This window comes from Devosia sp. 63-57 (assembly GCF_001899045.1).
Classification (GTDB): domain Bacteria; phylum Pseudomonadota; class Alphaproteobacteria; order Rhizobiales; family Devosiaceae; genus Devosia; species Devosia equisanguinis.
In genome coordinates, this window is sequence record NZ_MKUY01000003.1 from 901,189 (window position 1) to 954,998 (window position 53,810).

Below are 53,810 nucleotides of genomic sequence, written 5' to 3' on the forward strand. Positions count from 1 at the left end.
TGAGCGCAATGGCGAAAAACCAGATGTCGCCGATCAGCAACACGCCGCGCATCACTTGCCAGCCGGGCATGCGCGAACGAAAGGCCTGCCGCAGCGGGGCCTGGCGGGCCACCAGAACCAGCGCGAACAGGGCAAAACCCCAATAGCGCAGCATGGTGATGAGGAAGGGCGAATAGTCCTGCACCAGCATTTTCGACACGGCATCCTGAACCCCAAACACGCCAACCGTGATCAGAGTGAGAAGAATGGCGCGGCCGGTCGTATCGGCGCGCGGCGTGTCGGGACGAGATTGCATTGTGGAACTGACCGGGACGAAAAGCCCCGCAGCCTTGGCCGCGAGGCGCCTTGCTTAGCGCAGGGCCTAGCGCTTTGCCATGGCCGATTTGATCAGGCCGGCAATGGCGGTGAGGACGCCGCCGCCGGCCAGCCCCGTCACTCCCTGCCCGGCCAGGGCGCCGAGATCGATGCCACCGGTCGTGCCGGCTGCGCCCGCCGCTGCACCGACCAGGGAATCAAGGCCCGGAATCTGGCTGGCCAGCCAGGTCCCGATCAGACCGCCGATAGCACCGACAATCGAATTGCCTGCGGTCCCCAGGTTGAGCGATTTGACCAATTGCCCGATGACATTGCCGCCGGCGCCGCCGGCAACCAGCTGCACCAGTAAAGGCACGATGACTTCCATGTGGTCCCCTCCCAATGAACAAGGCCCTCCGCCTTGCAACGGAGAAAGGCTACGCCCGTTTCCACCAGCGTGAAAGAGCCATCCTGCTGTCGCAGCATGTCAGCACTTTGCGGCAATTGAAGAAACCACCCGAACCAGCCTATGTTCTGCCCATGTCAAATCACCCGCTCGATGTATCCGCTCCACAAGGTGCCGTCGCTCTGGTCACCGGGGCCTCGGATCGCATCGGCGCCACCATTGCCCAGGCTCTGGCGCGCGCGGGATATGCGGTGGTGATCCACTATCGCAGCAATGCCGAGGGCGCCCGCGCCCTGCGCAAGGCCATCCAAGCCGATGGCGGCCGCGCGGCATTGGTGCGCGCCGATCTTGGCAAGCGCCGCCAGCGCCAGACCCTGGTCGAAAAGGCCGCCGCCTGCTTCGGGCCGCTGACGCTCCTGGTCAACAATGCCTCGCTATTCGATCCTGACAGCGCCCTCGATATCGACGAAGAAACCTGGGATCAGCATTTCGCCATCCATGCCGAGGCGCCGATTTTCCTCGCCCGCGACTTCGCCAATCAGCTGCCCAGGGGCACAGAGGGCAATATAATCAATATCGTCGACGAGCGGGTGCTCCACCCCAGCCCGGCCTATTTCAGCTACACCCTATCCAAGTCCGTGCTGTGGACGGCCACGCAGACCCTGGCGCAATCGCTGGCGCCCGATATTCGCGTCAACGCTATCGGCCCCGGCCCCGTCCTGCCGCATTCGCGCCAGAGCGAGGCGGAGTTCGAACGCGGCGTCAAAGCCCTGCCGCTGCAGCGCAATGCCGGGCCGGACGAGATTGCACAGGGCGTGCTGGCCATTCTGGCCCTGCCATCCATGACCGGGCAGATGCTGGCGCTGGATGGCGGCAAGCATCTCGAATTTTCGCCGAAACGCGGCCCTACACCCCGACAATGACTGAAGACCAGACCCCGCCCAAATCCGGCCCGGACGTGATCCGTGCCTTTGTCCGCACCCTCCCCGCAGCGCCGGGGGTCTATCGCATGCTCGATGCCGAGGGCGAGGTCATGTATGTGGGCAAAGCCCGCAATCTCAAGGCGCGCGTCACCAATTATACCCGTCCCGACGGGCTGGAACTGCGCCTGCAGCGCATGATCGCTTCGACCGTCAGCATGGAATTCGTCCGCACCGAGACGGAATCCGAGGCGCTGCTGCTCGAAGCGAACATGATCAAGCGCTTGAAGCCGCGCTACAATGTGCTGCTGCGCGACGACAAGAGCTTCCCCTATATCCTGATTGCCACCGATCACGAGGCGCCGGAGCTGACCAAGCATCGCGGCACCCGCCGCCGGCCTGGCCATTATTTCGGCCCGTTTGCTTCAGCAACCGCGGTGGGCCGCACTATTGCCAGCCTGCAAAAGGCGTTCCTGCTGCGCAACTGCTCGGACAGTTTCTACGCCGCCCGCACAAGGCCGTGCCTGCAATATCAGATCAAGCGCTGCGCCGGCCCCTGCACCCGCGAAATCGGCCTCGAGGCCTATGGCGAGCTGGTGGAGGACGCGCGGCAGTTTCTCTCCGGCAAATCGCGCAGCGTGCAGGAGCATTTGCAGGCCGACATGAACAAGGCGGCGGAGGACCTCGATTTCGAGCGCGCCGCCCTGATCCGCGACCGCCTCTCCGCATTGGCGCTGATCCAGTCGCAGGGTGACGCGACCGCTCGTTCGGTGGAAGAGGCCGATGTCTTTGCCATCCATCACGAAGGCGGGCAGTTCTGCGTGCAGGTGTTCTTCTTCCGCGCCTATCAGAACTGGGGCAATTACCCCTATCGCCCCCGCGCCGATGCAAGTCTCACCGATGCCGAAGTGCTGGAAGCCTTTATCGGCCAGTTCTACGAAAACCGCACTCCGGCCCGCCTGGTACTGATTTCGCATGAACTCAGCGAGCCGGACGTGATGGAAGAGGCCTTGAGCTCCCGCGCCGGGCGCCGGGTCTATATCGAACAGCCCAAGCGCGGCGAGAAGCGCGACCTGGTCAACCACGCGCTCAACAATGCCCGCGAGGCGCTGAGCCGCCAATTGGCGGAGGGCGCTTCGCACCGAACCCTGCTCGAAGGTGTCGCCGAAACCTTTGGTCTCGAAGACGTCCCGCGCCGCATCGAGGTCTATGACAACTCTCACATCTCCGGCACCAATATGGTCGGGGCGATGGTGGTCGCGGGCGAGGAAGGCTTCTCGAAAAAGCATTACCGCACTTTCAACATCAAATCCGACATCTCGGCCGGCGATGACTTCGGCATGATGCGCGAAGTGCTGACCCGTCGCTTCGCCCGACTGGCTGCCGAAAGCGAAACCGATGCCGAGGATGAAAATACCGGCATGCCCGACTGGCCCGATGTGGTGTTCATCGATGGTGGCGCCGGCCAGATGAGTGCAGTGCGCGGCGTCATCGCCGAATTGAATCTGCCCAAGGAAGTTACGTTCATCGGCATCGCCAAAGGCGAAGACCGCGATGCAGGTCGCGAAAAATTCTTCATGGAAGGCAAGGACGCCTTCATGCTGCCGCATCGCGATCCGGTGCTCTATTACGTGCAGCGCCTGCGCGACGAGGCCCACCGCTTCGCCATCGGCACCCACCGCGCCAAGCGCAAGAAGGACGTGGTGAAGAACCCGCTGGACGAAATCGAAGGCATCGGCCCGACCCGCAAGCGCTCGCTGCTCAACCATTTCGGTTCGGCCAAGGCTGTCGGCCGGGCATCCCTGGCCGACCTCGAGGCCGTTCCTACCATCTCCAAGGCCATGGCGCAGCTGATCTACGATCACTTCAACCGCAGCTAGAAAGTCGCGCCCTGCCGCATTGATGCCCAACTCGGCGGCACATTGACCCTTGTCATTCACAACAAGGTGTTCACCGCATGCGTTATCTGCTGCCCCTCGCCGTCCTTCTCGCCCTGCCGATGGCCGCCCATGCCCAGACTGCTGATGCGCCGGCCGAAGACGAAGTCGTCATCGAAGGCATCGGGCTTTCCCAAAACATTCCCTGCGAGGGACGCGATATCGGCATCTATGGTTCGGGCAACAAGATCGACCTCACAGGGACCTGCGGCAATGTCGTCGTCCATGGCGACAGTCACCAGGTATCGATCGAGAAGGCCAAGGCCCTGACGCTGTCGGGCGCCGATCACACCGTGTCGGCGGCAAGCATTGCCGATCTCTCGGTGCAGACAACCGGCCATGTCGTGACCGCCACGCTGGATGGAAACGGGGCACCGGCCAAGGTTCAGGTCAATGGGGCCGAACAGACGCTCAACCTGACTCTGGCCTCCGAAACCAGCATCGACATTGCCGGCACCGATCAGGTGGTGAACTGGTCGCTGGCCGACGGCGTCGCCGAGCCGAAGATCGAGATCGGCGGCATCGACAACGCCGTCAATCGCATCCCGTGATATCCGACTGGGCCGGCCGAGCGCCGGCCCTTACGTCTCGATGCACGCATTGATATCGAGTCGCAGCGCATCCGGGTCGCTGCTGACGAGATAATTCGGCAGCTGCATCGATAGCTCATCATTATAACTGCTAACCAAAGCGGCGACTGCGTCTTCCGAGAGACCGAGCCTGTCGAATTCCCGGAAGGCCGGCTGCAACCAGAGACGCGACAGGGCAATGGCATCGGGCGCGCTATCCGGATAGACGCCCATGGCATCGAGCAGGGCAATCGCCGTCGCACACCACATCGCCTGGTCCGTTTCGGCACTGAGCTGCTGCGCCGACACCGGTGAGAGCATGGCCGTCGCCGCCAGTGCAATCGTAAGTCGCCTCATTGCCGGTCCTCCCTTTCTGCCTTTCGACGCATAGGGGCTGGGGTCAGCGGCATCAGCCCCCGATCAGGGGCGAATGCGACCAAAGTCGGGACTCGACATCCATGAAACGGCCCGCTAGGGTTTGCGCCATGATCAACGCAGCGACCTTTTATTGGTACTTTAGCTATCCGCTCCCGGCGGAGGCTATTGCGCGCGCGTCCTGATCCCGACAAGACCAGACCAAATCGCAAGCCAGCCGCCCGACTTCCGAGGCGGCTTTTTTGTGGCCCCTCGTGTCAGACCTACCGAGGACCACCAGAATGCTCAAATCCACCGACGACCTGCGCATTACCGAAATAAAACCGCTGACCACCCCCATCGAGGTGATGCGTCAGCACCCGCGCACCGATGCTGCGACCCGCACCGTGCTGGCGGCCCGCCACGCCTTCCACAATATCTTGACCGGCCAGGACGACCGCCTGGCCGTTGTCGTAGGGCCCTGCTCCATCCATGACCCCAAGGCGGCCATGGACTATGCCCACCGCCTTAACGCCCTGCGCGCAGAGCTGGGCGATCGGCTCGAAATCATCATGCGCGTCTATTTCGAAAAGCCGCGGACCACGGTCGGCTGGAAGGGCCTGATCAACGATCCCGACCTCGACGGCAGCTTCAACATCACTCAGGGCCTGCACACGGCGCGCGCTTTGCTGCTCGACATCAACAATCTCGGCCTGCCCGCCGCAGCCGAATTCCTCGATATGACGACGCCGCAATATATTGCCGATCTCGTCTCCTGGGCTGCCATCGGCGCCCGCACCACCGAGAGCCAAATCCACCGCGAGCTGGCCTCGGGCCTCTCCTGCCCGGTCGGCTTCAAGAATGGCACTGATGGCAATGTGAAGATCGCCTTCGACGCCGTCCTGTCGGCCTCGCATCCGCACCATTTCCTCGCCGTCACCAAGGATGGGCGTTCCGCCATCGCTGCCACCACGGGCAACGAAGACGGGCACATCATCCTGCGCGGCGGCAAGACCACCAATTACGATGCCCAAAGCGTCGACGCTGCCGCCCAGGTCGCCATCAAGGCCGGCCTCAACCCGGCCATCATGGTGGATGCCAGCCACGCCAATTCGTCGAAAAATCCGGAAAACCAGCCGCTGGTTCTCGCCGATATCGGCAGCCAGCTGGCCAATGGCGACAAGCGCATCATCGGCGTGATGGTGGAGTCCAACCTCGTGGCCGGACGGCAGGATCTGGTGCGGGGCAAGGCGCTGGTCTACGGCCAGTCCATCACCGATGGCTGCATCGACTGGGATACCACGGTCACGGCCCTACGCGCACTGGCCGAAGCGGTGGAGCAGCGCCGCAGGGTCAATGCTCAGGCGGTTGCGTAACCCCCACCTAACCTCCCCCTGAAACAGGGGGAGGGACCGATCGCGTATGCGGGCCTCTCAGCGTGCAGCTCTGCTCCTCCCCCTGTTTCAGGGGGAGGCGGGGTGGGGGCCGGCGCAAACCCAAACTGCATCGCTCGTCGCCCCTTGACCCCTCGCGCCCATTCCTGTTCTGTCCCCTCATGGCCAGAAACCCGCTCTTTCTCATCCCGAACATCATCACCATTGCCCGCATCCTTTCGATCATACCGATCGTCTGGCTGGTGATGGATGGCAGCATCACAATGCGCATCATTGCGCTGGTGCTCTATGTCCTGGCGGCCGCCAGCGACTGGGTGGATGGCTATCTCGCGCGGGCCCTGGGGCAGTATTCCGACCTGGGGCGCATGCTCGATCCCATTGCCGACAAATTGCTGGTGGGCATTCTCATCACCGCCCTGGCCTGGGACGGCAGCCTTTCCGGCTGGGACATGATTCCAGTCGTCGCCATTCTGTTCCGCGAATTCTTCGTCTCCGGGCTGCGCGAATTTCTCGGCAATACCGCCGTGGTGCTGCCGGTCAGCCAGTTGGCGAAGTGGAAGACCACCATCCAGCTGATTGCCCTGGGCATCATTCTGCTCGAACGCATCGTGCCGGGTCTTGGCCTTGTCTCCGATGTAGTGCTGTGGGCCGCTGGCCTGATCACGCTCTGGACCGGCTGGAATTACCTGCGCGCCTCCTGGCCGCATCTGTCGGGAACCGGCAAGTGAAGATCCTTTATTTCGCCTGGCTGCGCGAACGACTGAATCGCGCCAGCGACGAAGTCGATCCGCCACCTGAAGTGGTGACGCTGGCCGATCTGGTGACCTGGCTGCGCCAAAACGATGAGGCGCTGGACATGGCCATGGAAAACCCAGCCATCTTCAAACTCTCGATCGACGCCCATATCCGGCCCTGGGATACGCCGATAACAGGCGCGCGCGAAGTGGCCATCCTGCCGCCGATGACCGGCGGATAGGATGATCCGGGTCACGGAGGACAGGTTCGATCCCGGCCAGGAAGCCAATGACTTTCAGGCGGCTCATCTCGAGGCCGGGGCCATGGTGACCTTTACCGGTCTCGTGCGCTCACATCCGGAGGCACCGATCTCGGCGCTGATCCTCGAATGCTATCCGCAACTGGCCGAAAACGAGATCGCGGCTCTGCGCGAGCAGGCGATTCAGCGTTTCGGCCTCGCCGATGCCGGGATCATCCATCGCTATGGCCGCCTGGTGCCGGGGGAGCCGATCATGATGGTGATGACGCTCTCAGCCCACCGCCAGGCTGCATTCGATGCGGCCCAGTTCCTGATGGACTACCTCAAGACCGATGCGCCTTTCTGGAAGCAGGAGGAAACGCCGGCGGGCCTGCAATGGGTGGCGGCGAAGGCCGAGGACGACAATGCGCAGCAGCGCTGGTCGCAATAACCCCCTCATCCGGCGCTACGCGCCACCTTCTCCCCAAGAGGGAGAAGAATGGACCGCTGCCCGCTCTGTTCCGCTCCTCCTCGGGGAGAGGGTGGATCGGCCATAGGCCGAGACGGGTGAGGGCGCGCCGTCAATAAACAAAAAAGCCGGGCACGACAGCCCGGCCTTTCAAACTCAATGGCGCGATCTTACTCCGCCGCTGCCCGCTTGGGCTGGACCGCGGCCGAATAGGCGTCGATCAGGGTGCGGCAGCCATCGGCCGGAGTGAACTTATAGTCGCCGATCACCGAGACGGGGGTGACTTCCGCGGCCGTGCCGGTCAGGAAGCACTCGTCAAACTGGCTCAGTTCCTCGGGCATGATATGGCGTTCGGTAACGGTGAAGCCATTTTCCTTGGCCAGCGCAATCAGCGTCTGGCGGGTGATGCCGTTAAGGAAACAATCCGGCTTGGGCGTAGTGATGTCCTTGCCCTTGATGAAGAACACATTGGCGCCGGTGGCCTCGGCCACATAGCCCCGATAGTCGAGCATCAGCGCATCGGCATAGCCATTGGCCATGGCCGCATCCTTGGACAGGGTGCAGATCATGTAGAGGCCGGCGGCCTTGGCCGAGGACGGGATAGTCTCGGGCGACGGGCGCTTCCACTTGCTCCATTCGAGGCGAATGCCCTTGAGCTTTTCCTCGACCGAGAAATAGCTGGGCCAGATCCAGGCGGCGATCGCCACATGGACCTTGTTGTTGCGGGCAGGAACGCTCAGCTCCTCCGAGCCGCGCCAGGCGACAGGACGGATATAGGCATCGACCAGGCCGTTCTTTTCCAGAACCAGACGCTTGGCGGCCTCGATCTCGTCAACGCTATAGGGGAACGGCATGTCGAGCGTCGCGGCCGAGCGAATCAGGCGCTCGGTATGCTCGCGCGACTTGAAGATCTCGCCGCCGTAAGCGCGTTCGCCTTCGAATACCGAAGAGGCATAATGCAAGCCGTGCGTCAGCACATGGATCTTTGCATCTTTCCACGGTTTGAGTTCGCCGTCGAACCAGATCCAGCCATCACGCTGGTCCATGGGCACGCCTGCCATGTTCCTCTCCAGAGTTTAGATTTTACCGCCATGTCGAAATGGCTATTTGCTCAATCATGCCCCAGGGCCGTACCCTTGGCAAACCAGAATGGCTTTGGGATAAGACAACGAAGCGGTGATTTTGGAGAGACAATGACAGCGCAGCAGAAAAATGTCAACAAAGCTGACATAAATCCGGCTGTGCATGGCCATCCCGATCTCCCGCTCGACGTGATGGGACTGTTTTTCTTCGCCTATCGCGATTTCACCGGCGATGCCGATGCCCTGCTCGACCGCCAGGGCTTCGGGCGAGCCCACCATCGCGTGCTCTATTTCGTCAATCTGCGTCCCGGCATGCCGGTGGCCGATCTGCTCGACATTCTAAAGATCACCAAACAAAGCCTCGCACGTGTCCTCCGCCAGCTGATCGACAACGGCTATATCGAGCAATTGCCCGGTCATGCCGACCGCCGTCAGCGGCTATTATACGCCACCGACAAGGGGCGGGAGTTTTTTGCCCGCCTGTCCGCCAGTCAGGCGAGCCGCATCGATGCTTCGTTTGCCACCTTGCCTCCGGAAGCGGCCGAAATGGTGCGGCGCTTCCTCGTCGGCATGGTCAATGCCGATGACCACACCGTGCTGGATCGACTGAGCCTCACCGCCAATCTCTAATGTCGGCCCGCCTAAACTCCCGACACATCGAGAAAATGTGACAGGGCCGGCGCGGCGAAAACCGCAAAAAACTGTAGATTGCTGCACGCTTAGGGTAAAAATCCCAATACCTTCCCCCTCGGGATAGAGACCACCCTTCACCGGTCGAACAGGCTGTTCACCAGTGCATACCAGGGGGCTCTAAAATTCCACATCGTTCTATAGAACTGGAGAGACTGCGGCTGGAAACGGCAAAACTCTTTCAGGCCGCGCGACAGGAAAGCGCCGCGGGGCGAGATGCCGATGCCATCGCGCTGCTGCGTTCGGCGCTGGCGCTGGCAACGCTGACCGGAGACGATGATCGTCTCGGAGACCTCAATGCGGCAATCGGTGCCGCCTTCATCCGCGAGGATATCCGCCAGTCGGACACGACGCAGGACCATCTGGGGGCAGCGATCGAGACCCTGCGTGCGGCCCTCGAAATCACCTCGACAACCGGCGCCAGCGCCGATGCCGCCACCATGATCAATCTGGCGATCGCCTATGCGCGCCGCTTCCGCCGCGATGGCAATCGCACCGACCTGATGGCGGCCCATATCGAGCTGGACAGCGCCGAGCAGGAGATCCGAAAAGCTGGCGATAGCGCGCTGAGCACTCAGATCAGGGCCATCCGCTCGAGTTTGGGGGCGCGGGATAAAGTGATGAACTAAGCCCCTCAGCCCCGACCCAACTCCTCGCTGCGCTGCCGGGCGGCGGCAACCGCCTTTTCCATCAATGGCGTCAGCCCGTCGGGCGCCATCAGCACGGCCAGAGCGGCAGCTGTGGTGCCATTCGGGGAGGTCACGTTCTGGCGCAAGACACTAGCCGGCGCCGGATCGGCTTCGAGCAGAGCCGCAGCGCCAATGACCGTCTGACGGGCCAGCTTCATCGCCACATGCTCGGGGAGACCCTGTGCCTGTCCGGCAGCGGCAAGGGCTTCGACGAGATTGAAGACATAGGCCGGGCCAGAACCGGAGACCGCCGTGACGGCATCGAGATCGCTCTCGGCGTCGAACCAGACCACCGGCCCGGCAGCAGCCAGCAAGGCATCGGCATTGCCGCGATCATCGTGCCCAACCTCTGGACCGGCGACGGCGCCGGTAATGCCCTTGCCCAACTGGGCGGGCGTATTGGGCATGGTGCGAACGATGCGGCCGGTGCCCAACCCTTCGGAAAGCCGGGCGATGGAAATGCCGGCGGCGATGGAGAGCACCAGTGTCTGCGGGCCCACGACCGGCAGCAGCCCTGCCATCACTGGCCCGATGATCTGCGGCTTGACTGCCAGCACCAGGACGTTGGGAACGAGGCCCGAGGCCTGACTGTTGATGACGAGATCATAATCGTCGGCCAGCACCCTGGCATCGTCGCTCGGTGCCGGATCGACCAGCACCAGACTGCTGGGCGGCAGGCCGGCATCCAGCCAGCCGCGGGCCATGGCCAGACCCATTTTCCCGGCCCCGACGAGCATGACCGGTCCGAGATTGCGCAAGGAAGACATCAGGCTTCACCCACTGTTTCGAACATCACATGGCTGAGCGCGTCGGCCGCCGACTTGCCGGCCCACACCACGAACTGGAAGGCCTGGTAATAGAGGTCGCAGCTATCGGTGGCAGAACGCAGCAGGGCCTCGCATTGTTGCGGGGAAACGTCGGCGCCGCCGGTCAAGAGATGCGAGTTGCGGAACAGCACCACGCCCTCCTTGTTCCAGATGTCGAAATGGCCGATCCAGAGCTGTTCATTGATCAGGCTGATCAACTGTCTCACTTCGGAACGCCGGGCATCGGGCACCTTGAGGTCGAAGGCACAGGCGATGTGGAGCGACTCGAGGTCTTCCATCCAGTTGAAGGAGACATGGTAATCGCTCCAGCCGCCGCGCACCGAGATGGAGATTTCGTCGGCATCCTGGCGCTCGAATGTCCAGTCGTTGATCGATGCGATGTGCTCGACAAGGTCCACCGGATGGGACGACCGATCGGGCTCGTATTCAATCAATGACATAAGCGGATTCCGTCCTCGTAGGCGCTGTTGATCTGCTTGCGGCAAGAATGCGCCGCGCGATACTGGCGTGTAAGCGGGGAACAGGTCGCGCCCCCCTCCGGGGTCTACGAATCGTCCACGAGGACAAATCTACACCGCGTTCCTGATTCAGGGGACGCGGGCGGACGCGATGGGGGCAATCTCTTGTGGATGACGATGGGCCGCAAAGTCTTAACAGGCCGTTAAGTCCAAGAGCGGCGCCGATTTAGCGGCGTTTACCAATTGTTAGGCTGCATCAGCCAGGCAGCGCCGTCCCGAGCACCCCGGGACTGGGAGGCCTAAAACAAATGCTCGGGGCCGGCCCAGCCGAAGCGGATGGCCTCGGCCCATTGCGGGAAGCCGTTGGCTTCGGCCATGCGTGCCGCAGCTTCGGTATCATAGGGGATGGCCACCAATGCCGTCTGCCACCCGGCGCGACGCTGTTCGAGGATGGCATAATGGGCATCGGGGGAGCCGCGCACCAATTGCATGCCCACCGAGCCGGGATTGACGATCAGCCTTCCGTCGCGGAGCCGGACGGTCCGGGGCACATGGGTGTGGCCGCAAAGCATGACGTCGGCGGTGAGGCCCAGGGCCGCGCTGGTCACTTCGGCTTCCGACGGCAGAGTGGTGGTGCGGCCCTTGTAGAAATTGTCGAGCCAGGGAATTTCGTCGCCCTGTGGCGCGCCGTGGCAAAGATAGATGTCGGTGCCCAGACGAGCCTCGGCGCCCTGCCCCGCCAGCCACTCGATTTGCGTCGGCGTCAGCAGGTTGCGGGCGAAAATATCGACGGCGCCGGCGCGTGCACCCTGTGCGTCCAGCACCCAGCGATCATGATTGCCCTGGATGCAGAGGGCGCCCAGCCCCATCAGCCGCTCGGCGGCGCCGGCCGGATCGATGGGGCCGCTGACATGGTCGCCGAGGCACAGGACGGCATCGAAACTGTGCCGCGCCAGATCCTCGAGCACCGCATCGAGTGCCGGGCTGTTACCATGGACATCGGAAAGAACGGCGAGCCGCAAGGATCAGACCGCAGGCTTGTCGCCACCGCGCAGCGCGGCGAGTTCCTTGCGCAGCGCATCGATTTCTTCGCCCTGCACCTGGACCAGTTCACGCAAGGCGTCGAATTCCTCGCGCTTGACCAATTCCATGTCGTTGATGATTCTCTGGGCCTGCGACTTGACCACCGTCTCGACCTCGCGGCGAACGCCATCGGCAACGCCTGCGGCCTCGTTCATCACCCGGCCCAGCCCGTCGAAAATCCTGTTGTTCTGGTTCATGGCAGTTCCAATTCCTTGAGAGGCGGCCCGCAGGGCTCAGCAATGCTTGATATGTAGGCCAGCCATCCCGACTTGACCAGACCAGGCGAAGCGGCAATGGTCCGCGCCAGCACAGAGGACCGCCCTTGCCCTTCCCCAATATTCACCCCATCGCCTTTTCCATCGGCCCCGTGGATATCCGCTGGTATGCGCTGGGCTATCTGTTCGGCGTGCTGCTGGGCGCCGCCTATGGCTGGCTGCTGCTGCGCAATGAGCGGCTGTGGCATCGGGGCACGCCGCCCTTCAAGGCCAATGACATCTGGGACTTCGCCTTCTGGGCCATGCTGGCCATCGTGATCGGCGGCCGCACCGGCTATGTGCTGTTCTACGACTTCCAGCAATACGCCCAGGACCCTATCCAGGTGTTCAACACTCTGGATGGCGGCATGTCCTATCATGGCGGCATGATCGGGCTGATGCTGGCAGCGATCCTGTTCACCCGGTCCAAGGGTGGCAATTGGCTCTCGGCGCTCGACCTGATGGGGGCCGTGGCCACTATCGGCATCTTCCTTGTGCGCATCGCCAATTTCATCAATTCCGAGCTCTATGGCGCGCCCACCGACCTGCCCTGGGGCGTGGTGTTCCCGACCGACCCGCTGCAGGTCGCCCGCCATCCCAGCCAGCTCTATGAAGCGGCAATGGAGGGACTGCTGCTGTTCCTCATCATTCGCGTGGCGACACACGTGTTCTACGCCCTGCGCAAGCCGGGCCTCGTCGCCGGCATATTCGGCATCGGCTATGGGGTCTCGCGCATTCTTGTGGAACTGGTTCGCCTGCCCGATATCCAGATCGGCTATCTCTATGGCGGTTGGCTGACCATGGGCATGGTCTTGAGCCTGCCCATGGTTGTCGCGGGGCTGGGTCTGGTGATCTTTGCGCTGACCCGCCCGGAGAACAAGCTGCGCCCTTGAACGGCGGGATTTGAACACCCCTCCTGCCCCGACAAATCGGAATTATTGACGTGAACCCGACCCTTTCGCTTTCCGACCAGATCGACCTGCAGATTCGCACCACGGGGCCCATTTCGGTGGCAACCTATATGGGCCTCTGCCTGACGCATCCGACCAAGGGCTATTATCGTGCCCAGAACGCCGTCGGCGCCGATGGCGATTTCATCACCGCGCCGGAGATTTCGCAGATGTTCGGCGAGTTGATCGGGTTTTTCCTGGTCAATCTCTGGCAACAGATGGACGAGCCAAAGCCCTTTACCCTGCTGGAGCTGGGGCCGGGGCGCGGCACGCTGATGGCCGATATCATGCGCGTTGCCTGTCGCGCGCCGGGCTTTCGCGAGGCGGTGCAATTGCGGTTGTTCGAAACCAGCCCGGTGCTGATCGCTCAGCAGAAGCAGCGCCTGGCTGCGTATGATGCGCAATGGATCGAGTCCTTCGACCAGTTGGGCGATACCCCGCTCATGGTGGTGGCCAATGAATTCTTCGATGCGCTGCCGATCCGACAGTTCGTGCGCAAGGATGACGGCTGGCATGAGCGCCAGATCGGCCTGGCCGATGGCCAGCGCGTCTTCGGCCTGTCGCCGACGCCGATTCCAGCCGAGTCCATGCCGCCTGCGGCGGCGGATGCAGCGCCGGACAGTGTGTTCGAGGTGCATTTTGCCAGCGGCGAAGTGATGTCCCGCCTGTCCCGCGCCATTGCCCGCCAGGGTGGCGCCATGCTGGCCATCGACTATGGCTATGCCCACAGCCAGACCGGCGAAACGCTGCAGGGCGTGCGCAACCACGCTTTCGCCGATGTCCTGTCCGATCCCGGCGCGGTCGATCTCTCTGCCCATGTCGATTTTGCCGTGCTCGGCGGCGCCGCACGTCAGGCGGGGCTTGCGGCCCAGCCGCTGGTCACCCAAGGCGAATTTTTGACCCGGCTTGGCATAGGCGAACGGGCAAGCGCCCTGGCCCGGGCCAATCCCGAGGCCGCCGCCGATGTGCGCCTGGCCGAGGAGCGGCTGACCAGCGCCCAGCAGATGGGCGAGCTTTTCAAGGTGTTCTGCGCCCATAGTCCGGGCCTGGTGCCGCCGGGATTTGTGGCGTGACTGGGTTCAGCACCAGCACTGGACTTGCTGCCGTGCCGCATGGCTTTTTCGGCCGCGAAGGCGGGGCGTCGCTGGGCGATTTCGCGGGCAATAATATGTCGACCGCCGTGGGCGACGATGCCGAAGCGGTGGCGGCCAATCGCGCCGGGGCGCTGGCGGCACTCGGCTTTGCGCCCGATGCCCTCTGCCTGTTACGGCAAGTGCATTCGGCCCGGGTCGAGACCATTACCGGCCCCATCGCGCCCGGCACGATCGAGGCCGACGCCATGGTCACCGACCGGCCCGGTCTGGTGCTGGGCATTCTCACCGCCGACTGCACGCCGATTCTCTTGGCCGACGCCGAGGCCGGGGTGGTCGGGGCGGCCCATGCCGGCTGGCGGGGCGCGGTGGACGGCATTGCAGCGGCGACCGTAAAAGCCATGGTGACGCTGGGGGCCGAGCCATCGCGGATCACCGCCGCGATTGGGCCCACCATTACCCAGCCCAATTACGAAGTGGGCGAGCAATTCCGCGCCGATGTGCTGGCCCTTCACCCCGATGCCGACCGCTATTTTGTGACGCCGCCGGGCGGCAAGCCGCATTTCGACCTGCCAGGGCTGGTCGAGGAGCAGTTGCGCGCCGCCGGAATCGCGACGGTCGAGCGCGTGGGTGGCTGCACCTATGGCCAGCCGGAGCGCTATTTCTCGCATCGCTTCGCCACCCATCGCGGAACGGGCACCGGGCGGCAGATTGCCCTGGTTGCAACCCGGTAACCCATTTTCTTCTGTCATCCATTTGTTGCGTTGTCAGGCAGGCAGCGACAAGCTAAAGCTGCCCGCGAAACTGGATGGTCCTCCCCCAGGACCCGTTGAGACAGGATCGCGTCCATGAAGCTGGTGACCGGCAACTCCAACCGCCCGCTGGCTCAGGCTGTCGCCAGCTATCTCGAACTCCCCCTGACCGATTGCACGGTGAAACGCTTCGCCGACAACGAGGTCTATGTCGAGATCCACGAGAATGTGCGTGGCGAGGACGTCTTCATCCTGCAGTCGACGAGCTATCCGGCCAACGACAACCTGATGGAATTGCTCATCATCGTCGATGCGCTGCGCCGCTCCTCGGCGCGCCGGATCACCGCGGTGCTGCCCTATTTCGGCTATGCCCGCCAGGATCGTCGCGCCACCGGCCGCACCCCGATTTCGGCCAAGCTGGTGGCCAATCTGATCGTGGAAGCCGGCGTCAATCGCGTCATCACGCTCGATCTGCATGCCGCCCAGATCCAGGGCTTTTTCGATATTCCGACCGACAATCTCTATGCCGCGCCGATCATCACCCGGGACATTCTCGACAATTACAAGCTCGAGAACACCATGATCGTCTCGCCCGATGTCGGCGGCGTGGCGCGTGCCCGTGCCGTTGCCCAGCGCCTCGGCACCGATCTCGCCATTGTCGACAAGCGCCGTCCGCGCGCCGGCGTCTCCGAGGTGATGAACATCATCGGTGACGTGTCCGGACAGGCCTGCATTCTCATCGACGATATCGTCGATAGCGGCGGCACCCTGGTCAATGCGGCTGAGGCCCTGCTCAAGGCCGGCGCCAAGGAAGTATCGGCCTATATCACCCATGGCGTGCTGTCGGGCGCCGCCTCCGAGCGTATCGCCGGCTCCAAGCTCAAGGAACTGGTGGTGACCGATTCCATCGTCGACACCGAAGCGACCAAGCTCGCCGCCAATATCCGGCGCATGAACATCGCTCCGCTGATCGGCGAGGCCATTGCCCGCACCGCCAGCGAACAGAGTGTGTCGAGCCTGTTTGACTGATGACTCCCCTGCCCGAGGCAGATCGCCTGGTCTTCCGCCGGTTCCAGACCAGCGACCAGGCGGACGTTAGGGCGCTGTTTGCCGACGATTATGCGGCGCAGTTTTATCCAACCTATCAGGACCAAGCGGCCGCCCTGCGCTGGATCGACTGGAACCTCGACAATTATCGCGAATATGGCTTCGGCCTTTGGGCGATCTGCGACAAGTCCGGCGCGTTTGTCGGCGATTGCGGCCTCACCTGGCAGAACACTGACCGCGGACGCCAACTTGAACTCGGCTATCACGTCACCCAGAACCATCGCGGCCACGGCTATGCCATCGAGGCGGGGCGCGCCGTGCTCGCCTGGGGCTGGGACAATACCGACGCCCCGGACATCGTCTCGATCGTGGCGCCGGAGAATATGGCCTCGATTCGCAGTGCCACGAGATTGCACCAGGGCTGCCGCAGCTATACCAAAGCCGACGGCAGCCGCCGGCTGCTGTTTTATACGACGCGACCAGGCTTACTTGAGGATTAACTGCAGCTTGCCGGCCGCATAGGCGGTGCCGCAATCGGTGGCATCATGCATGATGTCTTCCTCGAGCAGCGGCGTGGCGGTCATGCCTTCGCCGGTGAAGCGCATGTCGTCGCACTCTCCGTCGTTCGCATATTCGCCCTTGTCGTCGCCGAAATCGGGGACGCCATTGTCGTCGATGCCGCGCAACCTGATCGTGCCGGCCTCATAGGCGGCGCGGCAGTCGGTGGCGTCGTTGAGAATGTCGTCGCTCAACAGGAAGGTGCGCGTCATGCCCTTGCCCTCGAAGCGCGGGTCGTCGCATTCGCCGTCATTGGCATATTCGCCGCCATCGGTGCCGAAGGAGAATTTCGGGGCGGCATGGGCGGGGATTGGAAACAGCGCAAGAGTTGCAAGAGCGACGGCAAAAGCGGCACTGGATTTCATTTTTAGTCCTAAATCGATCAATGAAGTGCGCATCAGCAGCGCGCCTTCTGACGAAAATGTGACCGACCATGCCTCGCGACGCGAAATCCCCCGGTTTTGCGTGGCTGAGGAGTGCTCAACTTCCTTGCCCAGCCAGGACAAATCCTCTATAGCCCAGCCCCATGAAGCGCTCGTCACCCCTGGAGGACGGGCGCGTATGTCGTTGTGATGACGCATACACCAACCCAATGGATGTTTTCCATGGCTGAGACCAAGGTGCTCAAGGCACAGGCGCGCAACGGAGTGGGCAAGGGGGCCGCTCGCGAAGCTCGTCGTCAGGGACTCGTTCCCGCTGTTATTTATGGTGACAAGAAGCCCCCCGTCACCGTGTCCGTCGCTTACAAGGACGCCCACAAGGCGATCTATGCCGGCGGCTTCAAGTCGCACGTCCTGAACCTGGACGTCGATGGCACCATCCACAAGGTGATCCCGCGCGATTACCAGCTCGACGTGGTCAAGGACCAGCCGATGCACATCGACTTCCTGCGCGTCTCTGGCAATGCCAAGCTGACCGTGGAAGTGCATGTGAACTTCGTCAACGACGAGAAGAGCCCCGGCCTCAAGCGTGGCGGCACCCTCAACGTCGTGCGTCACACAGTCGAAGTGCTGGCTCCCGCCAACGCCATTCCCGACGAGATCACCGTTGATCTCTCCGGCTATGAAATCGGCGACTCGATCCACATCTCGGCCGTGACCCTGCCCAAGGGCGTGACCCCGACGATCACCGACCGCGACTTCACCATCGCGACCGTCGTTGCTCCGTCGGCGCTCAAGTCGGCCGGTGACGAAGGCGAAGAAGAAGCCGCTTCCGAAGAGTAAGTCTTCCGGATTGGCAAACCTGTTTGAGGCGGCCCCACGGCCGCCTCAGTCATTTGTAAGGCTTGGACCCATGAAACTGCTCGTCGGCCTCGGCAATCCCGGCAACCAATATGCCGGCAATCGCCACAATATCGGCTTCATGGCTATCGACGCCATCGCCTCGGCCCATGGCATTTCCGGCTGGAAATCCAAGCATGCGGGCCTGATCGCCGAGGGCAATATCGGCAATGAGCGCGTGCTGCTGCTCAAGCCGCAGACCTTCATGAACAAGTCCGGCGACAGCGTGCAGCAGGTGACGCGCTTTTTCAAAATCCCGGTTGGCGAGGTCATCGTCTTCTACGACGAACTCGACCTGGCGCCCGGCAAGGTGCGGGTCAAGATCGGCGGCGGCAATGGCGGCCATAATGGCCTGAGGTCCATCGATCCGCAGATCGGGCTCGACTATAAGCGCGTCCGCCTCGGCATCGGCCATCCCGGCAAGGAATTCGTCACCCCGCATGTGCTGGGCGACTTCGCCAAGTCAGACAAGGCCTGGCTCGATCCGCTGCTCGACGAGATCGCCCGCCAGGCGCCCCTGCTGCTCAAGGGCGACGACAACGGCTTCATGAACAAGCTGGCGCTGGCCGTGCAGGGTGGCGAGGAGGAAAAACCGGCTGCGGCCTCCAAGGCTTCGGCCGCCAAGCCCGCCCAGAGCCATATCCGACAGGCGCGCCCCGCCAAGCCGCAGGCTGAGATGCCCAAGAGCGGCCCCATGGCCGACATGCTCAACAAGCTCTTCGGCAAGGGCGAGTAGCGCGCTTCTACGGGTTCGCGGCTAGATTCCGGGCATGCCAAATACCCGCTTGGCCTCGTGGCCGAGCGGTTGCACGGTAACGGACGGCCAGTGGCCCAGAAAGTCGAACGTTCAAAGACATGAGCCACTGGCCGTTCGTCACGGTATCGGCTTGCTTAAGGGGTCTGGTCTCAGGCGGAACCAATGTTGCAGGTCCGGCTGCCAAATTTCTACCCCGGCAGGGGAGCGCCCTCCCCGTCCGATCCTTCCCGCCCGGCCCTGCGTCGGGGCCGCGTGTGTAACGGGAATGAGCGGATTATGCCGCAGGGTTTTCGGGCGGGGATAAGTTTGTTGTTGTGCAGGGTCCGAGCACCTTGGCGAGCGAAGAATACATCGCCTTGCCACCAGCGGAAGGCGCGCCGCGAAAGACCTCGGCCTGCTAGAGCGTTTCACGGTCTGGTTGACGCGGCTCCATCGCCCCCTCCCCTTGAGAGGGAGGGAGGCAAAAGCGCTTTGGGTCCACCTCTGTTTGAAATGGTCTAGCCAAAAAGACCCGATGCCGGAATGAGGATCGGCAGATTGACCAGGAGGTGCAGCAGCATGCAGGCTGGCAGATTGCGCCGCCGCAGATAGAGCGCATAGATCATGACGGTGCCGCCACCGTGATAGAGAAACCAGGTGGGGCCGAAAAAGGCCAGGTGCGGGGCAACAAAGATGGCAAAGCTGACCGCCGGCCCGATCCAGCGCGAGGCTGTCAATTCGTTGATCCGCTCGATCGGATAGCCGCGATAGAGAACTTCTTCGGTGATGGCCGCCGTGACGATCATGGCAACAAGAACCGGGATCGGCAGGGCCACGAGGCTCGCCGTGCCAGGATCGTCTGCTGGCGGCAAAAGGGTCATGGCGAGCCACGACCAGGCCATCGCGATGCCCCAATAGAAAAGGGCGGTCTCGATGTCCTTGCCATCCGGACGCCTGATCAGGATCGACGCCAGCGTCCGTCTTTCGACAAGGATAATGAACGCGACGACGGCGAGAACAGCCAGCCAATTCCACAGGATGATGGATGCCGGCCCCTCGGGCCCGACATCAAGACCCCACCAGCGAAGCAGCGGGTTGACGTAGCTCGGGAAATAGCAAATCACCAATCCGAGCAGGATGATAGCCGATCTCTTTATCACCGGACGAGTGTCCGATAGATCGCATCGGGTGGCAATAGCCCAGCGCATATTCTTGGTGTCGCTGCCGTGGCATCGGGCCGAGGTCGCGCAACGGATCGCCGCCGTGACAAATTGGGTCGGCATTGGTAAGTGCCGCAGCGGGAGGACCATGATGATCAGTTTTCGAGGCCACATTCTACTGCTGTCGGGCCATCCTGGCTCCGGAAAAACCACGACGGCCGAGGCGCTGGCGCACCTGCCCGGCGGGCCCAAGGTGCATCTGCATTCCGATGATTTCTGGGGCTATATCAAGCATGGCCATATCGACCCCTGGCTCGAAGAGGCGCATGAGCAGAACCGCATGATCATGCAGATCGCAGCTGACGTCGCTGGCCATTATGCCCGCCACGGCTATTTCGTGGTGCTCGATGGCGTGGTGCGGCCGAGCTGGCTGCCGGCCTTTCAGGCATTGGGCCTGCCGCTGCACTATATCGTGTTGCGCACGACTGCCGCCGAGGCGATCGATCGGTGCGTTCTGCGGGGCGGTGATAGCCTGAGCGACCCGAATGTGGTCGCAGACCTGCATGCCGAATTCATGGCGCTGGGGCCATTCGAGGCGCATGTCCTCTCGGTTTCCGGGCAGGATCGAGATGGAGCGTTGAAGTCGGTCGTGGATGCGCTGCAGTCGGGCCGGTTCGGGGTTGCGGAATAGAGGCGGCGGGGGCGTGTTGAGAACCGCCTTAACTGCTCTTTCGCCTCCCTCCCCCTTGTGGGCCTGGGAATGAGGGGGCAGGCGCTGATCCATCCAGGACTTCGTTCATTGATGGGAGTTTGCTGAACCTGCAGCACCCCCACCTAACCTCCCCCTGTAGAAGGGGGAGGGAGAGCAGGAGCCGAAGCCGAAGCGCCTCCCAATGCGCCCAAAGTGAACACCTCCCTCCCCTTGTGGGGAGGGAGGACGAGGGCCAAGGGGCCGGATTATGGCCTACGCCACCTGCGCTTTGCGGGGGCCGCGGGCCCATTCGGGGAGCCAGGTGCCGTGGGCGGCGATGAGGTCATCGACGAGGTTCCAGATCTGGTCGAGATCGAGCTCGGCCGCCGTATGCGGGTCCATCATCGCAGCGTGGTAGATGTGCTCGCGATTTTCCTCGATCAGCGCGCGGACGGTGAGTTCCTGCACATTGATATTGGTGCGGATCAGCGCCGTGAGCTGGGGCGGCAGCTCGCCGATATAGGTGGGTTGCAGGCCATTGTCGTCGACGAGGCACGGCACTTCGACGGCGGCCGCATTGGGCAGCGAGGTGATGACGCCATTATTGCGCAGATTGCCGTAGATCACCGAGGGTTCGCCGGTCCACACCGAATTGACGATGGAGCTGGCATATTCCTTTGAGGCCTTCACCTCGATGCGGTTGGCATTGCGATATTCCTCGCTGGTGCGCTTCCAGCTGGCGATCTGCTCGACGCAGCGCTTGGGATATTCGTCCAGCGGAATGCCGAATTTCTCGATGATGTCTTCGCGGCCCTCCTTGATGAAATAGGGCGTGTATTCGGCGAAGTGCTCGGAGCTTTCGGTGACGAAATAGCCCAGCCGCGTCATCATCTCGTAGCGCACCTTGTTGGGGCAGCGCGGGTTCCAGCCCGGCTTGGGCGCGCGGCCTTCGGCATAGGCGCGATGCAGGTCCGGATAGAGGTTCTTGTAGCTGCCATCGGGCTGGCGATGCTCGAAATTGAGGTAGAAGGCCATGTGGTTGATGCCGGCCGAGCGATAGCGGATTTCCTCGTAGGGAATGCCGAGATCGTGCGCCAGTTCATGCGCCGTGCCCTGCACCGAATGGCAGAGGCCAACCTGCTTGATGGTCGGGTACTTTTCCGAAATGGCCCAGGTGTTGATGGCCATCGGGTTGACATATTGCAGCATGATCGCATTGGGCGCCACCTCGAGCATATCCTCGCAGATGCTCCACAGATGCGGCACAGTGCGCAGGCCGCGCATGATGCCGCCGACACCCAGCGTATCGGCAATGGTCTGGCGCAGATTGTATTTCTTGGGCACGTCGAAATCGACGACAGTCGAGGGCTCGTAGCCGCCGATCTGGAAGCAGACGACGACGAAATTGGTGCCATCCAGCGCCTGCCGCTGATTGTCAAAGGTCTTGACGGTCGCCGGCACGCCCAGCGTGTTGACCAGCTTGCCGGCAATGACCGCGCTTTCCTCGAGCCGGGTCGGATTGATGTCCATGAGCCGGATTTCGGCGCCGGCAAGCGCGGGGCGCTGCAGGATGTCGCCGACAATGTTCTTCATGAACACCGACGAGCCGGCGCCGATGAAAGTGATTTTGGGATTTGCCATTTGGGGAATGCTCCGGGAGTTAGGCGGCAATTTCGAACGCGGCGCGCACAAGGCGACGCGTGTAATCGGTTTGGGGGTTAATCAGGACTTCGTTCACTGGCCCCTGCTCCACGATCTTGCCGTGTTGCATCACCATCACCCGGTGACAGAGGGCCCGCACGACTTTGAGATCGTGCGAAATGAAGAGGTAGGAGAGACCCTTCTCGTCCTGCAGCTTGCGCAAGAGGTCGATGATCTGGGCCTGGACGGACAGGTCGAGCGCCGAGGTCGGCTCGTCGAGCAGGATGAATTCCGGCTCGAGCGCGATCGCCCTGGCGATGGCGATGCGCTGCCGCTGCCCGCCGGAGAATTCGTGCGGAAAGCGCGCCAGGATATTGTCGGGCATGCCCGCATCCTTCAGCGCCTGCTGCACGCGCTCGCCGCGTTCACGCCCATTGGCACCGATGCCGTTGACGATCAGCCCCTCTTCGATGATCTGACGGATCGACATGCGCGGATTGAGCGACGCGAAGGGGTCCTGGAAGACGATCTGCATGCGGCTGCGCAGCGGGCGCATGGCCTTGCGGTCCTTGCCATCGATGCGTTCGCCATCAAACCAGATCTGGCCACCCTGATTGTTGATCAGCCGGATCAGCGCCTGCCCGAACGTGGTCTTGCCCGAGCCGCTCTCGCCAACGATCCCCAGCGTTTCATTGCGCATGAGCTTTATGTCGAGATTATCGACGGCCTTGAGCTCGAAGAAATCGGGTTTGAGGAAGCTGCCGCGCTTGAGCGTGAAGGCGACCTTCACCTCCTTGCCCTCGAGCACGGTGTCATGGACGCCCTCGGCCAGTGGCAGCGCCGTGCCGCGCGGCTCGGAGGCGAGCAGATGACGCGTATAGGCATGCTGCGGATTGGCAAACAGGGCCGCTGTCTCGTTATGCTCCTGCACCCGCCCGTTCTGCATCACATAGACATATTCGGAGAACTGCCGGACGATGGTCAGGTCATGGGTGATGAGGATCACCGCCATGCCGTACTTGTCCTTGAGGTCCTTGATCAGGTTGAGGATCTGCGCCTGCACGGTGACGTCGAGCGCCGTGGTCGGCTCGTCGGCGATCAGCACGTCGGGGCGATTGGCCAGGGCCATGGCGATCATGACGCGCTGGCGCTGGCCGCCCGAAAGCTGGTGCGGATAATTGTTGAGACGGGCGCGCGGCTCGGGGATCTGCACTTCCTCGAGCAGTTTTTCGGCCCGGTTCATCGCCTCCTGCCGCGACACGCGGTTATGCAGGTGGATGATTTCGCAGATCTGCTGGCCGATCGTATAGACCGGATTGAGCGAGCTCATCGGCTCCTGGAAGATCATGGCAATGTCATTGCCGCGCATCTTGCGCATGTCGCGATCGCTCATGGTGACGACATCCCGGCCCGCCAGGGTGATGCGTGTCTCCGGCAGGATGGTGGCGCGTTTGGTGAGGAGCTTCATGATGGTGCGGGCGGTCACCGACTTGCCCGAGCCGCTTTCCCCGACCAGGGCAATGGTCTCGCCCTTGTGCAATTGGAAGGACACGTCGCGCACGGCGTGCACCGTCCCGCCCTCCACCTTGAAGTCGACTCCGATATTGCGGGCATCGAGGATCAGCTCGCGCCCATGAGTACCCAGATCGTGCCGTTCGGCGGGCGCCAGATTGGTGGTGCTCATCGCGCGCTCCTTAATAGGGGTCCACCGCGTCCCGCAGTCCATCGCCCAGGGCGTTGAAGGCGAAGACGGTGATCAGGACGAAAATCACAGGGGTGAGGATCCAGGGATAGGAACCGATCACCGAGAAGGTGCCGGTGTCCTGCAGCATCAGGCCCCAGGAAATCAGTGGCGGTTTCACCGCAAAGCCGAGGAAGCCGAGAAAGCTCTCGAGCAGCACCACGGCCGGGATGGCGAGGGTGATCGAGACGATGATGTGGCTGAGCACATTGGGCAGGATATGGCGCAGGATGATGCGCCGGTCGGACGCGCCGACGGCAATGGCCGCGCGTACATATTCGATGCGCGCCAGCGACAGGGTCTTGGAACGCACTTCGCGGCTCAGTTGCGCCCAACCCAGAACCGCCATGACGAAGATGACGAAGGTGAGGAACACATTGGACGGGGCAGTGACCGGGATCAGCGAGGTCAGCGCCAGATAGAGCGGCAATTGCGGGAAGGCGAGGACGAATTCGACGAAGCGCTGCACCCAGGCATCGAGCCGCCCACCAATATAGCCGGAGGTAATGCCGACCAGCGTACCGACAATGGTGGTGATGGTGACCACCGCCAAGGCGATCATCAACGATATGCGCGAGCCGATGATCCCGCGCGAGAGAATGTCGCGCCCGAATTTGTCGGTGCCCAGAAGCTGCAGCGGCCGGCCATCGGTCGAGCCGAAGAAATGGATGTTCGAGGGGATCACCCAGAGGATGTTGTAGCTATAGCCCTCGACGAAGAAGCCGACCGGGGTGGGATCGTCCTTTACCGGCCCGGTCAGGGGCTGGAAGGTGATCGGATCGAACTCGCCGGTATCGCCGATGGGATAGATATGGGGGAGCAGGCTGAAATTGCCGGCCGCGTCCTCGAAGGCAATCAGATCCGGCGGGGCGAAGGGCAGATTGGTCTGCTTGGGGTCCATCGGCGCGAAGAAATCAGCGAAGATCGACATGATGAGCAGCGCTGCGACCAGCACCAGGCCGATCATGCCCATGGGCGAGCGGCGGAAGCGGCGCCAGACCAGCGTGGCATAGGTCTCGTTGCCCGAGCCGTGACGGCCGACGACAGGCGCCACATCGGACTCTTCGGCCGGCGTCGGCTGGGGGCCACCCGCGACGTCGGTGGGCAGGGGAATGGACGAATGGGTGTCGGTGCGGCTCATTCCGTGCCTCCTCCGAGACGAATACGCGGATCGAGGGCGACCAGCAGCAGGTCGGCGATGATGTTGCCGATGATGAGCGTGGTGGCGAGCACCAGCATGAAGCTGGCGGTGACGAAAACGTCGCCCACCGCCATGGAGCCGACAATGGCGGGACCGACAGTGGCAAGGCCGAAGACGATGGCCACTTCGATTTCGCCGGTGAGCATGTAGGGCAGAACAACGCCCTGATAGGCCACCAGGGGATGGAGCGCATTGGGCACGGCATGGCGCATGATGACGGCGCCTTCCGGCAGGCCCTTGGCGCGCGCCGTCTCGACATATTGGCTATTGAGCACATCGAGAAGATTGGCGCGCATGACGCGCATATTATAGGCGAGCCCACCGAAGGTGGCGATGAAGACGACTGGCCACACATGGGCCACCAGATCGACGAACCGCCCCCAGCCCCAGGGCTGACCGCCCCAATATGCGGAGTTGAAACTTCCGATTTCGTTCACACCGATGCGGAACACCAGCACATACATGATGATGATGGCGAAGAGGAACCGCGGGATGGTCATGCCCAGAAAGGAGATGATGCCAAGCAGCGTATCGACCCAGCTATATTGGCGGGTGGCGGCGATGATGCCGAGGCCGATGCCGAGCAGCGAGGCCAGGATATGGCAGACCAGCGCCAGGAGAATGGTCGGCGGCAGGCGCTCGGCGATCACATTGCCAACCGGCTTGTTGTAATAGAGCGAATGGCCGAAATCGAAGCGGGTGACGATGCCGGTGATCCAGCGGAAATACTGGATGATCAGCGGGTCGTTTAGGCCATTGGCCTGGCGATAGGCTTCGGCCTGGATCTCGGCCAGGTCGGGCCGCACGCCGCCCTGGTTGATCAGCATGGACCGGATATAGTCCGCATAGTCGCCCGGAGGCGCCTGGATGATGGCGAAGGTCACGATGCTGAGCAGGAACAGCAGCGGTATGGCGCCAAGAATGCGGAAGGTCAGAAATCGAAGCATTTGCGCCCCTTATATCGAGGTAAGTCCCTTACCCCTTGTCAGTGCCCCACCGGTTGTCATCCCGGACTTGAGCCGGGATCCATCTCCAAATGTCAGGATGGTCCCCGGCCTCCGCCGGGGTGACTATCGAGTGAGTTCAGCGGCCTCTGCACTCTCGATGCGTATCGAGTTGGGTCAGCCTGGCCCGCCCCCGATGGAGGTCAGGAGGAAGAGGGGCGGCGCGAACCGCCCCTCATGGATTGCGATCAGACGGCGCCGGCGCCGCCAGGCTCGCCCGGAAGCGTTTCCGGATGCAGTTCGTAATTGCCCTGCTTGTCTTCCGGCACGAAGACACGCTCACGGATGATGTTGTCTTCAGCCCAGTTGAACATGAAGATCGGAGCACCGGCCGGGATATTGGCAAAGCGCTTGTTGATGATCAGCGCACCCGGATATTGGGTGAGGCCCACCGAATAGACATTTTCGGTGAAAATGCGCTGATACTGCTTCATCAACTCTGCGCGTTCGGCATTGTCGCTGGTGGCGATGAACTGGTTCACTACATCGACCAGTTCCTGCTCGAATGGCAGGAGATCGAGTGTGCCGTCGGAACCCGCACGATGGAACGGGAAGATGCGCGGACCGGTCGGCGCGAGTGCCGCCGTATTCTGCACCACCGCGACCATTTCAGCGGTCTGGCGTTCCACCGACCAGTCGAAAGTGCCGGCCTGGGCCATGTCGTCACGCGCCGTGCCCTGCTGCAGATTGCCGATGACGCGCAGCCCCAGCGGCTCCATCTGGGCGATGACGCCTTCGGCCAGATTGCTGTCGGTGCCATAATCGGAATTGGCGAGGACGGTGATCTCCACATCGGCGCCATTGGCGGTGCCGGCGGGGAAGTTGCGGATTCCATTGCCATCGGTGTCGATCAGCCCGAGATCGTCGAGCAGCTTGTTGGCCGCTTCCAGATTGTAGGGATAATAGACGGTCGAGTCCTTGTCGTAGTAGGTGGTGCCGGCATAGAGGCCGCCCGGATAGATGGCGGTGAACGGACCCCGCACCAGCGAGTCGCCCAGCCGCTGACGATCCAGCGCGATGGAGACGGCCTTGCGGAAGTCGAGATTGCGGTTGAGCTCGCGCACGGCCTGGGCACGGGCATCGGGCTCACCCCAGCCATTGGCCGAGAAGTTCATGCGCAGCGCATAGCCGATGGTGCGGGCACCGAACTGCAGGCGGGCCGGAGCGGCTTCCTCGGCCGAGCGGCGCAGGGATTCCACATAACTTTCAGCCTGTTCGAGGTTGGAGAAGTCGCCCGAGCCGGCCACGGCCTGAACATCACGATCGGCCCAGGTCGAGAGGCGATAATGCATCTCGTTGAGATAGGGCAGCTGGTTACCGTTTTCGTCGACCTTCCAGTAATAGGGGTTGCGGCGCATGACGATGATGTCGTCCGGCCGGTATTCCACCGGCACCCAGGCGCCCATGACCGGCATGTTCATATATTCGGGCGGGAAGGCGTTCTTGTACTGCTCGTAGGTATTGCTCGAGTATTTCGGATGCTGCGGTTTCAGCATGTGGCTGGGGCCCGGGCAGAAGGTGCCATAGGCCATAGTGTAGAGATATTGGGTGGGGAAGGCTTCCTGGAACGTCCACTTGATGGTGTAGGCGTCAATGGCCTCAAGCGTCGTGCCCACGCCGAAGGATTCGGGCGTCGCGCCGTTGAGCGGGGTGACATTGGGATCGTTGACGTTGTCGTTCCAGTAGAACATCACGTCTTCGCTGTCGAACGGATCGCCGTCGGACCATTTCGCACCCTCGATCAGGTGCATGGTCAGTTCCTTGCCGTCCTCGGACCATTCCCAGCTCTTGGCCAGGTTCGGCATCGGCTCGAGCTCGTCGGCCTTGACCATGAACAAAGGACCGGTGCGCGTCAGACATTCGGAAAGCCCGATATCGATGCCGCCCCAGCCCTGGCTCTGGCCGCCAATATAGTTCCAGCCTTCCGGCCGGCCGCCGATGACGTGGCGCATGGTGTCGCCATAAACACCAATGCCGTCGGGCATATTGCCGGCCTTGTAGACCAGCGGCTCCTTGGGCAGGCGCTCGGCGACGGGCGGCAGCGTGCCGGCATCGACATATTTCGAGGTCACCCAATCGGGCTCGTGATATTCCGGCAGCGCCTTGTATTCCTGGATGTCAGAAATGCTGACAAAGACCGGCTCGCTCTGCGCGGCAAACTCCGGCGGATCGGGTAGCTCGCCGGTCAGCTCCTGCGCCGGCAGGGCCAGCATGGAAACGGACAGCAAAAGTCCTGCCCCGCCAAGGGCATAGATAGGCTTTCTCAATAGAACCTCCCATTTTTGCCGGGCTGGCGACATTGCTGTCGTGGCCGCTCACTCCCTCGGCCATTCCCCGTGCATGAGCAAAGCCTACGCCTTGCCACGCGGGAAACAATCCGGAATGATAGAGACTAGTTCCGGGTTTCTAAGATCGAGCGCAAAAGTATGATTGAAGAGGAAATCGGCAGGGTACCCACCTCGGCGCGCGAGAAACCGCCCCGCCCCACCCCAAGGCCGGACCGGCGCTTTTATGCCACCGGCAAGGCCTTCGGCCGCTTCGGCATTCGCGCCTTTGCGCCCCAGATCATGGCCCAGCCGCACACCCATGGACATATCGAATTCAACTGGCTGACCCAGGGCGAGATGGACTACGTCTTCGATGGCGGCCCGGTGACCGTGGGGCCGGACCGGCTCATCGCCTTCTGGGCCGGCATTCCGCACCAGACCACCGACCTGCGCGCGGTGGGCGATGGCAAGCAGCTCAATATCTACCTGCCCATGGACGCTTTTCTCGAAATGCCGCAACTGGGCCGGCTGACCGAGACGCTGATGGGCGGCGGCGTCATCCAGCTATCGCCCGAATGCATCGGGCTCGACACGCTCGAACGCTGGCATGCCGATTATCGCAGCGGCAATTCTCTGCGCACCGACCTGGTGCGCGCCGAGATCGGCACCATGTTCCGCCGCGCCGCCATTACCGGCTGGGACACGCTGTTGCCGGCCTGGGTGGAACGCTCGGGCACGCGCACCCGCACCTCGACCCCGGTGCGCTATGTGGTGCGCATGGTGCGCCATATTGTCGAGAACATCACCGATACGCTATCGGCCGAGGAGATCGCCAAGGTGGTGGGACTGCACCCCAACTATGCCACCAACCTCTTCACCAAAGTGATGCACATCTCGGTGCAGAAATTCGTCACCCGCATGCGCCTGATCCGCGCCCGCTCGCTGCTATTCGATGGCAGCCTCTCCATCGCCAATGTCGCGTTTCAATCCGGCTTTGTCAGCCAGACCCAGTTTTACGAGCATTTCCGCAATGCCTATGGGATGACGCCGAGCCAGATGCGCAAGGACACGATTGGGTAGTCGGGCGGATGGCTTTCCAAAGCTGCTGAAACAGACCATATTCTCTTCATGAGCGTTACGGTCCATATCACGCCAGAACTTGAGGCCCGCGTCGCTGCGATCGCGGAGCGGACGCGGCTGAGCCCATCAGAAATCATCGCCGATGCACTGCAGAACGGTCATTCGCTGGAGTGGCAGGAGCGCTTTGTCGAGCGGGTGGCGGCCGGGATTGCTGCTGCCGATGCGGGAGAGTTCGCCCACGACAAGGATATCAACGCCGTGCTGAGCAAATTTCGTCCAGCATGATGCGCGTGCGCTGGACAATTCCGGCCCTGCGCGACCTTGAAGAGATCGGTGGCTATGTCGCGGCGGAAAGCCCAACAGCGGCCTTCAGGCTGGTCAACACCTTACATGAGCGCACGGAGCGCATTCTCGCCGACAATCCTTCGGCAAGCCGCATGGGCAGGGTAAAAGACACCCGCGAACTGGTCTTTGCCGACTTGCCCTATATTGTCGCCTATCGCATCCGGGACGATGTCGAAGTCCTGGCGGTGATGCACACCGCCAGGGACTGGCCAGAAGATTTCGGGTAAAAGGCTGCTGCTTGCAGGCGGTCCGGTCCGTATTTGCTCAGCCTTCGTGCCATTCGAGCTGCCACTCGAGCGTAGCTCTCGCGGCCTTCGGCGTTTGCGCATCGCCACTGGCGATGCTTGTCCAAGCGGACACACGCCGAAGTCTCGTGGCCTTAAGCGCTAAAATCCCTCCACTGGAGGGATTTTGCCGCGGAGCGGCACGCGCTTAAGTGTTAAACTTGAACAGCATCACATCGCCGTCCTTGACGACATATTCCTTGCCTTCATCGCGGGCCTTGCCGGCTTCCTTGGCCGCGACTTCGCCGCCAAGCGCGACGAAATCGTCATAGGCGATGGTCTGGGCGCGGATGAAGCCGCGCTCGAAATCGGTATGGATGACGCCGGCCGCCTGCGGGGCCTTGTCGCCCTTGTGGATGGTCCAGGCACGGCTTTCCTTGGGACCGACAGTGAAATAGGTCTGCAGGCCCAGAAGATCGTAAGCTTCGCGGATCAGGCGATTAAGGCCCGGCTCGTGCAGGCCGAGGCTTTCGAGATATTCGGCCTGTTCGGCATCGGGGAGCTGGGCCAACTGGCTCTCGATTTCGGCAGATATCACCACGACACCGGCATCGTTGGCCTTGGCATAGTCGGCGACCTTGGCGCTCATGGCATTGCCGGCTTCGGCCGAGCCTTCATCGACATTGCAGACATAGAGCACGGGCTTGGAGGTGAGGAGCTGCAGCTCCTGGAAGGCCTTTTCCTCCTCGTTGGAGCGCTCGACGAAGCGCGCCGACTTGCCGTCGCGCAACAGCACCAGCGCCCGATCGATGAGATCGAGCGTGGTCTTGGCGTCCTTGTCATTGCCCTTGGCCTTCTTTTCGACGCCGGCACGGCGCTTTTCGAGGCTTTCGAGATCGGCCAGCATCAACTCGGTCTCGACCACTTCGGCATCGGCCAGCGGATCGACTCGATTGGCAACGTGGATAATGTTGCTGTCTTCAAAGCAGCGCAGCACATAGGCGATGGCGTCGCATTCGCGGATATTGGCGAGGAACTGATTGCCCAGGCCCTCACCCTTGGAGGCGCCCTTTACCAGGCCCGCAATGTCGACAAAGCTCATGCGCGCCGGCTGCACATTGATCGACTTGCCGATCTGGGCGAGCTTTTCCAGGCGCTTGTCGGGCACCGGCACCTCGCCCACATTGGGCTCGATGGTGCAGAACGGGAAATTGGCGGCCGCCGCGGCGGCGGTGCGGGTCAATGCATTAAAAAGCGTCGACTTGCCGACATTCGGCAGGCCGACAATGCCCATCTTGAAGCCCATGGGTGTCTCCGGGAATTGGTTGGGCTCCAATTGGGTCGTATCGGCCGCGATGTCAACCTAATCACCCCATCTCCTGCACGATCCGCAAAAACTCGGCATGGCCGAGCGCCTGCTTGGCGGCGGCGCGGTATTCCTTGACCAGACCATCAAAGGTCTGCTGGGCAAAACGGCGTAGCTTCGGATCGGCCTCCATTTCCCGCCGCGCCAGGTTTTGATCGAGCAGGCCCAACCCATTGAGCACGGGATAATGCAGTTGGGTCTCGATATGCGGCAAGCCGCCGAGATAGTTGGGGAAGTGGTCGTTGCGCGGCATTTCCCGCGACCAACGCGCCAGTCGCTCCCTGGTCTCGGGATGGATGCGGTTGGCGCGCACCTCGCGCCAGAACGGCGTGTCGTCGCGCTCGGTGACATAGTGCGTGTTGACGAAGGTGCGGAAGTCATCGACCTGTCGGCCGACGCGGGCATTGTAATCGTCGCGGGCAGCAGGACTGATACGGTTGGGATGGTCCATGTAACGCTGCGCGAACAGCATCATCTGTACGATAGTGCCGTGAATGGAGGTGGATTCGAGCGGCTCGAGAAAGCTCGAGGAGAGCCCGACGGCAACGCAATTGCCGATCCAGGCCTTTTCCAGCCGGCCGATCTGGAAGCGGATATCGCCGCGCACCTCGATCTCGTGGCCCAGCACGCGCTCGACTTCGTCCTTGGCCTGCTCGGGCGTCGAGAATTCGTCGGAATAGACATAGCCGCAGCCATAGCGGGTGCGCGTCGGAATCTGCCACATCCAGCCCGAACTCTGCGCCCAGGCGCGGGTATAATTGGCCAATTCCTCGCCGGGCTTTACATCCACCCAGAACGGCAGCGCCCGGTTGACCGGCAATTCATGGGCATAGCTGACCCAGGGCGCCTCGAGCGCCTTGACTATGATCTGCTTGCGAAAGCCGGTGGCGTCGATGAAGAAATCGCCCTCGAGGCGTGCATTGTCGTCCAGCACCAATGCGGTGATATCGCCGGTTTCTCCATCCCGCTCGACGCCTTCCACCTGTGCATCGACCTTGTCGACGCCTTTGGATTTGGATGCGAAGAATTTGCCCACCAATGCCTGATCGAAATGGAAGGCGTGATGGAACGGCCCCAGCGGGATCAGCGAGCCGTCGGCTTTTCTGCCATAGGGTGCTTTCTTCTGTTCGAGCAACGGCTGGAACAGATGCATGTCCTGCACCGCCCGGCCCGCGGCAACGGCATACACATTGAGATAGTCGCTAGGCGCCCCCGGCGGCGACTGAACCACCTGATGCGGGTCATCGATGGGGCCGTAATAGGTAAACCCCTTGCGGCGCCAGTCTTCGTGGCGAATGCCCAGCTTGAAGCTGGCATCGGTCTTGCGGAAGAACTCGAACTCGTCGATGCCGAAATGTTTCAGCAGCACGCGAAAGGCCGCGGTGGTCGCCTCGCCGACGCCGACCGTGGGAATGCGCGAACTTTCGACCACGGAAATCCGGAAATTCAGCCCGCGCCGCCGCGCCTCGTCCTGAATGATGAAGGCCGCGATCCACCCGGCCGTGCCGCCGCCGACGATGACAAAATGGGCTGGTATATCCATGCCGCGTTCCTCCCTGCAATGAAGCTATGGGGCGGCGGGATGGGCGACAAGACAGACGGTACCAGTTCTTAGAAAGCCGGACCTTGTAGCACGGAACTCGAATAAGCCGGCGTCGCGCTGTTAGCGTTCAGCTTCACGCTGATGCCAGATACGCAGGATATAGACCGCGTCCTGTTCAGGGTAATACCGATAGCGCGCTATGTAGCCACCATCGCCAAACGGAATGATCAGCTCGCGGATATCGGCTAGCGTCGGATGCGGACGACCAATTTCAGGGGCCGATGCCAAAGCTTTGGTATGCGCCTTGATCGCCTGAGACGCTCGCTTCGCTGCAGACGGATTTTTCTCGGACAGAAATTTGCGCGTGCGCTCGAGGTCTCGTTGAGCGGCAATGGAAAAGTTCAGGTGTGGCAAGGGGGCGCCTCTGTCTCCTCGTCAGTACCCCACGTGTCAAGCCACCCAAAAACCTCCTCCGCCGTCAAATGAAGCCCCGTTGCCTCAAATTCCTCAAGTGCTTCTACCGTAGCTTCATCGAACCGACGGCGAGCCTCCTCGCGCTCCACATAACCCCGGATGGCTTCGCGCATGATCCAGTGCGCCGAACGCTGCTTGCTCTCGGCCAGCGCCTGGATGCGCTCGCGCATATCGTCGTCGAGTTTGACAGAAACGGCCATGCCGACCTCCGGTATTACCTTTTGATACCATATATCATGATGCCATAACGCCAAAGCTGAAATTCGGCGCTCATAAATACAAGTGGCCCCGACTTTCGCCGGAGCCCATTGATGCTTGGAGGTCGCGTCTGTCAGCTATGGGCGCTGCCCAGTTCGCGGAGTTCTTCGACCGAGCGGACGCGCTTGCGGGCGGCGCCGTCCCAGTCGCGGGTCTTGACCGTGGACTTGGCAACGCGCTCCCTGGCCGCAGGCACGGCGTCGGCGAATTGCGGCAGCCACTCGGCCTGCGCCACCACCATTTCATCGACCATGGCCCAGACTTCGTCGGGCGTGCAGATGGCGCCGACCAGCGGATCGTGCAGCACGGCCAGCTTGAGCGTCTCGATATCGCCCGTCATGGCGGCCTCAACCGACAGACGCTGCACCGAAACCGACACCGAGCAGGTGGCGGCGCAGGCGGTCGGCAGGGTGATGCCCTCGATCATGTTGATGCCGAAGCGATCGACATAGCCGGGGCTCTCGATGATGGCGTCGTCAGGCAGATTGGTGATGATACCGTTGTTGCGGCGATTGAAGTGGCCGCGATAGGGGCGGCCGGTTTCGATGGCCTCGATGATGTAGCTGGCATGCTCGCTGGTGCGCTTGTATTCGCTCAGCGGCTTGGCGGCTTCCTGCTTGAACACCGGGAAATCGGTCTCGAACCAGTTACGGCGCTCGGTGGAGTAGCGGAGATAGCCGCCGGTTTCGCCATGGATCCAGTGGCTCATATCGATCCAGCGATTGATCTCGTCCGGACGCTTACGATACCAGGGCAGGTATTCGGAAAGGTGGCCATTGCTCTCGGTGGAATAGACGCCGAAGCGCTTGAGCACGTCGATGCGCACCTTCTCGGTCTTGGAATAGACCGGATGCGCCTCGAAGCCGGCGATCAGCTCGTCCTTTTCGATCTTCCGGCCCTTGGCGCGGATATCGATATACCAGGTCTGGTGATTGATGCCCGAGCAGACATAGTCGAGCTCGTCATCGGTGACACCAAGCACCTCGGCAATCTGATGCGCGCCGTGCTGCACGCCGTGGCAGAGACCGACGACATTGACGCCGCCATAGAGATCGGCAGCCCAGGTGTTCATCGCCATGGGATTGGCATAGTTGAGGAACAGCGCGCCAGGCTCCGCGACCTCGCGAATATCCTTGCAGAAGTCGAGAATGACCGGAATGTTGCGCTGACCATAGAGAATGCCGCCGGCGCAAATGGTGTCGCCCACGCACTGATCGACGCCATATTTGAGCGGGATTGAAATATCGGTGGCGAAGGCCTCGAGGCCGCCGACGCGGACGCAGCTCATGACATAGCGCGCGCCAGTGAGGGCGGCACGGCGATCGGTGGTGGCGGTAACTTTGGCCGGCAGCTTGTTGACCGAGACGATGGTCTCGATGATCTGCTTCACCATGTCAAGATTGTGCGGGTTGATATCGGTGAGCGCGAATTCACACCCGGCGAATTCAGGAACTTTCAAGAGGTCGGAAATCAGGGTCTTGGTGAACCCCACCGATCCCGCGCCGATGACTGTGACCTTGAACGACATGCAATCCTCCCATGGTGCCGCGCACCCTGACTTCTGTCGCTATTGCTAGCGTCAACGCGGCGGACGGTGTAGAGAAAGCTTGTGCGAACCCGGGTAATTTTGTGCTCAAACATCTTCTCGATCACGGTCATGACCTGCGCCGCGTGGAGCTGCCGCGCAGCGTCGCGCCGCTGCATTGCATGGCCGTCAGCGCCGGCTATGAGCAGCGCATGAACGAAGTCTATTCCTGGGACGGGCTGAACCGCGGCACCGCGCCTTTCCTCGTGATCCAGCACACCACGGTGGGCGAAGGACGGCTTGATTATGCCGGCACCCAATTCCGCCTGACGCCGGGCGACACCATGCTGGTGACCATGCCGCATGCCCACCGCTATTGGCTCGAGCGGGGCGGACACTGGGAGTATTTCTGGCTGCTGCTCAATGGCCGCGAGGCCCTGCGCCTGGCGCGGGAAATACTCGACGGCGCCGGGCCGGTGCTGAAACCAGGTTCCGGACTGGTCGACCGGCTGGCAGCGGCCTGTCTCGATATTCTCACTTTGCCCGACCCGACGCCAGGCGCCGCTTCGTCCGCCGCCTATGCTGCCATGTCGGCACTGCACGACGCCGCCTTTGCGGCGCGGCCCCTGCCCGAGCGGGAACTGCCGGCGGCAATTGCACGAGTCACCGCCTATATCGACGCCAATCTGTCAGCGCCGCTGCAGGTCGAGCGCCTTGCATCGCTGGCCGAAATGTCGCGCGCGCATTTCGTGCGGCGCTTCTCGGCGGCCACCGGGATATCGCCATCGGACTATGTGCATGCCCGGCGGCTGGACCGCATCGAGCGCCTGCTGCTGGCAACGGAAATGACGGTGACCGAGATTGCGCGCGCCACGGGCTTTGCCGATGGCAATTATCTGGCTAAAGCCTTTCGACGCGCGCGCGGGCTGTCGCCGCTGCAGTTTCGCGCCACCCGCCAGGAAGCAGGCTAGCGACTTGCCCTGCGCGGGCCAGCATGGCAAAACCACGGTTGACGTATAGGGCAAGACAATGACCAATGCTGTAACCAAAGATCGCCGCCATTTCGAAGACCTCGCCATTGGCGAAGTGATCACCCTTGGCCGCACCACGGTTACCAAGGACATGATCGTCACCTTTGCGCGGGAATTCGACCCCCTGCCCTTTCACCTCGACGAGGCGGCGGCCAAGGCGAGCCTGTTGGGCGGGCTGGCCTCGAGCGGCTGGCAGACGGGCGGGCTCAGCCTGCGCATGCTGGTCGACAGCTTTCTGTCCAGGATCGCGTCCTGCGGCGGGCTGGGATTTACCGACCTCAAATGGAAAAAACCGGTCATGGTGGGCGACACCATTGGCGGCACGGTCACCATCGTTGATCTCCGGCGGTCGGGCAGTCAGCCACAATGGGGCATTGTCACGCTCGACTTCGACATCCGCAACCAGAAGAACGAGCCGGTGATGACCATGCGCCTCGCCAATCTGGTCGAATGCCGGGAGGTCGCGGCATGACCCGCTGGTTCGAGGATATCGTCATCGATGAAGAGTTTGCGCTGGGCGACCATACATTCACCCAGGACGAAATCATCCGCTTCGCCACCCAATATGATCCGCAGTATTTTCATATCGACCCCGAACTGGCCAAGGAGAGCCATTTCGGCGGGTTGATCGCCAGCGGCTGGCACACGGTGAGCATCGGGCATCGCAAGATGGTGGACGCACTCGACGCCGAAGCCGAACGGCTGCGGGCCGAGGGGCGCTCGCCGGGCGTCTCGGGGCCCTCCCCCGGCGTCAATTCGATGGAATTCAAGGCGCCGGTTCGGCCGGGAGACACGGTCAGCTACCAGCTGGTGGTGACGAGCAAGCGGCCATCCAATTCGCTGCCGGGCTGGGGACTGCTGATCAATCGCCTGACGGCAGTGAACCAGCGCGACGAACTGGTCTACCAGGCCGAGATTGTCGGCTTCTCCAAGCTGCGCGACTATCGCATGCCGCTGGGAGTGCGGCTGATGTTGATGCTGGCCAAGGTGCCGGGAATGGCGCGCATATTGCAGCGAGGCTCTTGAAAGCCCGGGGCCGCATCGGCACTCTGCATCCATGCGCCGATTCGCCCTTTGCCTTGCCATCACCGCCCTTTCCGCTGCGCCTGCTCTGGCCCAGACCTACCAAGGCAATTGGAGCTGTCGCGACGCGACCACCAATCGCGCCGGCATCCTGACCATCTATGGCAATGTCTATGGCTGGGCCTCACGCACCGTCGGCGACCCCAATTCCGGCACCGGCACGCTGACCCCCTACCAGGATGGCGTCGGCCTCAATGATGGCAATCTGCGCGCCAATGCCGGTATCCAGGCCGGCCGCACCGTCAGCGACCCCACCTATGGCGTCGCCCTGCAGCTGGAAACCGCGCAGGCGATCGTCATGCTCTGCACGCCGCGCTAAATCGCTTCAGGTTCGGATTGATGGGGCGTTAGCGGCCCATTGAGCGCTCTGCACACCCCCACCCAGCCTCCCCCTGAAGAAGGGGGAGGAGCCGCATCGCGTACTGAGACAGATATTGCCAAAAAAACAGCCTGAGCTCGGCAGGGCGCGCGCTGCAGCTCCGTCTTGGCACGTCGTGCCCGACCCACAACGCAGCCCGAGGGCGGATCGGTGGATGGGAAGCACCGTCCCAATACAAAGCGCCAAGTTGCGCTGCCGATCGTTGGGGGGCAGCGCTGAAGACCATATGCGATAGCCTTGGGGCAGGATGAGCGATCTGCTGATGACCCATGCTGACGTCAAATCTTGTTGTGCGCCAGTATTTTGGCCCGAACGTCCTGGCCAGATCGGCGCATTGGCAGCAGGCGGAAACCGCTTCGCACAGCGAGGGGGCTTGAAACTTTCGGCGATTTCGCGCATTTTCATCGCGTAACGCCGGGCCCCTCTGGTCATGGACTCTCCATGGCGATGTCGGAGTTACTCCACCTATTACATGGAGAAGGTCCGGCGATGGAATCGCTACTTGCCGCCCTATCGGGCGATTTTCTCGGTACCCCCGTCTATTTCTGGGTCGCGTTCATCGCGATCGTTATCGGCTTGCTTGTTTTCGACCTCGGCGTGCTGCATCGCGATGAGCACGAGATCGAAGCCAAGGAGAGCCTGCTGCTCTATGGCTTCTACGTCACCATTGCGCTGTTGTTCGGCGTCTGGGTCTGGTTCCAGCGTGGCGCGCAGGCCGGTCTCGAGTTTTATACCGGCTATCTGATCGAGCAATCATTGGCGATGGACAACATGTTCGTCATCGCCACCATTTTCGGTTTCCTCGGTATTCCAAGGCTTTACCAGCACCGCGTGCTGTTCTGGGGCATTCTGGGCGTGATCCTGTTCCGCGCTGTGCTCATCGGCGTCGGTGCAGCCCTGGTGCATCAGTTCGACTGGATCCTCTTCATCTTCGGCGCCTTCCTGGTGTTCACCGGCATCAAGATGTTCAGCCACCAGGACGAGGAGCCGGATCTCGAAAAGAACGGCATCTTCAAGTTCCTGCGCAAGCGGTTCCGCATCACCGATGCGCTGCGCGGCCGCAATTTCATGGTGCGCGAGCCCGACAAGAAGACCGGCAAACTGGTGCTGTGGCTGACCCCGCTCGGCGTGGCGCTGATCATGGTCGAGATCGTCGACCTGATCTTTGCCGTCGACTCCGTGCCGGCGGTGTTCGCGGTCACCCAGGACACTTTCATCGTCTATACCTCGAACATCTTCGCTATCCTGGGCCTGCGCGCGCTCTATTTCGCCCTCGCAGCGGCCATGAACCGCTTCCGCTACCTGCAGGTATCTCTGGCGGTGATCCTGGTGCTCATCGGCATCAAGATTTTCCTAGTGCCGCTCGACATCAAGATCGACACCATGCTGTCGCTGGGCGTGACCATCGGCATCCTGGCCGCCGGCGTGCTCTACTCGCTGTGGAAGACCCGCAACGAGCCCAATATCAGCGCCGAGGACGAGCCCAAGACCGGCCAGCTCGAGCCCTGATCGGCTCGGCGACCAGGCTGATCACAATAGGGGGCCGGCGGTTGACGCCGGCCCCTTGGCTTGTCTAGTCTTTGCGGACCACACGGAGGTTCTGCACGAAAATGATCTGAAAGCCCGCTCCAGACGTCTATGCCACGCTCGCCCCGCGCCTTGTGCGCGACGCTGTCGTGGTGGCTGATTGGATGCGAGAGCATTTGTGGATCACCGTGCACCGGTTCGCCTGAGGCATTTCAAAATCTGTTGAAGCCGAAGCTCTTTCCTCTCTCGCATTATCGAGGGGGATGGAGAGCATCGAGTTGACCTTTGAACGCCTCGGTATCGCGCTCCGTCTTTCCACCAGCCCGACGTCTTTTCCCGCAGTCACCGCGCGTACTTGCGCGCTCATGTCGATCGGACCAGCCCGCGCCATCTGCCGGGCGGGAAAGGATAATTCATGCCTAAAAACCAGTTCCAGCGCCCCCTCCCCGTGCGTCACAGCCATGATGTGCCGCGCCACGGCAAGCCGATACCGCCGCCGGCGAAAGCCAAGGCCAATCCGCTCGTGCGGCCGCCGGAGGCGAGCCTGCCTCCTTTGGCCGCGCTGTTGGAAAAGCCGCAGCAGAAATGATGGAAAAGAGGCCCGGCGCGACTGTGTCGGGCCTCGCGCCACTCTTGCCGCAATTGCTTATTAACGAATTGGGAGAACGACAGAGGAGATCGGCAATGGGTGCCATCCACGAAATCGTCTTCGACTGCGAAGAACCAACAACCTTGGCCGCTTTCTGGGCCAATCTGCTCGAAGGCTATTCCGTCCGCCAGAGTGACGCCGCCACCAATGCCGCCCTGAGCCTGGCCCTGGGGCTGGATCCGGAAGCCCCGACCACGGTGATGATCGACGGGCCCGGCCCCTCGATCTGCTTCCAGAACGTCGATGGCCAACGCCCCGACAATAATCGGGTGCATTTCGACGTCGACGTCTCCGACCGCGCCAGTGAGGTGGAACGCCTCAAGGCGGTGGGCGCCAGCGTCGACCGCGTCCTGCCCACCTATACGGTGATGCGCGATCCCGAAGGCAACCAGTTCTGCCTGATCGACCGCCGCGAGGCCATGGCCGCCTGAGGCGGTGGGGCCCGCATTGCTTAGGCATCTGACTATCCCGCATCACGGTGCCGCCCTCGGACTTGATCCGAGGGCGGGCGGGGGTGCCTCCAGGCGCTGATGCGTCTCAGGTTCTGGTTGCCTTCGGGATCGTGCTGACAGGCGCTGTCACGAGGCGAGGCTAGGGTTGATCCGTCCCGAGAGGAGAGACGCCATGCCCCTGATTGCCACCTGCCATTGCGGTTCGACCAAGATTGCGCTCCCGGCGCAGCCGAGCCAGGCAAAATCCTGCAATTGCAGCTTTTGTGCCCGCACCGGCGCGGTCTGGGCCTATTACAAGCCGGGGGAACTGGACTTCGTCTCGCTTGATGGCGACGCAACCTATTCCGCCAGCGGGCTCAACCAGCATCACTTCTGCAGTAAATGCGGCATGCAGACCTGGGGCGATTCGCCGGACTGGGCGTCGATGTATAATGCCGATGGTACGCCCAAGGACGGCAATGCCGGCGGCATGCCGACCGAACGCATCTATGCCGTCAATCTCAACACCGTGGACGATCTCGACTGGTCGGCCGTGGTGGTGGAAGCCGTGGACGGCCGCAGCAGCTGGTGAGGCGGCGCTTTGCGCTTAGTGCGTTTCACGTTCTGGTTGATGAGGACCTATCGCCCCCTCCCCCTTGAGGGGAGGGCCGGGGTGGGGGTCATTTAGTGATCACTGATGGACCCCCTCCCTCAATCCCTCCCCTCAAGGGGGAGGGAGGCGAAAGTGCCCAGAAACCAATTCAGGTTGAAATGGTCTAGTGCCCTTCGAAGGCGATGAGGGACTGTACCCTGACGCCTTCGGCCGCCAGCTTCGCGGCACCGCCAATATCTGGCAGATCGATGACGAAGGCGGCGTCATCGCAGCTGGCGCCGGTGCGGCGCAGCAAGCCCACCGCGGCAATGGCGGTGCCGCCGGTGGCGATCAGGTCATCGACCAGCAGCACCTTGTGGCCGGCGCTCACCACATCGGCATGGATCTCGATGGTATCGACGCCATATTCAAGCGCGTAGTTCTGGCCGATGGTTTCGCCGGGCAGCTTGCCCTTCTTGCGGATCGGGATGAAACCGACGCCCAGCGCGATGGCCACCCCAGCCCCGAAGATGAAGCCGCGCGCCTCGATACCGGCGACATGGGTGATGCCCTGCCCGCGATAGGTGGCGGCCAGTCGCTCGACGCTTTCCTTGAACCCCTCGGGATGCTCGATCAGCGTGGTGATGTCGCGGAACAGAATGCCCTTCTTGGGATAATCCGGGATGGTGCGGACGAGCGACTTGAGATCGAGAGACATCGACGGCCTTGCGGTTGGGCAGCAGGGAACAAAGGGTCCGGCGGACAGCGTCAGGGCTTGTTGCGGCCCAGCACGTGTCGGGCAATCACGCCGGCATTATAGGCGACATTGCGCGTGGTGGTGATCGCGGTTTCGCGCGCCTTGGGATTATTGACCACAGCCTGCATGCCCGCCCGCACCACCGGATGGCGGCTGACGGTGATCGCAGCGCTGACAACGGTGACCGCAAGGCGAATGGCCGACATGGCATGATCCTTTGTGACTAACCCAAATATCACGGCAGGAGCCGGTGATGACAAGACCCTAAGGACAAATGGCGCGCCAAATTTGTCGGTCGGCGCAAATCGGGCGCCGCAAATGCATCAGGGGCCCGCAGGCCCCTGACAGAATTCGATTTGCACCGGCCTTAGTGCTCGATGCCGGCCCAGATCTTGCGCTTGGTGGCGTACATGAGACCAGCGAACAGGACGAGGAACAGCAGCACGACAAAACCGGTCTGCTTGCGGCTCACCAGGTGCGGCTCGGCCATCCACATCATGAAGGCAGAGACGTCACGCGAATACTGGTCCAGCGTCTCGGGGACGGTCACGCCATCTTCGCCCGGTGTATAGGTGATCGCACCATCGGACAGCGGCGGTGCCATACCGATGGCGTGGCCGGGGAAGTAGTCGTTGTAATACTTGCCGTCGGCCAGCTCGAAGCCTTCCGGGGCATTCTCGGGGACTTCCTCATGGTAGCCGTTGAGCAGCGCGTGGATATAGTCCGGGCCGCCTTCCTGGTAACCGGTGAAGTAGTTGAAGATCCAGGTCGGGAACGGGTCGGAGACGCCGCGGGCCTTGGCCAGCACCGAGAAGTCGGGCGGCAGCGCGCCACCCATGGCATCGCGGGCTTCCTGGTCGCTCGCGAAGGGCGAGGGCCAGCGATCGGCCGGAACAGCCGGACGCTTGCCGCCTTCAGCGGTTGGGTCGGTCACTTCATATTCGGCGGCCAGCGCCTTGACCTGAGCTTCGGAGAAGCTCGGGCCACCCTCTTCACTCAGCGTGCGGAAGGCGATCAGGTGGGCGCCATGGCAGCTGGAGCAGACTTCCCGGAACACCTGGAAGCCGCGCTGCAGCTGGTTCTGGTCATAGGTGCCGAAAATGCCGGCAAAGCTCCAGTTGACGCGCTCGGGGTGTGCACCACCCTCTGCGGCCTGGACCGAAGCCGCGGCGGACATGCCCATGACGGCGGCTAGAGCGGCGATGATGATCTTGTTCTTGAACATGACAGTCGCCCCAATCACGCTTTGGACTTGCCGAGAACGCTCTCGGAAATGCTGGTCGGCAGCGGCTTGGGCGTCTCGATCCGCGACAGCACCGGCAGGATGACCAGGAAGTAGATGAAGTAGTAAGCGGTGCAGACCTTGGCGAGCATGGTGTAGATGCCCTCGGCCGGCTGGGCGCCGAGATAGGCCAGGCCCAGGAAGTTCAGCACGAACAGGGCATAGAACCACTTGAACATCGGGCGGAACGAACCCGAGCGCACCTTGGACGTATCGAGCCACGGCAGGATCAGCAGCACGATCATCGAGCCGGCCATGGCGATCACGCCGCCAAGCTTGGAGTCGATGAACAGCACGTTGAAGTCGATGGCGCGCAGGATGGTGTAGAAGGGCAAGAGGTACCATTCGGGCACGATATGCGCCGGCGTCACCTGGCTGTTGGCCATGATGTAGTTGTCGGGGTGACCCAGAATGTCGGGTGCGAAGAACACGAACCAGGCAAACGGGATCATGAACAGCACCATCGCGAACAGGTCCTTCATCGTGTAGTACGGATGGAAGGGAACGGTGTCGCGGCTGTCCTTGACTTCAACGCCGACCGGGTTGTTGTTGCCCGGAACGTGCAGCGCCCAGATGTGCAGCGCCACGACGGCAGCGATGATGAACGGCAGCAGATAGTGCAACGAGAAGAAGCGGTTGAGCGTCGGGTTGCCGACGGCGAAGCCGCCCAGCACCAGCTGCTTGATGTTCTCGCCGACCAGCGGAATGGCCGAGAAGATGTTCGAGATAACCGTAGCACCCCAGAACGACATCTGGCCCCAGGGCAGGATGTAGCCCATGAAGGCGGTCGCCATGGTCAGGATGAAGATCAGCACGCCCAGGATCCACAGGATCTCTCGCGGCGCCTTGTAGGAACCGTAGAACAGGCCACGGAACATGTGGATGTAGAGGGCCACGAAGAACATCGAGGCGCCCACGGCGTGGGTAGCCTGGATGATGCGGCCGCCATTGACGTCGCGGCGAATGTGCTCGACCGAGTCAAAGGCCAGGCCCACATTCGGGGCATAGTGCATGGCCAGAATGATGCCGGTGACGATCTGAACGCCAAGGCACATGACCAGGATCGCGCCGAAGGTCCACCAGTAATTGAGGTTCTTCGGGGTGGGGAAGTCCATGAGATGTTCTTTGGCGAAGCGGACGACCGGCAGACGGTCATCCAGCCACTTCTCGACGGCATTTCCCGGGGTGTAGATAGAATGTTCGGACATCGGAAAAGCCCCCACTAACCGATCTGGACCAGCGTATCGCTGACGAATTCATAAGGCGGAACGACCAGGTTCTTCGGCGCGGGACCGCGGCGGATACGGCCGGCAGAGTCATAGTGCGAACCGTGGCATGGGCAGAACCAGCCATCGAAATCGCCGGACTCGCCAACCGGGATGCACCCCAGATGCGTGCAGTTGGCGATCATGATCAGCCACTGTTCGTGACCCGGCTTGGTGCGCTGCTCGTCGGTCTCGGGATCCTTGAGATCGCTCATCGGCACGGCCAGCGCCTCGTCGATTTCCTTCTGCGTGCGGTGACGCACGAATACGGGCAGGCCGCGCCAGGTGATGGTCACCGACTGGCCTTCAGGGATAGCGCTGATATCATATTCGATACTGGCCAAAGCCAGGGTCGATGCGTCTGGATTGAGCTGGTTGATCAGCGGCCAGACCACGGCGGCGGCGCCGACGGCACCCACAGCGCCCGTGGCGACGTAAAGAAAGTCACGCCGGTTCGTGGTTGAATGTTCTGCTTGCGTGGCCAAGGTCCGTATCCCCGTACGATGCACAATTGACGGAACCGGCCGCGGCTTCATCGCCTGCATATGCAGAATCGACAGCCGTCCGCCCTCAAGCGGCCCGTCAGGTTCGGCTCTTTTTGCACTGTCACATGCACTTGTCCAGTGCGCGCCACATGACATAGATCAAGTGCGACACTATACCCACGACAATCTCGGCAGTTTCACCTTGTTTGCGCCAGAGCACGCCCCATGACGCTCGAGCTCGCTCTCTACCAGCCCGATATCGCCGCCAATACCGGCACCTTGCTGCGGCTGGGCGCCTGCATGGGCGTACCCGTTCATGTCATCCATCCGGCCGGCTTCGCCATCACCCAGCGCAATCTCGCGCGCTCGGGCATGGACTATCTGGACCGGGCGAACCTGGTCGAGCATGACAGTTTTGCGGCCTTTCAGGAGTGGCGGCGCAGCGCGGAGAAACGGCTGGTCCTGCTGACCACCAAATCCAGCCAGTCGGCCTTCGCGGTGCAGTATAATGAGAATGACATCCTGATGCTGGGGCGCGAAAGCGCCGGCGTGCCTGACGCGGTGGCCGAGGCATCGGACCTGCGCGTCCGCATTCCCATGCAGTCCGGCTTGCGCTCGCTCAACGTTGCCATTGCCGGAGCGATGGTATTGAGCGAAGCCATGCGGCAGACTGGCCGCTTTACATCGCTCGCCCAAGGGTCCAATCCCCTGCCATGACCTTACCTGCCGATATCGACACCAAGAAATCCACCGCCAGCGCCTGGTTCCGCAGCTTACGCGATCGCATCCATGCTGCATTCGAAGCCATCGAGCGCGAGGCCATTGCCATTCACGCCGATAGGGCGCCGGGCACGTTCGAGCGCTCCCCCTGGGATCGTGAAGCCGGTGGCGGCGGCGAAATGGGCATGCTGCATGGTCGCGTCTTCGAAAAGGCAGGCGTGCATATCTCGACCGTGCATGGGCATTTCAGCGAGGATTTTGCCCGCCAGATGCCGGGCACGGAAGCGGGCACGGAATTCTGGTCCTCGGGCATTTCGCTGATCGTGCACCCCTGGAACCCGCATGTTCCGGCGGTGCATATGAACACGCGCATGATCGTCACTGGCAAGCAATGGTGGGGCGGCGGCGCCGACCTCACCCCGGTGCTCGACAATCGCCGCACCCAGACAGATCCCGATAGCGTCGATTTCCACGCCGCCATGCAGGCGGCCTGCGCGAACCGACCCGGCGTCGATTACGAGCGCTTCAAGGCCTGGTGCGACGAGTATTTCTTCCTGCCGCACCGCAATGAACATCGCGGCATTGGCGGCATTTTCTACGACCATTTCAATTCGGGCGACTGGGACGCCGATTTTGCCTTCACCCAGGCGGTGGGCGAGGCCTTTCTCGACATCTATCCCAAACTGGTGCGCCGCAATTTCGAAAAGCCCTGGAGCGAGGCGGAGCGCGACGAACAATTGGTGCGGCGCGGGCGCTATGTCGAATTCAACCTGCTCTATGACCGCGGCACGACCTTCGGGCTCAAGACCGGCGGCAATGTGAACTCGATTCTCTCGTCCATGCCTCCGGCGGTGAAGTGGCCGTGAGCGACTATTTCCGAGCCAGAAGGCGTTGCGCCCGCGCGGCACGGAAGCGCTGCACCAGCCAGCGCACCAGGATATAGGCCAGCGCATAGACGGCGATGGCCAGCGGGATCGAGCCGATCAAGCTGGTGCTGAAGGTCGGCCAGATGGCCTCGAAATCGCTCGAGATCAGGCCGTGCGGCAGCTTCTGCGCCACCGCATGGACGATCTCAGCTTCTTCCGGGCTCATGCCGCCGCCACCGCGCATCCAGTCGCCCAGACCATAACCGGCGGCAACGAAAAGCGGGAAGGTCAGCGGATTGCCCCAAAGCGCGCCGATGGCAGCGGCGAGGAGGCTGCCGCGGGTCAGGAAGGCCAGCGCCAGGCCCAGGAGAAAGTGCAGCCCGAACAGCGGCAGCATGGCCACCGAGGCCCCTGCCGCCACCCCGGCGGCAATGGCATGCGGACTGCCCGAAAGACGCATGAGGCGCTTTTGCAGATAGGTGAGATAGCGGCGCAATCCCATGCGCGGCCATAGCCGATCGCGCAGTGACATGGGCCTGGCTTTGGTCATAATCGCACCACCGCGCCTGATTGGCGCCTGAGAACTACCGAACGAACGCATGTCCCTCTCCGATCTCGAAATCAAGGGCTACCGCTCCATCCGCGCCATCCGCTTTCCGCTGCGGCGCCTGACGGTTTTGACCGGCGGCAATGGCGTGGGCAAGACCAATCTCTACCGCGCCCTCGAGATGCTGCACCTGGCGGCAACTGGCGATCTGGCCATGGCCATTGCGCGTGAGGGCGGACTGGGCGCGGTGCTGTGGGCCGGCCAGCGCGGCGTCACCGACAAGCCGCGGCTGGCGCTGGAGGTGGGCCTCGTGGCCGATGATGGCGAAGGCACCACCCTGCCCCGCTATGGCGTCGAGGTCGGCTTCGGCGATTCCCGCTATGAGGCCGTGTTCGCCGAAGAGCCGCAGATCAAGTCCGAGACGCTGATTCTGCCCGGGCGCAGGCCGGTGACGCTGTTGCAGCGCGATCGCTCCGCGCTGTGGTATCGCGACGACAGCGGCCCGCGCCGGCAGATGGATGACCCGCTCCTCGCCAGCGAAACCGCCTTGTCGGCGCTGCGCGGCACGCTGCCAGAGGTCGACATGGTGCGCCATTTGCTCGCCAGCTGGCGCTTTTACCATGGCTTTCGCACCGATCCGCAGTCGCCATTGCGGCGCCCGGCGCTGGCCATTACCGCGCCCATGCTGGATTCGGACGGCGGCAATCTCGGCGCGGTGCTGGCGACGCTCAAACATATTCGCGGCGACACCACAGACCTCGATGCTGCCATCGACCAGGCTTTTCCCGGGGCGCGACTGGAAATTCCGGTGCCGGAGAAATTCGCCAGCTTCGCCATGATATTTCCCGACATGCCCAAGCGGGCCTTTGGCGCGGCGGAGCTTTCCGACGGCACGTTGCAGTTCCTGGCGCTGCTCGGCGCACTGCTCGCCTATCGACTGCCGCCCTTCATCGCGCTCAACGAACCCGAGGCCTCGCTGCATCCGGACCTGCTGCCCGCCCTCGCCCGCGCCATTTCCCGCGCCGCCGCGCGCACGCAGGTCTGGGTGGTGACCCATTCGACGATGCTGGCTGACGCGATTGCTGAAGAAACAGGCACACAGCCCCGCCAAGTCATCCGGCGCAATGGCAGCACCTGGCTCGAAGGATTGTCCGAGATCGGTATATTTCCCGACGACTGAGGCAACCTTTTCTGAGACCCTACGTTGTTCAAGACGCGTCCACGCATGTGAACGAAGGAGATTCAGCAATGAAACGCTTTGATTCTGGCACGCTCATCCCCGGTTCGACCTGGCATGCCCAGGCGGAAACGGAAGCCGAGGTGGTCCGCCGAGCCGTCGAGAACATGAAAAACCTCAACGGCGAAACCGAAGTGCGCCCCGACATGATCGAGCGCATCAAGGAACGCATTTTCGATGTCGATGACGGGGCCAAGACCCGACACTGACCGAACTGATGTAAGACGACAAAGGCGGCATCCCACGCGGTGCCGCTTTCTTTTTGTCCTAGCCGATCTGCCCCAATGCGCCTTCTATCAATCGCTCCCGCGACAGCGAAAATGCGCTGTCGATCCAAAGGGTTTCGGCGCGGGCCAGGGCGGTGCCGATATCGGGGCCGGGCTTTAGTCCCTTGGCGATAAAGTCCTTGCCGCTGACCGGCAGTGGAGCCACCGGGAGGCGGGCGAGATCGCGTGCGGTTTCGGCGAGGCGCTCGCGCGGCCAGTTTTCCCGCGCTGCGGCGACGGCCAGTCCTTCGACGGCCCGTTCGGCATGGGTGTAGGCGGCGCGGGCGGTCTGATCGCTGGCGATCAACTGGGCGGCGTCAGCAATGGCGGACGCCTCTTCCATCACCGCATTGGACAACCGCCAGTCCGCGCGCAAGGCTTCGAGCCGGTCAATGCCAAGCAGAACCAGCCGGGCAGCGGCGCCCTTCCCGCCAAAGGATTCGTAGCGCAGCAGGGATTTCAGCACTGCCTCGTCCGAGGAGACAAGACCGATTTCACGCATCACCGCCAAGGTACGGGCAATGCGCGGCAGCGCCAGCATGCGCAGCATTTCGCTTCCGACGCGCTCGCGGGAGAGATGGTCGAGATTGCCGACGGCGGTCGCACAGGCGGCGAGCCCATCGGGGTCGAAGTTTTCGCCGCCATGGCTGGCCGAAAAGCGGAAGAAGCGATAGACGCGCAGCCCGTCCTCGGCGATGCGGCGGCTGGCCTCGCCGATAAACCGTACTCGGCCATTGACCAGATCGGCGGCGCCGCCAAGCGGATCGAACAGCGTGCCATCGGCATGGCAATAGAGGGCATTGAGGGTGAAATCGCGCCGCTCGGCATCGGCCCGCCAATCCATGCCGAACCGCACCTCGGCGTGACGGCCATCGGTGGCGACGTCCTCGCGCAGGGTCGTCACCTCGACAACTGTATCGTCGAGCTTGAGGGTGACGGTGCCATGGTCGATGCCGGTGGGATAGGCGGATATCCCGGCGGCCTTGGCGCGCTGCATGACCGTCACTGGCAGCAATTGCGTAGCCATGTCGATATCGCTGACCTGGCCGATGCGACCGATGAGACTGTCGCGCACCACTCCGCCAACGGCACGGGTCTGCCCCTCGGCACCGCCCAGGGCAGCGAAAATCGCCTGCACTGCGGGCCGCGCCAGCCACTCCACATCATCCAACCGGTCCGGGATCATGCCGCCACCTCGCCCAGCGCCAGATCACGAAACCGGCGCGTCAGATTGGCTGTGATGCCCCAGATGGTGTGGCCGTCGTGATCGATCTGCCAGGTCGAATGCTGCTTGCCGCCGCGGCTGATGTGGTAGCGGCCATAGGTGGCGTCGTCGAGAATACGGCTGAGCGGCACTTCGAACACCGAATGCACCTCGCCCGGATTGGGCACGAATGGGCCGCTGGGACTGACCTCGGCCACCACCGGCACGATGAGATAATTGGTGCCGGTATAATAGGTGGGCATGTAGCCGAGGACTTCGGCGTCACCTGCTTCCATGCCGACCTCTTCCCAGGCTTCGCGCAGGGCGGCGGCGCCGGCGCCGGCATCGGTCTTGTCGATCTTGCCGCCGGGAAAAGCGACCTGCCCGGAATGGGCCCGCAAATCGGGAGAGCGTTCAGTATAAAGCACAGTGAATCCCTCGGGACGCCTCACTAGCGCGATCAACACCGCAGCAGGCACGGGCGGGCGGCTGAACGGGGTCAGCGGCTGCCAGTCCGGCACCAGCTCTTCGGCTGGCGCCCAGGGTGGCGGCTCGGGCAGGAGGCGCTGGCGCAAACCCTGGGTGAAGTGCGGATCGAGGGTCAAGAAGGCTTCCGGATCGGATCAAGGGGCAGCCTGACTTTAGTCAAGCTGCCACACTCTGGCATCCCTTTTCGACGGTTTCAGCGCGCGTCGAAGGCGGCGATGGCGCCGGACAGGGTCTTGGCAAGAGCCTTGTCGTCGGACAGCAGCAGCACGCGATTGGGATCGACCGGGCCGGGGAACTGGATATTGCCGGGCGTGGTGGTTTCCCAGCCGAGCGGGCAATAATAGTCCTGGTCGCCGACGAGAAGCACGAAATCGCCCTCGCCCCGTGCCAGTGCCCGCGCGCTGACTTCCCGCGCCAAAAGCTTGCCGGCGCCGCGCTTGCGGAAATTGGGATGGGTGGCCAGCGGCCCAAGCAGATAGCCCTTGCGGCCACCGACGCTGATCGGGGTCATCCATACCGAGCCGCAGGGCGTGCCATCGACTTCGGCAATGAGGCTGAGGCTGGTGTCGATGGGGAACCGCTCCCGCACCCGGAAGGCGGTGCGCGCAAAGCGGCCGGGACCGAAAGCAATGGCCTGCAACTCTTCGACAAAGGCATCGTCATGCGCCGTGGCGACACGGACGACAGGCTGGCCAGCAACAGGGTGAGCGACGGCATCGGCCGCAATTTGCGTGTTCATCGGGCAAATCCAGAAGTAAAGATGATGAGCAGATAGAGCTGCAGCGCCGCATGCGGGCACTGTCTTGAACGACCGCTTAGGGTCGTCGGTTCATCTGCGATACCTTTACCATCCTGGACGCCTCCACGTCTGAATCCGCATTAGCACCAGCGTGCCCGGGCGTAAATAGAAATGCATGGCCCATATCGTAAATTCCTCTTCGGAGCGGGCCGCTGTGTCCCATTTGCACAACGGATTGTTACGCAGAAGCCGTCTTTATGGACGGGCGCCGGATCGCTAGGTGACACTCAACACCGCAACTTTGCCGCGCCTTGGGCAGTTGAGCCGCAAAAGCCGACGGCAAGATGACAAAAAGGAACCCGAAATGGGACAATTGATCGACGGGAAATGGTCCACCCAGTGGTATGACACCTCAAAGTCGGGCGGCAAGTTCGTGCGCTCGCAGGCGGGCTTCCGCAACTGGCTGACCGCCGACGGCGCCCCCGGCCCCACTGGCGAAGGCGGCTTTGCGGCCGAGGCCGACCGCTACCATCTCTATGTGTCGCTCGCCTGTCCCTGGGCTCACCGCACCCTGATCTTCCGCAAGCTCAAGGAGCTGGACAAGCTCATCTCGGTCTCGGTCGTTTCACCGAAGATGCCCGACGAAACCGGCTGGAGTTTCAGGACCGATGAAGGCTCGACCGGCGACGCCGTGCTCGGCAAGGACCTGCTCTGGCAGGTCTATACCGAGGTCGACCCCAATTATACCGGTCGCGTCACCGTGCCGATCCTGTGGGACAAGCAGCGCAACACCATCGTCTCGAACGAAAGTGCGGAGATCATCCGCATGCTCAACTCGGCCTTCAACGAGCTGACCGGCAATACCGACGATTACTATCCAGAGGCTTTGCGCCCGCAGATCGACGCGATCAATGCGCGGGTCTATGACGACATCAACAACGGCGTCTACAAGGCCGGCTTCGCCACAACCCAATCCGCCTATGACGAGGCCGTGGCAAAACTGTTCGAAGCGCTGGACTGGGTCGAGGGGATTTTGGGCGAGACCGCCTATCTCACCGGCGACACCATCACCGAGGCGGATTGGCGGCTGTTCACCACGCTGGTGCGGTTCGACGCGGTCTATGTCGGCCACTTCAAGACCAACCGTAAGCGCATCGCCGACTACCCCAACCTGAGCCATTATCTCAAGGCGCTGTACGAGGTGCCCGGCGTCAAGGAAACGGTCGATCTCGACCATATCCGCACGCACTATTACTGGAGCCACACCACGATCAATCCGCACCGGATCATCCCGGTCGGTCCGGAACTGCCGTTTTTGGATTGATTGCGAGCTGCGCTTCTTGGCCATCGTCGCCACCCGGCTCGACCGGGTGGCCCACGCCCAAGAAGTGGATTGCCCGGTCAAGCCGGGCAAAGACGGAAGTCGCGACGCGATCAATAGCCCCAGACGGCGCGCTTTTCGACTCGATCGAAATATTCATCGATGCGCTGGCTGGTTGCCGGGGTGACCTTTTCGGGCAAGGCGTGGCGATCGAACCAGCCCACTTCGGCGATCTCGTGGTCGGGCTTGCGATCGAAGGCCTTTTCAAAGCTTGTGGCGACGTAAAAGGCGACGTGGTCGCGGTTCGTGACCGGGCTGGTATTGTGATAGAGCCCGAAAAGCTGCATCGCGCCGAGCACGCGATAGCCGGTTTCCTCCAGCGTTTCGCGGGCGCCGGCCTCCTCGAAAGTCTCGCCGGGGCCGACGCCGCCCCCTGGAAACTGCCAGCCGGGCACATAGGTGTGGCGGATCAGCAGGACCTTGTCGCCATCCACCACCATGACGCGGGTACCCATGGTCATGCGATGCCAGAGACCCTTGAGGGTCAAAAACACCTTGGCGCGCACGCGCTGGAAGCGATTCATCATCTGCCTGTCTCCGTGCTGGCCGAACCATTCGCCTCTGCTCTAGCAGAGAGGTCCGCGTGACAAAATCGTGCGATTGCACGATTGAGCGTTTTCTTAGCGCCCGGCTTCTGGCAAAACCGCCGCAATGATCACCCTCGCTCACATTTCCGACATTCACCTCTCGCCCATGCCTGCCATCAGGCCGCGTGACCTGGTCGGCAAACGCCTGACCGGCTTTCTCAACTGGAAGCTGAAGCGGCATGGGGAGCTGAACAGCGAAACCCTGGCCCAGCTGGTCGCCCATATGCAGGGCCAGAACGCCGATTTCACCGCCGTCACCGGCGACATGACTAATCTGGCGCTGCCCGTCGAAATCGAACGGGCCGGCGACTGGCTAAGGGCCCTCGGGCCCAGCGACACGGTCGCGGTCTGTCCCGGCAATCACGATGCCTATGTGCCCGGCGCCCTGGCGACGGCGCAGGAGGACTGGGGCGATTATCTCAAGGGCGAGACGCTGGAAGGGGAGGCATTTCCCTTCGTGCGCCGCGTCGGCGACCTAGCCATCATCTCCTGCTCGAGCGCCGTGCCCACCGCGCCCTTCATGGCCATCGGCCGCTTCGAGGAAAAACAGGCCGCCCGCCTGGCGCGTATCCTCAAGCTGATGGGCGATGCCGGCTATTTCCGCACCGTGCTGATCCACCACCCGCCCAATGCGGAATTGCAGCACCCCTCCTTCGGCCTCAAGGGCCACCGCCTGTTCCGCCAGGTCATCGCCGAGCATGGCGCCGAACTGGTGCTGCATGGCCACACACACCGGTCTTCCATCCACCATATTCCCGGCAAGGACCATGAAGTGCCGGTGATCGGGGTGGCCGCGGCCAGCGCCGCCAAGGGCGGCACCATCGACGATCCCGCCCGCTACAACCTCTTCCGCATCGAGCGCGCCGGCGAAGGCTGGCAATGCACCATGCGCGAATTCGGCTTCCAGCGCCTCGGCTCGGAAATCGTCATGCGCATGCAGATGCGGATCTATTGATCGAT

General features: G+C 62.5%; 64 protein-coding genes (1 of these 64 running past the window's edge). 33 read left to right on the forward strand and 31 right to left on the reverse strand.

What is annotated here, in order from left to right; translation table 11 throughout:
- Both BGO80_RS04540 and BGO80_RS04545 read right to left on the reverse strand, forming a co-directional pair.
- Window positions 1-295: the start of a DMT family transporter gene (locus BGO80_RS04540; protein WP_286719403.1), read on the reverse strand. It extends 629 nt beyond the left edge of the window; 295 of the gene's 924 nt are visible here — the first part of the coding sequence; its start codon is at window positions 293-295; the stop codon falls past the left edge of the window.
- 66 nt (window positions 296-361) lie between these two features.
- Window positions 362-682: a hypothetical protein gene (locus tag BGO80_RS04545; protein WP_286719405.1), complete on the reverse strand. Its 321-nt coding sequence runs from the start codon at window positions 680-682 to the stop codon at window positions 362-364.
- Between the two features lie 152 nt (window positions 683-834).
- On the opposite strand from BGO80_RS04545, the gene BGO80_RS04550 reads away from it, so the two are divergent.
- The 3 genes from BGO80_RS04550 (at window position 835) to BGO80_RS04560 (ending at window position 4,108) form a co-directional block, all read left to right on the forward strand.
- Entirely contained in the window at window positions 835-1,623 is a 789-nt protein-coding gene (locus tag BGO80_RS04550) for an SDR family oxidoreductase (protein ID WP_286719617.1), read from the forward strand.
- Window positions 1,620-3,500, forward strand: a complete 1,881-nt coding sequence (gene uvrC / locus BGO80_RS04555; protein WP_286719406.1) for an excinuclease ABC subunit UvrC — start codon at window positions 1,620-1,622, stop codon at window positions 3,498-3,500. The genes BGO80_RS04550 and uvrC overlap by 4 nt, the downstream gene beginning before the upstream one ends.
- Window positions 3,501-3,577: 77 nt before the next feature.
- Entirely contained in the window at window positions 3,578-4,108 is a 531-nt protein-coding gene (locus BGO80_RS04560) for a DUF3060 domain-containing protein (RefSeq protein ID WP_286719408.1), read from the forward strand.
- Between the two features lie 30 nt (window positions 4,109-4,138).
- On the opposite strand, the gene BGO80_RS04565 is transcribed toward BGO80_RS04560, so the two are convergent.
- Entirely contained in the window at window positions 4,139-4,483 is a 345-nt protein-coding gene (locus BGO80_RS04565; RefSeq protein ID WP_286719410.1) for a hypothetical protein, read from the reverse strand.
- A gap of 299 nt (window positions 4,484-4,782) precedes the next feature.
- On the opposite strand from BGO80_RS04565, the gene BGO80_RS04570 reads away from it, so the two are divergent.
- The 4 genes from BGO80_RS04570 (at window position 4,783) to BGO80_RS04585 (ending at window position 7,298) form a co-directional block, all read left to right on the forward strand.
- Window positions 4,783-5,856 carry a 3-deoxy-7-phosphoheptulonate synthase gene (locus BGO80_RS04570; protein WP_286719412.1) on the forward strand — a complete coding sequence of 358 codons (1,074 nt, stop codon included), beginning with the start codon at window positions 4,783-4,785 and terminating at the stop codon, window positions 5,854-5,856.
- Between the two features lie 179 nt (window positions 5,857-6,035).
- Window positions 6,036-6,602: a CDP-diacylglycerol--glycerol-3-phosphate 3-phosphatidyltransferase gene (gene pgsA / locus BGO80_RS04575; RefSeq protein ID WP_126151102.1), complete on the forward strand. Its 567-nt coding sequence runs from the start codon at window positions 6,036-6,038 to the stop codon at window positions 6,600-6,602.
- Window positions 6,599-6,850 carry a MoaD/ThiS family protein gene (locus BGO80_RS04580; protein WP_286719415.1) on the forward strand — a complete coding sequence of 84 codons (252 nt, stop codon included), beginning with the start codon at window positions 6,599-6,601 and terminating at the stop codon, window positions 6,848-6,850. Before pgsA ends, BGO80_RS04580 begins: the two co-directional genes overlap by 4 nt.
- Window position 6,851: 1 nt before the next feature.
- Window positions 6,852-7,298 carry a molybdenum cofactor biosynthesis protein MoaE gene (locus tag BGO80_RS04585; RefSeq protein WP_286719416.1) on the forward strand — a complete coding sequence of 149 codons (447 nt, stop codon included), beginning with the start codon at window positions 6,852-6,854 and terminating at the stop codon, window positions 7,296-7,298.
- Between the two features lie 188 nt (window positions 7,299-7,486).
- On the opposite strand, the gene BGO80_RS04590 is transcribed toward BGO80_RS04585, so the two are convergent.
- Window positions 7,487-8,377: a branched-chain amino acid aminotransferase gene (locus BGO80_RS04590; protein ID WP_126151105.1), complete on the reverse strand. Its 891-nt coding sequence runs from the start codon at window positions 8,375-8,377 to the stop codon at window positions 7,487-7,489.
- A 213-nt stretch (window positions 8,378-8,590) separates the two neighbouring features.
- On the opposite strand from BGO80_RS04590, the gene BGO80_RS04595 reads away from it, so the two are divergent.
- Entirely contained in the window at window positions 8,591-9,028 is a 438-nt protein-coding gene (locus BGO80_RS04595) for a MarR family winged helix-turn-helix transcriptional regulator (protein ID WP_126151208.1), read from the forward strand.
- Between the two features lie 137 nt (window positions 9,029-9,165).
- On the opposite strand, the gene BGO80_RS04600 is transcribed toward BGO80_RS04595, so the two are convergent.
- The 5 genes from BGO80_RS04600 to BGO80_RS04620 all read right to left on the reverse strand — a co-directional run bounded on the left by BGO80_RS04600 (window position 9,166) and on the right by BGO80_RS04620 (window position 12,342).
- Window positions 9,166-9,603 carry a hypothetical protein gene (locus BGO80_RS04600; RefSeq protein WP_286719418.1) on the reverse strand — a complete coding sequence of 146 codons (438 nt, stop codon included), beginning with the start codon at window positions 9,601-9,603 and terminating at the stop codon, window positions 9,166-9,168.
- A gap of 119 nt (window positions 9,604-9,722) precedes the next feature.
- Window positions 9,723-10,544, reverse strand: coding sequence for a pyrroline-5-carboxylate reductase (gene proC / locus BGO80_RS04605; RefSeq protein WP_286719419.1), 822 nt, complete (start codon window positions 10,542-10,544; stop codon window positions 9,723-9,725).
- Window positions 10,544-11,044, reverse strand: coding sequence for a type III secretion system chaperone family protein (locus BGO80_RS04610; protein WP_126151108.1), 501 nt, complete (start codon window positions 11,042-11,044; stop codon window positions 10,544-10,546). The genes proC and BGO80_RS04610 overlap by 1 nt, the downstream gene beginning before the upstream one ends.
- A gap of 317 nt (window positions 11,045-11,361) precedes the next feature.
- Window positions 11,362-12,084 (reverse strand): metallophosphoesterase family protein, encoded by a 723-nt coding sequence (locus tag BGO80_RS04615; RefSeq protein WP_286719422.1) that lies wholly within the window; start codon window positions 12,082-12,084, stop codon window positions 11,362-11,364.
- A 3-nt stretch (window positions 12,085-12,087) separates the two neighbouring features.
- The gene (locus BGO80_RS04620; protein ID WP_126151110.1) at window positions 12,088-12,342 is read right to left on the reverse strand and encodes an accessory factor UbiK family protein; all 255 of its coding nucleotides are present in this window, start codon (window positions 12,340-12,342) and stop codon (window positions 12,088-12,090) included.
- A gap of 125 nt (window positions 12,343-12,467) precedes the next feature.
- Between BGO80_RS04620 and lgt the strand changes: the two genes are divergently transcribed.
- From lgt to BGO80_RS04645, 5 genes are all read left to right on the forward strand, one after another.
- Window positions 12,468-13,292: a prolipoprotein diacylglyceryl transferase gene (gene lgt / locus BGO80_RS04625; protein WP_286719424.1), complete on the forward strand. Its 825-nt coding sequence runs from the start codon at window positions 12,468-12,470 to the stop codon at window positions 13,290-13,292.
- Window positions 13,293-13,342: 50 nt separating this feature from the next.
- Window positions 13,343-14,422: a class I SAM-dependent methyltransferase gene (locus BGO80_RS04630; RefSeq protein WP_286719426.1), complete on the forward strand. Its 1,080-nt coding sequence runs from the start codon at window positions 13,343-13,345 to the stop codon at window positions 14,420-14,422.
- Window positions 14,419-15,174, forward strand: a complete 756-nt coding sequence (gene pgeF, locus BGO80_RS04635; RefSeq protein WP_286719427.1) for a peptidoglycan editing factor PgeF — start codon at window positions 14,419-14,421, stop codon at window positions 15,172-15,174. Before BGO80_RS04630 ends, pgeF begins: the two co-directional genes overlap by 4 nt.
- 114 nt (window positions 15,175-15,288) lie before the next feature.
- Entirely contained in the window at window positions 15,289-16,221 is a 933-nt protein-coding gene (locus BGO80_RS04640) for a ribose-phosphate pyrophosphokinase (protein ID WP_126151112.1), read from the forward strand.
- Entirely contained in the window at window positions 16,221-16,739 is a 519-nt protein-coding gene (locus tag BGO80_RS04645) for a GNAT family N-acetyltransferase (RefSeq protein ID WP_286719429.1), read from the forward strand. Before BGO80_RS04640 ends, BGO80_RS04645 begins: the two co-directional genes overlap by 1 nt.
- On the opposite strand, the gene BGO80_RS04650 is transcribed toward BGO80_RS04645, so the two are convergent.
- Window positions 16,725-17,162: a hypothetical protein gene (locus tag BGO80_RS04650; protein ID WP_286719430.1), complete on the reverse strand. Its 438-nt coding sequence runs from the start codon at window positions 17,160-17,162 to the stop codon at window positions 16,725-16,727. The two genes, BGO80_RS04645 and BGO80_RS04650, sit on opposite strands and share 15 nt — an antisense overlap.
- 240 nt (window positions 17,163-17,402) lie before the next feature.
- On the opposite strand from BGO80_RS04650, the gene BGO80_RS04655 reads away from it, so the two are divergent.
- Window positions 17,403-18,020: a 50S ribosomal protein L25/general stress protein Ctc gene (locus tag BGO80_RS04655; protein WP_126151115.1), complete on the forward strand. Its 618-nt coding sequence runs from the start codon at window positions 17,403-17,405 to the stop codon at window positions 18,018-18,020.
- Between the two features lie 70 nt (window positions 18,021-18,090).
- On the forward strand, window positions 18,091-18,813 hold the full coding sequence (gene pth / locus BGO80_RS04660; protein WP_286719431.1) for an aminoacyl-tRNA hydrolase: 723 nt from the start codon (window positions 18,091-18,093) through the stop codon (window positions 18,811-18,813).
- A gap of 518 nt (window positions 18,814-19,331) precedes the next feature.
- On the opposite strand, the gene BGO80_RS04665 is transcribed toward pth, so the two are convergent.
- Window positions 19,332-19,973, reverse strand: coding sequence for a CPBP family intramembrane glutamic endopeptidase (locus BGO80_RS04665; RefSeq protein WP_286719433.1), 642 nt, complete (start codon window positions 19,971-19,973; stop codon window positions 19,332-19,334).
- Between the two features lie 154 nt (window positions 19,974-20,127).
- On the opposite strand from BGO80_RS04665, the gene BGO80_RS04670 reads away from it, so the two are divergent.
- On the forward strand, window positions 20,128-20,664 hold the full coding sequence (locus BGO80_RS04670) for an AAA family ATPase (RefSeq protein WP_286719620.1): 537 nt from the start codon (window positions 20,128-20,130) through the stop codon (window positions 20,662-20,664).
- 273 nt (window positions 20,665-20,937) lie between these two features.
- Here BGO80_RS04670 and BGO80_RS04675 read toward each other — a convergent pair whose 3' ends face one another.
- From BGO80_RS04675 to BGO80_RS04695, 5 genes are all read right to left on the reverse strand, one after another.
- Window positions 20,938-22,305, reverse strand: a complete 1,368-nt coding sequence (locus BGO80_RS04675; RefSeq protein WP_286719435.1) for an alpha-glucosidase/alpha-galactosidase — start codon at window positions 22,303-22,305, stop codon at window positions 20,938-20,940.
- A 19-nt stretch (window positions 22,306-22,324) separates the two neighbouring features.
- A complete protein-coding gene (locus BGO80_RS04680; protein ID WP_286719437.1) occupies window positions 22,325-23,989 on the reverse strand; it encodes an ABC transporter ATP-binding protein in 1,665 nt (554 codons plus the stop codon).
- Between the two features lie 10 nt (window positions 23,990-23,999).
- Window positions 24,000-25,187 (reverse strand): ABC transporter permease, encoded by a 1,188-nt coding sequence (locus BGO80_RS04685; RefSeq protein WP_286719438.1) that lies wholly within the window; start codon window positions 25,185-25,187, stop codon window positions 24,000-24,002.
- The gene (locus BGO80_RS04690) at window positions 25,184-26,194 is read right to left on the reverse strand and encodes an ABC transporter permease (protein WP_126151123.1); all 1,011 of its coding nucleotides are present in this window, start codon (window positions 26,192-26,194) and stop codon (window positions 25,184-25,186) included. Before BGO80_RS04690 ends, BGO80_RS04685 begins: the two co-directional genes overlap by 4 nt.
- Before the next feature lie 245 nt (window positions 26,195-26,439).
- A complete protein-coding gene (locus tag BGO80_RS04695; RefSeq protein WP_286719622.1) occupies window positions 26,440-28,464 on the reverse strand; it encodes an ABC transporter substrate-binding protein in 2,025 nt (674 codons plus the stop codon).
- Window positions 28,465-28,677: 213 nt separating this feature from the next.
- Between BGO80_RS04695 and BGO80_RS04700 the strand changes: the two genes are divergently transcribed.
- Genes BGO80_RS04700 through BGO80_RS04710 form a run of 3 tightly spaced genes read left to right on the forward strand, consistent with a single transcriptional unit; the run spans window position 28,678 to window position 30,170 of the window.
- Window positions 28,678-29,598: a helix-turn-helix domain-containing protein gene (locus tag BGO80_RS04700; protein ID WP_286719440.1), complete on the forward strand. Its 921-nt coding sequence runs from the start codon at window positions 28,678-28,680 to the stop codon at window positions 29,596-29,598.
- Window positions 29,599-29,646: 48 nt separating this feature from the next.
- Window positions 29,647-29,883: a ribbon-helix-helix domain-containing protein gene (locus BGO80_RS04705; RefSeq protein ID WP_286719442.1), complete on the forward strand. Its 237-nt coding sequence runs from the start codon at window positions 29,647-29,649 to the stop codon at window positions 29,881-29,883.
- Window positions 29,883-30,170, forward strand: a complete 288-nt coding sequence (locus tag BGO80_RS04710) for a type II toxin-antitoxin system RelE/ParE family toxin (RefSeq protein WP_286719624.1) — start codon at window positions 29,883-29,885, stop codon at window positions 30,168-30,170. The genes BGO80_RS04705 and BGO80_RS04710 overlap by 1 nt, the downstream gene beginning before the upstream one ends.
- Window positions 30,171-30,375: 205 nt before the next feature.
- On the opposite strand, the gene ychF is transcribed toward BGO80_RS04710, so the two are convergent.
- The 5 genes from ychF to BGO80_RS04735 all read right to left on the reverse strand — a co-directional run bounded on the left by ychF (window position 30,376) and on the right by BGO80_RS04735 (window position 35,336).
- Window positions 30,376-31,473, reverse strand: a complete 1,098-nt coding sequence (ychF, locus tag BGO80_RS04715) for a redox-regulated ATPase YchF (RefSeq protein ID WP_126151126.1) — start codon at window positions 31,471-31,473, stop codon at window positions 30,376-30,378.
- 61 nt (window positions 31,474-31,534) lie between these two features.
- On the reverse strand, window positions 31,535-33,076 hold the full coding sequence (locus BGO80_RS04720) for a tryptophan halogenase family protein (RefSeq protein WP_286719444.1): 1,542 nt from the start codon (window positions 33,074-33,076) through the stop codon (window positions 31,535-31,537).
- A gap of 120 nt (window positions 33,077-33,196) precedes the next feature.
- Complete coding sequence (locus BGO80_RS04725) at window positions 33,197-33,490, reverse strand: type II toxin-antitoxin system RelE/ParE family toxin (protein WP_286719445.1); 294 nt, start codon at window positions 33,488-33,490, stop codon at window positions 33,197-33,199.
- Window positions 33,478-33,750: a CopG family ribbon-helix-helix protein gene (locus tag BGO80_RS04730; protein WP_286719447.1), complete on the reverse strand. Its 273-nt coding sequence runs from the start codon at window positions 33,748-33,750 to the stop codon at window positions 33,478-33,480. The genes BGO80_RS04725 and BGO80_RS04730 overlap by 13 nt, the downstream gene beginning before the upstream one ends.
- A gap of 131 nt (window positions 33,751-33,881) precedes the next feature.
- Window positions 33,882-35,336, reverse strand: a complete 1,455-nt coding sequence (locus BGO80_RS04735; RefSeq protein ID WP_286719448.1) for an alpha-glucosidase/alpha-galactosidase — start codon at window positions 35,334-35,336, stop codon at window positions 33,882-33,884.
- A gap of 101 nt (window positions 35,337-35,437) precedes the next feature.
- Between BGO80_RS04735 and BGO80_RS04740 the strand changes: the two genes are divergently transcribed.
- The 8 genes from BGO80_RS04740 to BGO80_RS04775 all read left to right on the forward strand — a co-directional run bounded on the left by BGO80_RS04740 (window position 35,438) and on the right by BGO80_RS04775 (window position 41,025).
- Window positions 35,438-36,304 carry an AraC family transcriptional regulator gene (locus tag BGO80_RS04740; protein ID WP_286719450.1) on the forward strand — a complete coding sequence of 289 codons (867 nt, stop codon included), beginning with the start codon at window positions 35,438-35,440 and terminating at the stop codon, window positions 36,302-36,304.
- 58 nt (window positions 36,305-36,362) lie between these two features.
- The gene (locus tag BGO80_RS04745) at window positions 36,363-36,836 is read left to right on the forward strand and encodes a MaoC family dehydratase (RefSeq protein WP_286719452.1); all 474 of its coding nucleotides are present in this window, start codon (window positions 36,363-36,365) and stop codon (window positions 36,834-36,836) included.
- Window positions 36,833-37,390, forward strand: a complete 558-nt coding sequence (locus tag BGO80_RS04750; protein ID WP_286719453.1) for a MaoC family dehydratase — start codon at window positions 36,833-36,835, stop codon at window positions 37,388-37,390. The genes BGO80_RS04745 and BGO80_RS04750 overlap by 4 nt, the downstream gene beginning before the upstream one ends.
- Before the next feature lie 31 nt (window positions 37,391-37,421).
- Window positions 37,422-37,766 carry a hypothetical protein gene (locus tag BGO80_RS04755; RefSeq protein ID WP_126151136.1) on the forward strand — a complete coding sequence of 115 codons (345 nt, stop codon included), beginning with the start codon at window positions 37,422-37,424 and terminating at the stop codon, window positions 37,764-37,766.
- A gap of 549 nt (window positions 37,767-38,315) precedes the next feature.
- Complete coding sequence (locus BGO80_RS04760; RefSeq protein ID WP_126151137.1) at window positions 38,316-39,335, forward strand: TerC family protein; 1,020 nt, start codon at window positions 38,316-38,318, stop codon at window positions 39,333-39,335.
- A 433-nt stretch (window positions 39,336-39,768) separates the two neighbouring features.
- Entirely contained in the window at window positions 39,769-39,942 is a 174-nt protein-coding gene (locus tag BGO80_RS04765; protein WP_164550399.1) for a hypothetical protein, read from the forward strand.
- A 95-nt stretch (window positions 39,943-40,037) separates the two neighbouring features.
- Window positions 40,038-40,433 (forward strand): VOC family protein, encoded by a 396-nt coding sequence (locus BGO80_RS04770; RefSeq protein WP_126151138.1) that lies wholly within the window; start codon window positions 40,038-40,040, stop codon window positions 40,431-40,433.
- 193 nt (window positions 40,434-40,626) lie between these two features.
- Entirely contained in the window at window positions 40,627-41,025 is a 399-nt protein-coding gene (locus tag BGO80_RS04775; RefSeq protein WP_286719455.1) for a GFA family protein, read from the forward strand.
- A gap of 184 nt (window positions 41,026-41,209) precedes the next feature.
- Here the strand turns inward: BGO80_RS04775 and BGO80_RS04780 are convergent, their stop codons facing one another.
- From BGO80_RS04780 to petA, 5 genes are all read right to left on the reverse strand, one after another.
- On the reverse strand, window positions 41,210-41,743 hold the full coding sequence (locus BGO80_RS04780) for an adenine phosphoribosyltransferase (RefSeq protein ID WP_126151140.1): 534 nt from the start codon (window positions 41,741-41,743) through the stop codon (window positions 41,210-41,212).
- Between the two features lie 50 nt (window positions 41,744-41,793).
- The gene (locus BGO80_RS04785; protein ID WP_126151141.1) at window positions 41,794-41,988 is read right to left on the reverse strand and encodes a hypothetical protein; all 195 of its coding nucleotides are present in this window, start codon (window positions 41,986-41,988) and stop codon (window positions 41,794-41,796) included.
- Between the two features lie 161 nt (window positions 41,989-42,149).
- On the reverse strand, window positions 42,150-43,007 hold the full coding sequence (locus BGO80_RS04790; RefSeq protein WP_286719457.1) for a cytochrome c1: 858 nt from the start codon (window positions 43,005-43,007) through the stop codon (window positions 42,150-42,152).
- Window positions 43,008-43,021: 14 nt separating this feature from the next.
- On the reverse strand, window positions 43,022-44,272 hold the full coding sequence (locus tag BGO80_RS04795) for a cytochrome b (protein WP_126151143.1): 1,251 nt from the start codon (window positions 44,270-44,272) through the stop codon (window positions 43,022-43,024).
- Window positions 44,273-44,286: 14 nt separating this feature from the next.
- Window positions 44,287-44,865 (reverse strand): ubiquinol-cytochrome c reductase iron-sulfur subunit, encoded by a 579-nt coding sequence (petA, locus tag BGO80_RS04800; RefSeq protein ID WP_126151213.1) that lies wholly within the window; start codon window positions 44,863-44,865, stop codon window positions 44,287-44,289.
- Between the two features lie 174 nt (window positions 44,866-45,039).
- Between petA and BGO80_RS04805 the strand changes: the two genes are divergently transcribed.
- On the forward strand, window positions 45,040-45,531 hold the full coding sequence (locus BGO80_RS04805) for a tRNA (cytidine(34)-2'-O)-methyltransferase (RefSeq protein ID WP_286719460.1): 492 nt from the start codon (window positions 45,040-45,042) through the stop codon (window positions 45,529-45,531).
- On the forward strand, window positions 45,528-46,400 hold the full coding sequence (gene hemF, locus BGO80_RS04810; protein WP_286719462.1) for an oxygen-dependent coproporphyrinogen oxidase: 873 nt from the start codon (window positions 45,528-45,530) through the stop codon (window positions 46,398-46,400). The genes BGO80_RS04805 and hemF overlap by 4 nt, the downstream gene beginning before the upstream one ends.
- Before the next feature lie 4 nt (window positions 46,401-46,404).
- Here hemF and BGO80_RS04815 read toward each other — a convergent pair whose 3' ends face one another.
- The gene (locus BGO80_RS04815) at window positions 46,405-46,950 is read right to left on the reverse strand and encodes a DUF2062 domain-containing protein (protein ID WP_286719464.1); all 546 of its coding nucleotides are present in this window, start codon (window positions 46,948-46,950) and stop codon (window positions 46,405-46,407) included.
- A 49-nt stretch (window positions 46,951-46,999) separates the two neighbouring features.
- Here BGO80_RS04815 and BGO80_RS04820 point away from each other — a divergent pair, with 49 nt between their 5' ends.
- Both BGO80_RS04820 and BGO80_RS04825 read left to right on the forward strand, forming a co-directional pair.
- Window positions 47,000-48,127: an AAA family ATPase gene (locus tag BGO80_RS04820; RefSeq protein WP_286719466.1), complete on the forward strand. Its 1,128-nt coding sequence runs from the start codon at window positions 47,000-47,002 to the stop codon at window positions 48,125-48,127.
- Window positions 48,128-48,195: 68 nt separating this feature from the next.
- Window positions 48,196-48,393: a DUF1059 domain-containing protein gene (locus tag BGO80_RS04825; protein WP_126151148.1), complete on the forward strand. Its 198-nt coding sequence runs from the start codon at window positions 48,196-48,198 to the stop codon at window positions 48,391-48,393.
- A 58-nt stretch (window positions 48,394-48,451) separates the two neighbouring features.
- On the opposite strand, the gene BGO80_RS04830 is transcribed toward BGO80_RS04825, so the two are convergent.
- From BGO80_RS04830 to BGO80_RS04840, 3 genes are all read right to left on the reverse strand, one after another.
- The gene (locus tag BGO80_RS04830) at window positions 48,452-49,636 is read right to left on the reverse strand and encodes a CCA tRNA nucleotidyltransferase (RefSeq protein ID WP_286719468.1); all 1,185 of its coding nucleotides are present in this window, start codon (window positions 49,634-49,636) and stop codon (window positions 48,452-48,454) included.
- Window positions 49,633-50,259 (reverse strand): CoA pyrophosphatase, encoded by a 627-nt coding sequence (locus tag BGO80_RS04835; protein ID WP_286719470.1) that lies wholly within the window; start codon window positions 50,257-50,259, stop codon window positions 49,633-49,635. The genes BGO80_RS04830 and BGO80_RS04835 overlap by 4 nt, the downstream gene beginning before the upstream one ends.
- 77 nt (window positions 50,260-50,336) lie before the next feature.
- Complete coding sequence (locus BGO80_RS04840) at window positions 50,337-50,882, reverse strand: GNAT family N-acetyltransferase (protein ID WP_286719472.1); 546 nt, start codon at window positions 50,880-50,882, stop codon at window positions 50,337-50,339.
- 364 nt (window positions 50,883-51,246) lie between these two features.
- On the opposite strand from BGO80_RS04840, the gene BGO80_RS04845 reads away from it, so the two are divergent.
- Complete coding sequence (locus BGO80_RS04845; protein WP_286719474.1) at window positions 51,247-52,206, forward strand: glutathione S-transferase family protein; 960 nt, start codon at window positions 51,247-51,249, stop codon at window positions 52,204-52,206.
- Window positions 52,207-52,316: 110 nt separating this feature from the next.
- Here the strand turns inward: BGO80_RS04845 and BGO80_RS04850 are convergent, their stop codons facing one another.
- Complete coding sequence (locus BGO80_RS04850) at window positions 52,317-52,790, reverse strand: NUDIX domain-containing protein (RefSeq protein ID WP_286719476.1); 474 nt, start codon at window positions 52,788-52,790, stop codon at window positions 52,317-52,319.
- 124 nt (window positions 52,791-52,914) lie between these two features.
- Between BGO80_RS04850 and BGO80_RS04855 the strand changes: the two genes are divergently transcribed.
- Window positions 52,915-53,805, forward strand: a complete 891-nt coding sequence (locus BGO80_RS04855) for a metallophosphoesterase family protein (protein ID WP_286719478.1) — start codon at window positions 52,915-52,917, stop codon at window positions 53,803-53,805.
- Window positions 53,806-53,810: the final 5 nt, after the last annotated feature.

Bases quoted from the DNA above. Each gene is read 5' to 3' on its own strand.
- BGO80_RS04645 (WP_286719429.1), top strand. From the start codon at position 16,221: ATGACTCCCCTGCCCGAGGCAGATCGCCTGGTCTTCCGCCGGTTCCAG.
- pgsA (WP_126151102.1), top strand. From the start codon at position 6,036: ATGGCCAGAAACCCGCTCTTTCTCATCCCGAACATCATCACCATTGCC.
- BGO80_RS04655 (WP_126151115.1), top strand. From the start codon at position 17,403: ATGGCTGAGACCAAGGTGCTCAAGGCACAGGCGCGCAACGGAGTGGGC.
- BGO80_RS04795 (WP_126151143.1), bottom strand. From the start codon at position 44,272: ATGTCCGAACATTCTATCTACACCCCGGGAAATGCCGTCGAGAAGTGG.
- ychF (WP_126151126.1), bottom strand. From the start codon at position 31,473: ATGGGCTTCAAGATGGGCATTGTCGGCCTGCCGAATGTCGGCAAGTCG.
- BGO80_RS04775 (WP_286719455.1), top strand. From the start codon at position 40,627: ATGCCCCTGATTGCCACCTGCCATTGCGGTTCGACCAAGATTGCGCTC.
- BGO80_RS04825 (WP_126151148.1), top strand. From the start codon at position 48,196: ATGAAACGCTTTGATTCTGGCACGCTCATCCCCGGTTCGACCTGGCAT.
- BGO80_RS04700 (WP_286719440.1), top strand. From the start codon at position 28,678: ATGATTGAAGAGGAAATCGGCAGGGTACCCACCTCGGCGCGCGAGAAA.
- BGO80_RS04695 (WP_286719622.1), bottom strand. From the start codon at position 28,464: ATGCTGGCCCTGCCGGCGCAGGAGCTGACCGGCGAGCTACCCGATCCG.
- uvrC (WP_286719406.1), top strand. From the start codon at position 1,620: ATGACTGAAGACCAGACCCCGCCCAAATCCGGCCCGGACGTGATCCGT.
- BGO80_RS04745 (WP_286719452.1), top strand. From the start codon at position 36,363: ATGACCAATGCTGTAACCAAAGATCGCCGCCATTTCGAAGACCTCGCC.
- BGO80_RS04850 (WP_286719476.1), bottom strand. From the start codon at position 52,790: ATGATGAATCGCTTCCAGCGCGTGCGCGCCAAGGTGTTTTTGACCCTC.
- pth (WP_286719431.1), top strand. From the start codon at position 18,091: ATGAAACTGCTCGTCGGCCTCGGCAATCCCGGCAACCAATATGCCGGC.
- BGO80_RS04620 (WP_126151110.1), bottom strand. From the start codon at position 12,342: ATGAACCAGAACAACAGGATTTTCGACGGGCTGGGCCGGGTGATGAAC.
- proC (WP_286719419.1), bottom strand. From the start codon at position 10,544: ATGTCTTCCTTGCGCAATCTCGGACCGGTCATGCTCGTCGGGGCCGGG.
- BGO80_RS04705 (WP_286719442.1), top strand. From the start codon at position 29,647: ATGAGCGTTACGGTCCATATCACGCCAGAACTTGAGGCCCGCGTCGCT.
- BGO80_RS04595 (WP_126151208.1), top strand. From the start codon at position 8,591: ATGGGACTGTTTTTCTTCGCCTATCGCGATTTCACCGGCGATGCCGAT.
- BGO80_RS04545 (WP_286719405.1), bottom strand. From the start codon at position 682: ATGGAAGTCATCGTGCCTTTACTGGTGCAGCTGGTTGCCGGCGGCGCC.
- BGO80_RS04690 (WP_126151123.1), bottom strand. From the start codon at position 26,194: ATGCTTCGATTTCTGACCTTCCGCATTCTTGGCGCCATACCGCTGCTG.
- BGO80_RS04720 (WP_286719444.1), bottom strand. From the start codon at position 33,076: ATGGATATACCAGCCCATTTTGTCATCGTCGGCGGCGGCACGGCCGGG.
- BGO80_RS04840 (WP_286719472.1), bottom strand. From the start codon at position 50,882: ATGAACACGCAAATTGCGGCCGATGCCGTCGCTCACCCTGTTGCTGGC.
- BGO80_RS04590 (WP_126151105.1), bottom strand. From the start codon at position 8,377: ATGGCAGGCGTGCCCATGGACCAGCGTGATGGCTGGATCTGGTTCGAC.
- BGO80_RS04730 (WP_286719447.1), bottom strand. From the start codon at position 33,750: ATGGCCGTTTCTGTCAAACTCGACGACGATATGCGCGAGCGCATCCAG.
- BGO80_RS04565 (WP_286719410.1), bottom strand. From the start codon at position 4,483: ATGAGGCGACTTACGATTGCACTGGCGGCGACGGCCATGCTCTCACCG.
- BGO80_RS04805 (WP_286719460.1), top strand. From the start codon at position 45,040: ATGACGCTCGAGCTCGCTCTCTACCAGCCCGATATCGCCGCCAATACC.
- BGO80_RS04755 (WP_126151136.1), top strand. From the start codon at position 37,422: ATGCGCCGATTCGCCCTTTGCCTTGCCATCACCGCCCTTTCCGCTGCG.
- BGO80_RS04785 (WP_126151141.1), bottom strand. From the start codon at position 41,988: ATGTCGGCCATTCGCCTTGCGGTCACCGTTGTCAGCGCTGCGATCACC.
- hemF (WP_286719462.1), top strand. From the start codon at position 45,528: ATGACCTTACCTGCCGATATCGACACCAAGAAATCCACCGCCAGCGCC.
- BGO80_RS04855 (WP_286719478.1), top strand. From the start codon at position 52,915: ATGATCACCCTCGCTCACATTTCCGACATTCACCTCTCGCCCATGCCT.
- BGO80_RS04685 (WP_286719438.1), bottom strand. From the start codon at position 25,187: ATGAGCCGCACCGACACCCATTCGTCCATTCCCCTGCCCACCGACGTC.
- BGO80_RS04570 (WP_286719412.1), top strand. From the start codon at position 4,783: ATGCTCAAATCCACCGACGACCTGCGCATTACCGAAATAAAACCGCTG.
- BGO80_RS04790 (WP_286719457.1), bottom strand. From the start codon at position 43,007: ATGTTCAAGAACAAGATCATCATCGCCGCTCTAGCCGCCGTCATGGGC.
- BGO80_RS04760 (WP_126151137.1), top strand. From the start codon at position 38,316: ATGGAATCGCTACTTGCCGCCCTATCGGGCGATTTTCTCGGTACCCCC.
- BGO80_RS04650 (WP_286719430.1), bottom strand. From the start codon at position 17,162: ATGAAATCCAGTGCCGCTTTTGCCGTCGCTCTTGCAACTCTTGCGCTG.
- petA (WP_126151213.1), bottom strand. From the start codon at position 44,865: ATGAAGCCGCGGCCGGTTCCGTCAATTGTGCATCGTACGGGGATACGG.
- BGO80_RS04820 (WP_286719466.1), top strand. From the start codon at position 47,000: ATGTCCCTCTCCGATCTCGAAATCAAGGGCTACCGCTCCATCCGCGCC.
- BGO80_RS04550 (WP_286719617.1), top strand. From the start codon at position 835: ATGTCAAATCACCCGCTCGATGTATCCGCTCCACAAGGTGCCGTCGCT.
- BGO80_RS04780 (WP_126151140.1), bottom strand. From the start codon at position 41,743: ATGTCTCTCGATCTCAAGTCGCTCGTCCGCACCATCCCGGATTATCCC.
- BGO80_RS04750 (WP_286719453.1), top strand. From the start codon at position 36,833: ATGACCCGCTGGTTCGAGGATATCGTCATCGATGAAGAGTTTGCGCTG.
- BGO80_RS04680 (WP_286719437.1), bottom strand. From the start codon at position 23,989: ATGAGCACCACCAATCTGGCGCCCGCCGAACGGCACGATCTGGGTACT.
- BGO80_RS04815 (WP_286719464.1), bottom strand. From the start codon at position 46,950: ATGACCAAAGCCAGGCCCATGTCACTGCGCGATCGGCTATGGCCGCGC.
- BGO80_RS04770 (WP_126151138.1), top strand. From the start codon at position 40,038: ATGGGTGCCATCCACGAAATCGTCTTCGACTGCGAAGAACCAACAACC.
- BGO80_RS04675 (WP_286719435.1), bottom strand. From the start codon at position 22,305: ATGGCAAATCCCAAAATCACTTTCATCGGCGCCGGCTCGTCGGTGTTC.
- BGO80_RS04735 (WP_286719448.1), bottom strand. From the start codon at position 35,336: ATGTCGTTCAAGGTCACAGTCATCGGCGCGGGATCGGTGGGGTTCACC.
- BGO80_RS04640 (WP_126151112.1), top strand. From the start codon at position 15,289: ATGAAGCTGGTGACCGGCAACTCCAACCGCCCGCTGGCTCAGGCTGTC.
- BGO80_RS04765 (WP_164550399.1), top strand. From the start codon at position 39,769: ATGCCTAAAAACCAGTTCCAGCGCCCCCTCCCCGTGCGTCACAGCCAT.
- BGO80_RS04710 (WP_286719624.1), top strand. From the start codon at position 29,883: ATGCGCGTGCGCTGGACAATTCCGGCCCTGCGCGACCTTGAAGAGATC.
- BGO80_RS04600 (WP_286719418.1), bottom strand. From the start codon at position 9,603: ATGGGCCGCCATCAGGTCGGTGCGATTGCCATCGCGGCGGAAGCGGCG.
- BGO80_RS04585 (WP_286719416.1), top strand. From the start codon at position 6,852: ATGATCCGGGTCACGGAGGACAGGTTCGATCCCGGCCAGGAAGCCAAT.
- BGO80_RS04845 (WP_286719474.1), top strand. From the start codon at position 51,247: ATGGGACAATTGATCGACGGGAAATGGTCCACCCAGTGGTATGACACC.
- BGO80_RS04560 (WP_286719408.1), top strand. From the start codon at position 3,578: ATGCGTTATCTGCTGCCCCTCGCCGTCCTTCTCGCCCTGCCGATGGCC.
- BGO80_RS04830 (WP_286719468.1), bottom strand. From the start codon at position 49,636: ATGATCCCGGACCGGTTGGATGATGTGGAGTGGCTGGCGCGGCCCGCA.
- BGO80_RS04610 (WP_126151108.1), bottom strand. From the start codon at position 11,044: ATGTCATTGATTGAATACGAGCCCGATCGGTCGTCCCATCCGGTGGAC.